Raw genomic sequence first — 46,672 nt, 5'->3', positions numbered from 1 at the left:
CCGTCAATGCGTAAGTCCTATCAGATTGGCTTTACTGGCCCATATACTGGAGGGAAAAGGAAAATTCTCTGTGGTTAATACATTGGAGATAAACAGAATCCACAATAATGAACTCAACGCCAGCCAGCCAAAAGTGGTTTCTGAACGTCGGAATAGCCAGATAATCAGGCTAATGACTCCAATCGTACCGGATAGAATCATATTGATCTGAAAGAGCGTACGGCGATCCCAGATCTTTTTTGAGTAATGCTGGTCATTGGCCATGATGTTGTGAAATTCAATTCTGCCAAGCCCTGCACCCTGGAAACTATAGCCTCGTACATAAATCAGCAGTTCATTGTCTGTCTGCTTCAAGCCCGCAATGGGCAAAATCCAGTAACGTGGTACATTCCAGCTTTTAGACAAAGGCTCTTGCAGGTTTTGATCCGACCACAGCAGATCATCATTCAGGAAAACAGCTCCAGCAGAGTTCAGATAATCAATACCAAAAACAATGGGTTCAGCGAGACGTATATTGTCCTGACAAGACCAGCCCCAGCGAATTTTATACCAGGCACCCCCATTATATTTTGGCCAGTTATTTTTCCAGTTATCCGGCAATGTTACAGGTTGCCAGCCCGCATCCGGAATTTCGAGATGACTTGGGACTTGAACTTTTTGTTGCTGCTCAATGTTCACCTGACAAAGCTCGTTAATCTGAAAATTATTCTGTGCCAGACTGATGCAAGAGAACAGGCTCAGCCAGCTCCCTATCATTAATAGAGCGAGGAGCCTTAGTCCTTGTCTAAACATCTTGCTAACGGATAGCATTCGCACTAAAGAATACCTAAATGCCGGGCGGTGCTCACTGCTTTAGTCCGCTTGCTAACAGAGAGTTTGCGGTAAATATGCTTGATATGACTTTCAACGGTATAACGTGACACGCAGAGTTCATCAGCAATTTCACGATTGCTGAGCCCCTGTGCCACCAATGAAAGAATTTCTTTTTCCCGTTGAGTCAAGCTTTCCTGTTCAGGATCAAGTACGATCTGCTCCAAAGAGGAAGATGGCTCTGAACTGGAAATCTGCTTGAGAATTTCCCGTGCAATAAAAGGATCAATGGGTGCGCCGCCACGCAAAATACTACGAATTGCCAGACTTACTTCTGTATCATCACGTTCCTTGAGTACATAACCAGTTGCTCCTGCTTTAATTGCTTTTAGCAGACTGTCCTGAGTACTCCAAGCGGATACGACGAGTATCAAAGTTTGTGAACCGAGCTCATGTATTTTTTCTATAATTGAAATGCCATTTCCATCTGGCAATCCAAGATCAATCAGTGCTAAACAGAACGGTTCTTGCTGCAGAAGATATTCGGCTTCCCTGACATTATTGGCGAATAGCAATACCTCATCACTATACCCCAGATCCTTCAATATGTTCTTTAAACGGCACTGAATGACATATTCGTCTTCAACAATTAATACAGGTACCGGTAGCACGGCGTCTTGTGCTGTCATAAGCACACCCCTTATCGTTATTCTTATCACCCCATTGAAATTAAAATATAAACAAAAAAAGAAGAAAAATCATGAGTTTTTTTAACTTTATTGTGAGTAGCTCTAAGTATGAATAATTTTGAAAGCAGAGTTCTTGTTCTTGGAAAATTTAAATTTATAAACCATAAAAATGCCATCTATTTTCAGATGGCAATTTTTTATCTTCCAAATATTAGGAGCAGTTTATTTTTTGCTTTTCTTCTCAGGACCATATTGCTGCTTCAAATACTCCACAATATCTTTGGACTCAAACATTTTTGTATTGGTATTTGGGTCAACGAGATAAGGAACCTGAATATTATCTCCCATTACTTTTAAGACCTGTTCACGCTTACCACCCGGTAAAGGTTCATATTTCCCCGGTTTTAAACGCAGTTTTGCCAGACCTTGATCCTGCCAACGTTCTTTTGCCACATTATGATAGATGTAAGGGATTTCCAGTTCAGACAATACGCCACGGACAATACGGGTATATGGACTGGCTTCAAAGCCCCACAGCTCAAGAAGCTGTTCAGGCGCAGGGCTATTCTTCGACAACGGTTTAGCCATGCCACCACGTAGACCATTCACCATCGTACCTGCAATGGCAGCAACCGGCACTTTTGGATAATTTGAATATTTGGCTGGAGTCTTACCTGTCTTGCCATAATGCTTAAACAGGTGATGAATAATATCCTGAGATTCGTATAGCTTATCTCCGGTATTTTCATCTACTAAAAATGGAAACTGAAGTTTGCCACCTTGCTGTTTCACTTCGGGACGAAAGCGTTTACCGCCTCGTGGGCACGGATACACTTCATAATCGAGATTCAGTAAAGTCATGACCTCACGGACACGACGACAGAATGGCGATCCTTCATATTCATAAAGCTTGAGAGGCTTTTCAGGCTGATTCGGAAATGGTGTTCCAGTGGTACCACGTCCACCTTCCAGAAATGCGGATGCCAATGCCTGTGCTACTTTAATCTGATGGCCTAACATATCGTCTGTCCTCTTTATTATTTTCAAACCGTGAAAGCAGCAATCTAAACTGCCTGACTTCCACGGTATAGCTTGTTTTTGTATATTTTCAATAACCGGAATTAGTCCACCAGTTGTTCTTTGGACAAGATAATGCCGTTGTTATCGGCATAAACGTATTCACCTGATTTAAAGGTCACGCCACCAAAATAAAGCGGCACATCTACCTCACCAATCCCCTTACGGTTGCTCTTTTGAGGAATAGAAGCTAAAGCATGTACACCAAGATCAAGCTCAGCAATCGCATCGACATCACGGACACAGCCGTAGATAATTACACCATTCCAGTGGTTTTTCACCGCAGACTCAGCAATCAGGTCACCCATCAATGCACAACGCATCGAAGCACCACCATCTACAACCAGAACCTTGCCGGTACCATCTGTCGCCAATAACTCTTTTACTCGAGAGTTATCTTCAAAACATTTTACGGTCACAATCTGGCCGCCAAAACTTTTACGTGCACCATAGCTTCTAAAGAATTTGCCATCCAGGCATGGGGTGACCACCTGCAAGTTTTTATCCGGATTGTCATCAAGCAGGTCACAAGTTACAAATGGTACGCTGGACACGATTTTTTACCCTCATTTCATTTTTTGTATGGCTAAATTATCATAAATTTCAAATTTCACAGTCTGATTCAGCGCTGCATATACCATAGTATGAGCCACCTGCTCTGCTGTCACTGGCTTGTATTTAAAAGAATCGGGGATGAAATGCGAAAACTTGTCAAACAGGTTCTGTGCCGCGTCTTCCAGTAAACGCTGATGATCTCGCTCACCAATCAACAAAGAGGGTCGGAACAAGCTGATACGCTCCAGAGACAAGGTCTGGATATAATCCTCTAATTCACCCTTTACCCGGTTATAGAACAGTCTGGATTTTGAATTGGCACCCATCGCACTAATCAACAGATAATGAGCATCCGTTTGCTGCACCAGTTCGGCAAAATGGGCGTTGATGGTGTAATCGGTATTATAAAAAGCTTCTTTGGAGCCGGCTTTCTTTAGCGTGGTACCCAGACAGCTAAAGGCATGAGTATGGCCACTGACATCCTGATCATTGAGCATTAAGAAATCCTCAACGACCACCTGCTTGACCTTGTGCCACTGTTCAAATTCTGGTTGATGTTTACGCACGATGACGCTAATACGCTTACAACTAGGTTCATTTACCAGCTGTTGTACCAAAGTCTTTCCGACCAAGCCTGTAGCGCCAATCACGATAGGATATGTAATGGTTTTAGTCATTTTTTGTACGATCTCCCTGCTTAGATACTAATCTAACGTTTTCTTTAGAATTTTTCTGCAACTAAAATGTTGTCAAAGCATGTCAAGACTTGACTTAAGCCCATAGTTTCCTCAAAATATGGCACTTGTTTACGGGCTGGTGATAGTTCTTCTGATGTGGTTTTCAGTTGAGTTTCAGCCCGCCCAGACCAATCTATTTCAAGGAGTGCACGAGTGGCAAACTCTGCTCAAGCAAAAAAACGTGCTCGTCAAAACGTTAAAGCACGCAAACACAACGCAAGCTTGCGTTCTATGGTTCGTACATATCTTAAACGTACAGTAGCTGCTATTGCTGCTGGCGACTATGCTGTTGCTACTGAAGCTTACAAAAAAGCTGTTCCAGTAATCGACCGTATGGCTGACAAAGGTATCATCCATAAAAATAAAGCAGCTCGTCATAAGAGCCGTTTGAACGCGCAAGTTAAAGCATTAGCTTCTAACTAATCGCAAATCAAAAGAAGCCCTTTTAGGGCTTTTTTTGTGCCTGAAATTTAATACTAATTCAACAAAGAATTATGAATACCAGAAAGTTATCTAATCCTAGTTATAGAAATCTTCTATTCAAATAAAAATAGAATACATTATTCATCCTTATCCATAGAATGAGGTGTTGTGGTCTGGTCTTGCTGTGCATTGTCTGTATCACGCTGACAAGCAGTTAATCCCAGCATAACGACCAGACTTAAAATTGTGATTATTTTCATGATAACTCCTATGCTTCCAAAATTGGTTTAAATATCAGCATAGTGATATTTCATCATTACTCTATTTCACTTTCATACGATAAATGTAAAAAGCTCAACCTAAATGATTGAGCCTTTGAATTATTTATTGACCTTTAATTCGGTATTCTGAAATTGGGAAATATCCAGCTCATGCACTTTGCCACGCCAGATCCATTTTAGTTTAGATTCCTCAAATACATCGCCCTCAAACCAGACAAACAGACCTTCCATCATTTTCGGCCAGTCTTCACGACTGACTTCCTGATGCCCAGACATCACTGCAATCATCGCTGCCAGAATGGTGTCATGACTGACCGCCAGACTGAGTCCATACAGCGTTTTCGGATGAGTGTTGTAAATTAATTCCAGTACATCCACTACGCCATTAATGGGATGTTTCATTCCGGGCAAGGCATTATTGACGAAGCTATTGATAAAGCCCAATGCCCCCTGTTTTTTGAAATATGGCCCTGCTTTTTGAATATCCAGTACAAAGCTGCCTGGCTCAACCAGCAAACCCTGTTCAACGATTTCAATCTTATGGGTATGCGGTGCTTTATCCGTTGCATCTGCCCCCTCGATCATCAATGCTGCGGTATCTACACAGCGCTGAATCGGACTCGATATACAATGCTGGATATGCCGATCTGTCTGATTAACCAGATAAGCACCCCATTCCTGCGCCAGATCACGTCCTTGCGGCGTCAACTGCAAATCGTAACCTGCCAGTCCCTGACCAGCGACATCTTCACGCAGAGAATGCCGCGTAAACAGAGTCACAGGTGTCTTGGTATCAGGCAATAAATCTATTGCACTGAGCATACTTGGTGGAAGCAGTTTTAATGCCACAATCTTGCCAACTGATCTATCAACGGAATCTTCCTCACTATACCATGAACGGCTATGAGCTCAATCATTGTCTTGCATGTCCGCCAGTGCCTGTAAGGCTAGTACTTTCATAGCTTCATTCTTATAGGCGATAAACCCGCCATTCAGTAAGGTCTTGCGCTGGTTGTAGATGAATGGCCGACCTTCCAGATCAACCAACCCTCCGCCAATCCGCTCGAGCATGCATTGACCGGCACTGGTATCCCACTCAGAGGTTGGATGGAAACGAGGATAAATATCTACCCGGTCTTCAAGGATCATGCAGAATTTATAGGCACTTCCTGCCTTGAACTCGGTGTACGCGCTAAGTTTAGCCAGACTTTGCAGATACTCGATATATTTTGGCTTCTGCTGACTGCTCTGACTCAGACCGACAAAGACATCCTGATGATCGGTAGCTGACTCATAGCCAAACCATGCCTGATTCTGAATATCGTATTTAATCGGCAAGCCTTCTTCAGGACAGAAATAAATTAGCTGCTGTGCAGGAACCGCCAAAATGGCAAAAGTAGTCAGACTGCCTCTGACCAGACTGAGATTAATCGTGAATTCGGGGCGCTGATGCAAAAACTCTTTGGTGCCATCCAGAGGATCTAGTAACCAGAAATCTGTCCAGGCATGACGCTGATCCTGCTGCCCCTCTTCTGACAATAAAGGCAATTCTGAGATTTCCGCTAAAGCTTGGGTTAAATAACTATTCACCCGATAGTCTGCCTGGGTCACAGGAGAATCATCACTTTTCTTGACAATATCAAACGCAGCACCTGAACAATAACGCTGATATTCTTCTCGCAAAATTTCACAGGCCTGTGTCAAAATGGGCACAAACTGCAAAATCATCGGATCTTGTGGTGCTATTGTCGCTTTAAACATAGAAAACCTTATATGTCGAATTGCTCAGAAAAACCGCCTGTCATTTTTGATATGGACGGTTAGTTTCATAAACCACTAATTTAAATAATATTTATTTTAAAAATCATTTAAATCATATTTTTATGTACACATTCCTGTACACACTCAAATATATGCCTTATTTCAGTATAAGCAAAAAGCCCTCACTTGGAGGACTTTTCTACAATACTGATTATAGCTGCATGACGTTGCTTACAATCTACATACTTTCGTCGATCATCGACCATCACCTGCAGCACTTCTTTGGCTTGGCCAGACTTTAATTCCTGTAGATCCGGACACAGCGTTTTAAGGTTTGCCGGTATTGCCAGCGGTGTTGACTGCTGACACCCCATCGTCATCGAAGCAATTAGTGTGGATATAAACAGGACGCTCAACGATCTTTTGCACTTCACGTGTAATTGTTTCGGTTTTAACACGCTCAACTTCTTTTGATTCTTCATACTGCTCACCCGCTTGATTGGCTTTTTCCTGAGCTTCTTTTTCAGCATCAAGATACGGTTTTAGTTTTTTATCGATTTTGTCCTGACACGTGATTTCAGCATTCAGTACTTTGTTTTGCACTTTTGCCAGGCGAAAGGTTTGCACCCCACCAATGGCCACGGCGCTCAACAATAGAAATAGGAGAATGCAGATAATCACCTGGTAGAACTTTGCCAAGAATGCTGACATCAGTTCACCTCCATACATTTGTTGTAGCGTTCCAGCTGGCGAGTCCAGACCCCATAGCAGTTATTGGAACGAATGGAACAGTCACGCTTTGCGACATACTTCCATTTCAAAAGTGATTTGCATGCTTGGATGTAATCACGTGCCTTCAAGTTGCGCAGCATGGAAGATCCAGACCAAGCACCTGTGCCGTACTGGTAGGTGAAATCCAGATACAGATCATATTCAGGTTGTGAGATTGGGATATTCAGAACGGTTTTATTAAACCGCTGTGCATCCTTGTCCATGTGCAACTTGAGATATTCAAACGCCTGTTTGCGGTCAATCGCAGGGTCAGTCATTTTGACGCGCACACCGTTTGGATAGACCGTTGTGCCATGGCCAATGGTCGGCACATCCCCTTTGACTGGAATCACTGGCTTAGCTGTAAAGCCTTCTTTTATAGCCGTTACCTGAATCTGCTCATCGCTTGGACCAGTAATCCACATACCTGCAGCAAGCACCAGAGAAGATCCAATCACGTAGTATTTAGTTTTATTAGACACCGTACTGCCCCCCTTCTTTTTTCATCCGGAGTCGATGAATTTCATCAGCACGTTTATTTTCCAATCGCTTGTAGTACCAATTCACCATGAAGCCACCAAAAGCAAAAAGTATCCCTAGCCAAGCGAGTACATCGACTGATGCAAGATACGCCAAGAAACCAGAAGCGGCCCCTGCATACGTTGTTTTTGATGCAGCGGAAGAAACAGTCGCTGCCATTTCCATTACTGCTGATTTCTGATCGGACATGCCGCCCCCAATTTTTGACATTAAAAAACCCTGATCTAATTAAAGATCAGGGTTAACGGTGGTTTGTTGGGTGTTATTAAACTACAATTATCGCATCTCATCGTTAGCTAATAATTATGCTTAAAAAAATTTTGGTTTCATCTTGTATGTTTTTATTTTCCTGCTTTTGTTATGCAGAATTCATAGAAAATAGTGACATTACCACCTATCTAAATCAGCAATTAAAGTTGAAATCAGAAGTTAGGATCCCTGCTGGAAGCTATAAAATAGATGCAGGTAAGTCTATTGTATTACCGAGCAATTCATCACTTATTCTTTCTCCAAATACCAATCTAAATGTCATTCCAAATAAATTGGGTAGCTATCGCGTATTCAAGATTAAAAATGTAAAAAATGTAAAAATTTCAGGTGGAAAAGTCATTGGCGATAAATATACCCATCTTGGAAAAACTGGTGAATGGGGTATGGGTGTTGAGATTCGTGATTCACAAAACATATCCATCTCAGATATGAGTATAGATAAGATGTGGGGTGATGCTATCTATGTCGGAACTGATGGTAAAAACTCTACTTATAATATTAAGTTGAATAATATAGTAATGAACGACAATCGAAGACAGGGCTTAACAATAATTTCTGTTGATACCCTTAATGTCCGAAATTTGAAAGCAACAAATACTAGCGGAGCCAAGCCATCTGGAGGGATCGATATAGAACCTAATAATGGTACAGGTGTAATAAGAAATATTAGTCTTGAAAATATTGTTACCTCAAATAATGCAGGACCAGGCATTCAAATAGGCTTGAGTCGTTATGATAATACCAAGAAACCTGTTTCTATCAAAATTAATAATCATACGGATATCGGTTCTCAATATGGTCTTTTGTTGGGGGCTATCAGTGCAGTGCCATCTGGAAAAATAGAGATGAAATCAATTAACTACAGCAAAAGTAAAAATGCGAGCTGCTTTAATTCATGGACCAATAAAAAATTTAATATTGATATTTTAGGTGATATTGGGTTGGTAAAAACTAGATATTGTATGGCTTATTTAAAACATCCCAATATCAATATAAAAAGCTTTAACTAAGGTCTTTTTTAATTTAACTAGTATCAGAGGTTCGTGTGCACATATCCATCAAAACAAAAGTCAATAAAAAATATTTTCTGGCTTTCTCATTCTCAATTCTATTTGCACTTTTCATTGCACTGGTACCTTGGACGGATTTAAGAAGTAGTCCTTATTACGATAGAGCAAACTACGTTTATTTCATGGATGAGGTTGTAAATAAAACTCATTGGTTTGATTTTGATGGTCTTTTAACAAAAATCCTCAATGAATGGGGATGGCATAAATTTCTATCGTTCACCACAGAAACACTTGGTTTAAGTTCAGGACCTATAATATTTTTTATTACGTTCCTTTCAGTATTTACTGCTTCAATGTTTTTATCAAAGCGATATTCAATTGCAAGTATATTGCTACTTATAAATCCCCTGTACGTGGACTTTGTAGCATCACAATTACGTCTTGCCTTCGCCATGAGTATTATCTTTATAGGCTATTACTTCTATCGAAAGAAGAATTTTATATACATTCCAATTCTAGCGTCCACACCATTTATCCATACCTCTGCTGTATTATTTATATTTATTATTGGGGTTTCACTAGTAATTTCTAATATAAAATCAATTCCCGCACAAATAAAAACTGTAATTTCAATGTTGGTAGGGTTTATAGTTGCTGCTGTTACTGGCCCATTAATGGCAAGTATTTTGACAAATTTAGAGGATCGTCGAGCTGAATATAGCGATATGTCGTCCCCATTACTCTATATGATTTTTTGGCTCGTTATCTATTTATACTTATTGTTTAAAGGTTTATTTGAAAAGCAAGATAAGCAGTTCTCTTTCTATATCGCTATTTCTATTTTAAGCATTGTTTTTCTAAACACGATCATGAGTGGATATTCTTCTCGTTTCTTGGCAGCCTGCTTCCCTTTTGTAATTGCAGCCTTAATTGAGATTAAAGGAAAGGAAAAAAGTATTCTTTTTCTTTCTTATATCGCATATACCACAATGCTTTGGTTTTTCTGGTTCACTTAAAATTAAATATAATAAAAAGGGGCAGCAGCCCCTTTTTTATTAACTATAATTTCCCCACATTGTACAATTTTTCCAATATGTTTTCGTCCGTCCTCCTAACACCCTGTTGGCTGCATCACTATTTTGAGTAGCCGATCCCGTAACAGCTTTATTGGTCACAGTATTGTTTGCAACCGTGCCATCCGTTAAGGTGGCTGTAACATCGGCAGTAAGTACTGCTGTATCTGCTGGCGGTAAGTTGGGTTTCCCCCAATCTCTGAAATTTCCAGAATTTTCAGGTACACCTAAATGAGATGGTAATCTTTTATAAAACCCCTCTGAGTGAATATTGCGCACAAAGCTACGTTTGCCACTACTAATCGTGTCAGGTATATATACGCCATGATAAGTCGATTGAGTGAATAGCTCTTTAGGCATTTTAGCTAGTGAGGTTGGATCAATTTCAACTGTAACTCCATCAATATCAATAATTCCATTCACATTAGTTTTAACCGCAAAAGAAGCAGTAGTACCAGTTCCTGCATTTGAGTTATCAAAAACGTTTATCAATCTTAGGTTTTTAATATTTACATCAACTTGAGGTGAAGCTGCACCCTTTTCAAACACAAATGGTCTAAGAGAATTCTGCGCAAGTACATTTTCAATGAAAATCCGACGCCCATTTGATTGCAGGCCAGCTCCGTACATTTCCGTATCCTTGATACGAAGATACCCACTATCTGCAAACTCCCCACCTACGCTGTATTGGTTATAGTGATAGCAAATTGTGTCTAAAGTATCAGCACGTCCGAAGATTTTGCACCCCGTTAAAGACCATTCACCACCCGTCATTTGAAACGCCCACGGGTATCCCTTTTTAGCAACATCATCGGGATGCGGTGTGCTTGCATCAAACGTACATCCTACAAAATTAGCAGCAGCCCACACACCACCAACTAAAACATTACGAGCTAAAGCGAATCGACAGTTGGTAAAGTTAATATCTTTAATTGAGTTTGAAGATAATGTTGGCTCAATATCTATACAGTACTTAGGTTGAGTGCCACCTTGCACATACCCACCGCGTAAAAAATCGCAGTTAACATATTCTTGATGCCAACCTTTCACTAAAGACGCTGTGTTTCTATATGAATTATCAAAAAGACAATTAACAGCTTTAAGCCATAGTTGTTCGCCATTGGTCAGCTCATAATCATTTTTGTAGCGAGTATGAAGGCAGTCGATTGGGCTGTTTATAGATGTAAGGTTAAATAGACGTACTTGAGGATAACCCAAAACCACAAAAGGATATAACCTCAACTCAGAGGTAGGCTTAGTCCGAACATCAGCATTACCATCCAGTTTAAAATTCATCATAGTGATTTCTGAAACGACGAGAGGTTGTATGCAGAAAATTCCATAACCATTTACGTTCGTTGGAGAATTATCACAATTCTGAACCCACGAATTAGCGCCTGCTCCATAAATCACACATGGAAAATCAATTTGCTCAAGATAGCCGTAGATGCGATAAGATTTGCCTTGCTCGGCTTCAGGAATATATAAGGCTCCACCACCTTTATTTCTTAACCATTTAATAGCCCGGTTGAAGGCAAGACCATCCGCTGTCTGTTGTCTGATTCGAATTGATTTATCTTGATCAGAATAATAGTCGGTAGCATATAAAGTCTGATCTCCGTTTCCTTTTGCACCAAAATCCTTTACCGAAACTTTTTCCCACTTCTTATTAAAAAAGTCTTCATTGATTTCGTATTGGCTCTGACCTTTATGTACAACAAAAGAGGAATCCCAGCCTTTATCTACAGCAATCTGGGCAAGGCGTTGCATGAGATAGTTGTAATATTCATCTAACTGATCTAGTGCTACACCCTGCTTTCGGATTTCCTCCATGAGATAAGCTCGAAGCTCATCGTCTCGATCGTCCACATATTTTTTCAGTGCATCAATACGATTACTTAAAATCCAATCAGCAACGCCAAGCTCTTGCAGCTTTAACCAAATCCAGTCAAAGTCCTTGTTTACCGCAGGTGGACGGAATGAATTATTGTAAGATTGGTAGTCAGTATTGCGGCTAAATGGCGTATTTCGCTGTAAGGTAATCTTTTTACCGGCTGCTGGTGCAGTGGTGAATACCACATTTCCACCAGTTAGGCTCCACGTTGCAATCGGTGGTTCAATATCATCCACTAATACAATTAAATGATCTTTGGTCTCACACTGAAACCCCAGCGCAAAGCTAGTAGTAATACCGTTTCCGGTGTGCTCGATATACGGCGTCTGTTCTGGTACTGCCATGATCTGCCCCTAATTTTCAAAATCTAAAGTGGCCTCAATCACGCCACTATTCCCTCTCCAATTAGGGCCTTCATTGACCTCGTTATTTCTGTGTATTTTGCCTACCCGTTCTGGTGAATCAGTCAGCGTTCCAGCAAATGAGTCCAGATAGTCATCTTCCTGATCACTAATGGCCGGGTTAAACATGCGCATCTGCTTGTACTGGACTGAGCTATTTTCACCTTCTTCTGGTGTATCGATTACAGATACATGCACCCAGACTAGACCTGATACCAGTGGCCCTTCAATAGCTTCTAAAATACGTTTATTTTTGGCACCGGTTGCATGATGCTCAGTCACACCACAGCGCAATTTACGCGCCTTCAGTGCACCTTTAAGTGCAGCTGCAGCGAATCCACCAATACCGTTGGTCTCAATAACAATTTTAGAAACATGGAACTGCTCGATCAGATCGCAGAGTTGCCAAGCCTGACCACCTATGATTTCACCCTGTTCATTATGGGTAACAACTTCACCTTTAAGGGCCACAGACCTGTGCCAGTACTTGGTTCCTAGATCATCATGCAGGGTTATCGCAACGGCTGAAATATCGGATTTAATTTTCCCGGATGATGGATCCCAGCGTGCAGTGATACCCACAATGCGGCGCTCACCAAGCATCATGTAATATTCACCGTTTGCACGTTTCAGTACTGGCTCACAGTCATATGGAATCATCTTGTCCGGATCAAGACGCACATCCCCAATTGGCTTGGCATGCATCTGGTATTGACCATCCCACTCATTCAAGGTGCGACATTCTTTACGTCGTTTGCCCATTTCCAGACGTGTGAATCGTTTTGGCCAGAGTGCTTCGCTGTATACGTCGATTAAATAATGCGACTCTTTGAGGATGATCTTATAAGCTGTGCCCTGCTTATGGACGACATAATCCTTATCTTTTTCTAAAACACGGCCTGAAAAACTGATGCCACTAAATACATAGATCGGCTCAAAATCTACCAGGCATTCAGTGACATTCTCGAATCGTTTTTCTTTTTCAAACATCCGAAGAATTAAACAGTTTGCCCCCTGTTTCTGGACATCGGTATAAAGTGAATCATGGGTGTGCGGTGTACCCACAAACAGTTTTTGTCCACCTGGTATGAGAATGTGAGTCTGCTCACCCAGTCGATAGCGCAGCTTTGCACGTGCTTCTGGTGTGCCGATGTTCGCTGGCATTTCAACGTCATCATTCTGGATCTCATGCGCACGTGCACCCGTGACGTTGGATAGCACACCACGCGCATGGATTGAGCCATGACGAACATCACTTGAGCCACTAATCCACCACTTTTGCAGTTCTCCACGTGCTTTGTGTACGTTAAATAACTGACAAAGTGGATGCTTTTCTACGACCTGCTGTGTTCCTCGACTACACTTTGCTGCATCATCATCGGTTGCACCTTGATGCAATATCAAATGTTCTGGATTGCAGTAAAGTTTCCAGGCGTTATAGATGTCCAGAATCGTAGATTTACCGTGACCACGTGGCATCATCAATAGACCAAGTGGCCCGTAATCCTCCAAGAAATCACAGACATCTAAATGAAAGTCCGGCACATCCCAGTTCATCGCTTCCGCATAGACCAGGAAGAATGCAGCAAAGCCCACCTTAACCATGATTAGCTTGGACGCTGTTTACGTTCTTCCAGCTTTTTGGCCACACTCTCAAGAATGGCTGTCGCCTGTGCTTCCGGTGATACCTTTCGATCACTTCCATCGCCAGCTGACAATTCATCATCAAGCAAGACGCGGTTTAATTTCTCCATGCAGGTCAGCGCTTCCTTTGCGCCTTTGTATAACCAAACTTTGTCACCACGGCCTTTCTTATCAAAAACATCCTGACCATAAGCTTCAGTCATTAGATCGACCGCATCCGTACCGGCCATCTCCATACAGAGTTTTAACTTCTCTACTGTTTCAGGCTTTAAAAAACGTAACTTCTTTACATCCGACATAAAAAATCCCCCGTATATAAGCCATATATACAGGGGGTTCGGTTGGGCTTAATTGGGTGTCCTACTTTGGTAGTCATAGAATCTTAATGGTTTAAAATGTATGCTGATTGAGCAAATCTGCAAACTACAATAAGTGGTATTTCAAGTGAAAACTTTAATTCTTGCTGCAATCCTAGCACTGCCTACAACTATGACTTTTGCTGGTTCATGTGACCATAGCTGGCAGTCTGCTAAAGATGGCTCATCTTGTGGCGGCCGTGCTGCTGATCGTCGCCCAGGTGGTAAATAATAATTTATTAAGATCAAAAAATAAGGCTGCAATTGCAGCCTTATTTTTATTGCACAAGTCTGTCAAAATCAGGCATCTGAATATCACCCACATCATCACCCCAAAAGCGTGTCCGGTCATGTTCACGTTCGGCCTTTCTCAGATATTTTTCTCGGTACCCAGGAGCAATCACATCCTGCAGCTCATCAAAGACCAGGCGATTAGTCGCGGCTTTGGTGTACCACAAGTTTTGTGCAGGAATCTTATTTTTGAGCAGCTTATAGGCTTCATTGGCTGCATTGGTATCCTTGTTTTCGTAGTACTGCGTCAGGTTGCCCACAGTCAGACCAAGCACCGCTTTAGCATCTGAACCCAATGGGCCCACCATAAAATCAGAAGTACTACGCCCTGAAGTATCGGTACCAGCAACCAGAATGTCACCTAAGATGGATAGACCGCCACCCTGAACCGCTGAACGTGTCCAGAAATTCATAGCCTTTTGCGGATCATCACTATCCCACATGGTTGATGGATCGTTACCATTGGCCAGCTCTTTAAGCTGTACAGCTAATGCACCAAGTATTGTGGTCATAGCAAACAGTGAAATGCCATAAGCTGCTTTGCCTTTCACACCATCCTGTGCCATTGCACGTGAACCATGACGCATTAAGAATGCTGCTGGGAATGATTTAAACTGAAGCATGGATTTGACCAGTTCACCCATGCCTGTGCCTTTGCGCTGCCCTGCACTCATCCAAGTACGTTCACGTAATCCAGCTTCAACCACGGCCATTCCCTGTTCATCCAGTAAGTGTGCCTGAAATTGTGTGGCCACTTCGTCACGCACCTTTTGTGGGTCGCCAAACCTAGTTAAATCACTATCTGGAATTTCATAGATAGAACGTGCGGACATGAGCTGGCTGCCTTTTCGATCCACAACCGGATCAGCCAGACGCATGACTTCCCAAGCACGTTCATTTAGTCCGGTTTTTTCCATGAGCTCACGATCCATTGCGTCCAGATCAGACCAAGCTTTAGAGCGGGTCAAAGTACCGTATTTATGCATAAGCATCTTGGTAAAACCGACTTTTGAAGCTGCTGTGAGTGCATTTAGGCCAGATATACGCATAACCTGTGAAGCAATGCCACTGGATACCCGAGCCAGTTTCTGTGACTTACCATGTACTGAGGTCAATCCATCATCAGACCAACGTGCGATAGATCCGAGCATTTCCTCTGTGGCCAGACCTAAGCTGTGCGCCTGCTGCCGATCTTCTTTATTTTTCGGATTAAGCTGTGAAATCAGTTCACCAAAAGTTTTACGGTAGGCAATACCATGGATCGATGCAGTCTTGGCAATCATGGCCTGATCGGTGACGGATGAAATTGTGGTACCACCCAGCATCGATGCCACGTTCATTGATCGGTATGCAAGACCGAGATTGGCTAACACTTCGGATTGTGGTGTATTCTGCCCTGAGAACTCATCAAACATGGTCTGTGCACGTTTACGGCTCTTGCCTGTCGTGTTCTGGTCTAAACCTTTTAGCCAGTCTTTCTGCTCGGCTGCATCCATCAGAATACGCATAGCATTACGTGGATTACTGCCCAAGTTTTCTACCAGTGCAATGTCTTTAGATAGTCCATTCACGTGGGCTTCGATCAGATCCACAAACGGCATGCCGCCAAATTCGGCCTGATACTCCATCCATGATTCAGCATCCTTAAAATGCAATACGCGGCTTTCAGAATGTCGACTGGTCACTTTGGAATTACCACCAAATGGCTGGCGGCCTACTTCGGTTTTATTGGCACCGTTGCTGCTCAGTGTGTCGAATGAGTATTCAAGCAGCTCGCGGATCTCTTGCTGTGAATAATACGTGCCGTCCTCATGCACATATTTTGAAGTGTCGATTAAGCCTTCTGCTTTTTGCACCCAAGCCTGTTTGCCGGCTAATACAATCTTTTCAAGGCTATGCGTTTGCGGTAAGCCCCAATCATCCAGCTTTCCAATATCACCCCCAGCACGGTTGAAGCGTTCACGCATACCTTCGAAGACTTCGCCCATCTTGTCCGAAATCTTCTTGGCCAGCGGATCGCCAGTGTTATCACCAAAGCGCTCACGGACAATTTTCTGCACCAGTTCTGCATCAGTAAATACACCTAAAGCACCTTTCACATTGGTATAGAAGTCCACCAGATCACCACGGTAAACAGATGCAATCGCACGTGCTTTGGAGTCAATCGATTGAATGCCGGACATATCACCATGCGGTGCCACCATACGATCCACCACTTCACTGGCCGATAGTGTTGGATGATCCAGAGCAGCAAGGTTTTTGTTTTGGGTCAGAATGTCACGCGCTGCTATCTTATGCTTGCGTTTAAGCTGTGCCTGAATATCTTCCGCCACAAATTTACCGGCTTCAGTTAGCTTTTCAGCATCGGATAGATTGCGCCAATTATTAATATCTTTCTTGGCCAAAGACTTCATGGCATCTTTGATGCGCTGTTCAATCTGCTGTGCTTCTTGCTGATTCAGGGATGCTTTGCCAAGTGCTTTGGCTACGGCGGCCTTGCATTGTTCTTTCATTATTCAGCCACCTCATATGTAGCTTCAAAAATATCAGGCTTGCATGGGTAGAACTCTCCCTGCACACCCTTGATGATATAATCACCAACATTGGCAGACATAACACCTTCAAGAGTATTTATCTGGATAATATGCTTATCAATTCCAGATTCATTATATTGATGCCACTCATAAAACTTTGCCTTATTTCCAGTAAAAGAAAAAACCTCCTCAGCATTTTTTCCATCCCACTGGATTGCATCAATTACAACTGGTTTCTTGCGGTACTTCATAATAAAAATGCTCCGATAATTTCCATCATCAGAGCATTTGTTAAGGTTGGGTTTGTTGGGTAAAGAGAAATAGATCGATTTAGGTTTCGCTTTTTTCGACAACTAGAACAAGGCGTTTACCAAGCATAGCTCCCATTCCTTCAAAAATTGAATGAGCTGCCCACTTATTAAAAGGTGTTAGGTTATTCTGTAGATAATTACCACTAGAATCATGGTAAAAAAAGAGTAAAGCGCCATTATTATTGTATGACTCTTCTATCAATTCGATCTCTTCATTCGTATCTTGAAAACGAACTTTTACTTTATAAGCCATTAACTACCCCTAATATTTTTTAATTGAGAGAACAATCTAGCACAGCCTAATTATTCCCCAAACTGTAAAGCACAACTAATGGCCGTTTGAGCGGCCAAAGTATCTTCTTGTGCCTGACGTGCTTCTGCTTCCAGCTCATCCAGTCGTTCACGTAAAGACATGGTGATTTCTTCCATCTCGCCATCTGGTCGCATACGGCTAACAGAAATCTGCTGATCCGGATTTTGCATGATGATGTCTAAAGCGGCTGATTCTTCTGGCCCATCACCAAACAATGAACCCTGACGCGGATCACCCATTGCTTCAATCTCATCGATTTTGCTTTGGATGTTTTCACCGATGGCTTTAGCACTACGCTTGTTCTGGTCAAAGACATTTAAGAAGTCACGCGCACCAGGTGAAAGTCCATCATCGATGAGCTGACCTTGGTTTAGGTAATCCGGTACGGTCTGGCCATTGGCTTTCAGGTCACTGAGCTTTTGCGCTGCCTGTGCCAGATCCTTTGCAATCGTGTTCTGATGTCGTCCACCCTGTTTCACCAGACTATCAAGCTGTGCCAGTTGAGGTGCAGCACGGAGCAATGCGGACAACACGGTTTTACTGTCATCGTCCAGATTCTCAGCCATACGGCCAATCAGGGCAGAATCATTAAACGCACGTTGCATGATGGCTGATTCAATACGGCGCTTTCCTTCCTGGCTTAATCGTCCGTCACCCGTAATCACTGTGCCCTGTTCAGACTTTGGCAACGACCCCACAAAGCCGCGTACAAAGTCCATAGATCCATCTAGGTTGATCGTACCGTCATTATTGATCTTCAGAAGTGATGCATCCGGCAAACGATCCGAATCACTCACAGCGCGTTCAGTTGCGGAGTACTGCGCCACGTCCGATTCATTGGCCAGTTTGGCAAACTGCGTACGGTCGGTATCGGTTAAACGTGTCCGAACTAAAACAGGCTTGTTGATGCCGTCAATATCAATCCCACGTTCAGCCGCGTACTGTTCCAGAAATGCCCGATATTCTTCAGCACGTCCGGCTTCATAGGCTTTTGCAATGGCCAGTGTACGTCCGTTGCCGGATTCCACTACATTGTCCATGCCGATAATCGGTGCACCATCAGACAGCTTTGGAGATTCACCGAGCAATTCAGGTTTTAAGTCATCGGCCATGCGCTCGATCTGCTGGCGTGATGCTTCACGGGTACGGTCACGCGGTTGCAGTTCACCCGGATAAAGTGGATTTACTCCATAGGCCAGATCATTGGATGCGATTAATTCATCCAGGCTTTTAACTTCATAGGCGAAATCGTAGCTAGATCCATCCATGCCATAGGCTGTGGTAATATTATTACCAGTGTAATTTTTATATTTACCAGTATTGATGAAATCCTTTACACGATTGACGTAATTAATGGTTTCTTGTGCTTTAGGTTTACCATTTTTCTGCATGGCTTTACCATTTGCGAAGCCACCATTGTAGTGAGCAGCCAATACCAGAGGGTCTTTGGTTTTATACTGTTGTGACATTTCCCGAACAAGGTATAGCGCCATTTCAGTAGCATGTTCAGGATTATTAACATCCCATTTCTTTTTATAGTTACGCTCAAGACCTGCCTTAGTTTCAGGCATAATTTGCATAATCGACTGCGCACCCACTGGTGATACTTGCCAGTTATGTGACTTCTCACCTGCACGTCGAATTGAAAGTAGTAATGGTACAGCCCAATCCATATCCATTTCTTTGGCTTTTGAATGCAATATGGAATCCAAGCGTGGATCATCATAACGAATCTTACTGTATTCACTGGGTGCAATACGTACAGGCTTCTGCTTTTCCTCCCCCTTCACAGGATGCGTCACATTGACTGGCCGACCCATGCGGATTGCTTCAACTGATGCATCTAGGTTTTTTAAATGGTTGTTGTGCTGGATTGGATCGGCTGGCTTCACTGGTGCGGCTGCATCATCAAACTGCATTTCGTTGACAACCAAAATGGACTGAATTTGCGTATTTTTAGCCTCTATCTCGTCAGCACTGAGGCTTTTCAATTCTGCATCAATATCGCTATCCAAGCGTGATCGAACATAACGACCACCTAAAAATAGCAAACCATTTAAGGCCGCATCAGTGCCAACACTCTCATAAGTTACTTCATATTTTTTGGCCTGTTTGTCATAACCTTCTGATTCAAGAATTGCACCACTTATCGCTTGTCCCCCTGTAGATAGGGCTGTTGCACCACCAACAGAAAGTGCAGCGTCTTTAATGAGACCACCCGTACCTTTTAAACCATAAGACATAGGTAATAGGGTTGATACTGTAGCCACTCCACCATCTGTCAAACCGACCTTTAAAGCCGTTTCACTATCCACACCATCACGGGTCAAGTCGCCATAGACATAGTGAGACTCGGATAAGCCGGTGACTGCTGCTGCACCCGGCACACCACCAACGGCGCTACCAACCACGGCACGTGTTGCATAATCCCCCAAACTGAATGCAATGTTGCCGATGGTGCCGGTGTTTTCTTCATCCTTCAGATAGTCGATAGACTCATACACCAGATCATCACGCGCCTTTTCCTTATTGGCCTTGTAAGCAGAATAAGGTTCAATGATTTCGTCTGTGCTCACATCCTTGAAAGAATAAGAAACACGATCCACCACGGCATCCACCGGTGCAGTGATGGTATCCACAGCCTTTGCAAAGCCGGCACCCATACCGCGCACCGGTGCAGACAATTGGAACAGGCCGCTAGATTCTTCCTTTTGCTCGACTGGCTTGTGTGCAATCCCTTTGGCGTTTAGCTCATCAACCTGTTTTTGTTCTTCAGGTGCATATTCAGATAACCAGTTACTCATTACTTGGTTACTCCATCAGGCATATTCATATAAAACAGCGGTGCACCACGTTCATTGATCAGTGCATAGCGTACCTGTCCTTTTGGTCCTCGCTGAGATTCCCGACGTAGGCGCAAGTCCTTGAGCTCAGATTCTGAAATCTGGTATTTCTGGGAGATTGCCGCATAGCGTGTATCCAGAATACGTTCAAAGCGATCATCGTCCATCCCGTATGGCTTTGATACCTTCCAAGTCTTTTGATTGCCGTACTTCACGCCCTGCTCATATACACCACCAGTGGCCAGACTTAACGCTGTATTCGCTAGATCCTTGCTCATATCGTCCTTGTCTTTGTGCTGGTAGCCATTACGTTCAGACAGGTGCGCATAGATCGATTTAAAAGCGGCATAGGTCATGTTTGCCGTGCCACCTGAAACGGTACTACCTACATACTTATTGAACTCAGCCTTGAGAAGATCATCTTTAGGCATAATCAGCTGCTTGTTTTTCAGTGCTTGTGTGCCCGAAATAATTGCAGCCGCGACATCCTCACCATCACGTGAACGGTAATTATTGGCACGAGCTACACCAGCCATGAGATAGGAATTATCATCACCACCCAATTGCTTGATTGTGGCTGCCCAGATCTGACTGCCTTTTGGTACGCCTTTAGACTCAGAAATCAGACTGCCAATGAAGTCTAATTTTTGATTAACCCCCATGCTATCGAAGGCTTGCTTAGCTTCTGGTAAATCCTCGGCTGGAATAGGCTTAACCTTGAGATTGTCATCCTTTAAGGCAAACTGACTCACACCATTTTCCAAGACCTTTGCTGCGAATGACTTTGGATTGGATTTGAGTTCACCACCGTTCAGGCTATGTGTCTGTAATCCTGCTTCACGCACGGCCTGATTTGGGTTGTTTTTTAGGGTTTCAGTTTTCTCTTTATATAGATCCTCGTAGACCTTCAAAACCTTTTCTTCATTCACTGCATCTGCTGATTTGCTATTGGCCATCACAGCCTTTTGCTCATTGATCCGCTTCAACTGTTCCGCTGAAGATAGACGGGAAAACTTCTGGAAGTTGTTCGACTGTGACTTATAGAAATTATATTCCGCTTCATGTTCAGTGCCTGCCACAGCACCGCGTACAGTTTCCAGATAATCATCATCCAGAGCACGACCAGTAAGCACCTGAGATTTGAAATCATTCAGGACTTTGCCGGCCAGCTGCACACGCTTGTTTTCTTCAACCTGCACCTGTTTTTCAATGGCATCAATCCGGCTAAGAATCTGCGCCTTTTTCTGCTGCGCTTGTGGCCCATCCAGATAGCCGAATTTGCCTTCGTCCAGTTCTTTCACCAGGCTTTGCAGGTCGGTTGTATCCTTGCCTTCAATCGCTGAAGTAATACGTCCGTCAATATCCAGAACGTCACGCGAAGTGTGATAGGTATTAATCCGCTGCTGCTTTTCTGGTTCTGGAAGGTTTAAAACCTCGAGTTTTTCTTTAAGGTATTGCAAGCCTTCCTCACGGCCCATACGTGTTGCAATCTCAGTAGCACGGTCTGCAACGACTACACCCTTCTGAGCATCAGCACGCAACTGCAATGGCAAGAAACCAGTCGCGTTTCTGGTCGCATTTTCTGTCCAGTAGTTTTCCAGCTCATGCATGGAATCCCACGGCAGTTCATTTTGCATCTGTTTAAAACGTGCCTTTGACCATTCATTGAATGTCTTGTTCGCCTGGTCGGCATTCATGGCACCGTTAGACACATCATTTTTCAGTAGTGTGATCTGTTCCGACATTTCACGTGTCATCACATCATCAAGCTTAACCTTCGCTTCCTGTTTGGCCAGATCGTTGTGATATAGCTCGACACGTTTAGCCGATACTTCTGCTTCTTCCTGCTTGCGCTTACGCTCATCCAGAACGCCGTCCACCACCTTTCCAATACTGGAAAGGCCGGTCATTGGCGTATGTTGTTGCAAGGTTGGCTGTGATGTAACACGGCCTTGTGAACGTGGAATAATCGCCATTACTTCCAACCTCCTGAAAAGGCTTTAACACCCGCACTCATAAAGTCTGACGCCGCTTGCATACCGTAGTTATTGCGCTGCATCTTGCCTTGAACACGGATCTGCTTTGCCTGATACCCTGCATCCGAAATATTCATTGATGCGTTATAGGCTGCATCAGAGATATGCTCATCCTGAATCATAGCCGCTGCACCTGCATCGACATCCACGCCATTTTCCGCAGCTGCAGCACGTGCCGAAGATGCATTGCTTTTACCTTGGCGCTTCATCTTTTCAGCTTCTAAACGCGCCACAGATTGAACGGTCTTGGCATTACCTTTTGCTGTTGCATCTGCCATCTGTGCATTCGCAAGGTTCTGCACGCCGTTCATAATGTCACCAACTGGACTACCACCACACATGATTAAATCTCCTTTTCCAGTACATAGCCGACCAGCTCAAAGTCTAATGACTCATACAGGCTTACCGTACGCTCTGCATAAATACCCGTAATTGTGCCGATCTGAATGCGGTCTGCACCGTGTACAGCCGCCCAGGTCTCAAAGCTTTTCACCAATGCACTGGCCGCACCTGTATTCCGGTATTCAGGAAGTACATAAATTCCCTGTTCAAATGCCAGCATCTGACCGGTTCGCCAGTCGGTATCCAGCACACCGATCAGGCCGCCTACCGGGTTCATGTAATGATCCATCACGATCAGGATTGATCCGAGCTTATCAATCAAATGAGCAAAGAGTTTTTCTGCTCGTTCTGCACTGAAGCCCTGATTCTTAAACCGTGGTGATTCATCTGTAAGACGCTTGCCCCAGTAAACAAGCGTGTCTAAATCTTCTAGTGTTGCCGGACGTACAAGCATCTTATTTCTCATTCATGGATACCAACATAGCTACACTCTGCACGTGGAACGGTAGCGGTTTGTTGTGTGTAATTTTTAATTGCATTTCATGCAGCGTAGACCAGCCATTCATGCTGACATTGACTGGACCTGTATATGGCAGGTTCTGGAAGGCTTGCTGGTTGAATGGCTTGTATTCAAGCTCGTACTGGTTGTATTGGCCACCTACTGACTTGCGGATATATAAGACCACTTCATGCGCCTGGATCTTGTGGAGCATCGCTGTACTTGGCACCTGACTGTGATCCGGTGGTAAGAACTCAACTTCCATATTAAACGGCTGACCTGCAAACCATGTGCCGGATGTCGGCTGGTTGTCATCGTAGAAATAGCCATCTGAATTATTGAATCGGTACAGAGTGCTGTTATGCAGGTTGCGGCTAGCTAATTCACCATCATTGGCGATCTCACAATCCATGTATGAAGTATCGTCCAGCTGCTCAAGCACGACGGATGACTTACGTGCAACCAGCATGAAGCACAGATCATTGCCGTTGGCTTGTGGTAAGGCGCAGATCGAGCGTACAGATCCACCAAAGTCATGCTGAGACCAGGCATTCATCTCCTGATCACGGTTCAGTGTGATTGAAGCCACTTTGCCATCATTAAGCACCATCCACACCAGACTGTACGGCGTTTGCTGGTAGGTCAGTTCCTTGATGCCGCCATGATCTTCAGCGATATGCGGTGCAATGGCTGACAGTTCAGGACTCACCAATCCATCCACTTCATAACGATATGACAGTGCACGCAGACGGTTACCACCACGCTGGACAAATAGCAGCTCATTGCCGACCAGACATGGTCGAACATTCGCCTTTGCGCCGTAGGTTGTATGCTGTTCGATCTGGGCTGATGCTGGCGTAAATGCGCCGGACGAACTGATTAGAAACTCAGATCCACCAGTAAGCGCCACCACACCACCACGCTGGGCAAGATGCAGAATGTTATCTGCTTGTGCTGATGATGAAGCCATGGAGAAAGCAGACGCATCATCTGTAGATTCCAGAAAGTCGCCATCGTTGCCAATGGCACTGATCCATAGCTGGTTCGGGTTGTTTTTGGTATTTGCAAATACCAGACGCTGTTTAAAGAATGTCACTGTGGATGGGTAGCCAGTAGCTGCTGTAAATGCCGCTGTATTTAAGGTCCATGATTTCGCAATGGCCTGAACGTTAGCATTGAGCTTAACAATGACTTCCCCAAGAACACCTGTTGGTGAAACATAGGACGTAATTTTGACTTGGCCACCATTGATCGAAACTATTGCACCGACATGTGCAGGAATAAATACAGACGCATCACCTGCTGTCACAGATTCCCAATCGGTACTATCGACTGCCGGCACCTTACCAGTGTTATCCGCTATTGCACGCCATGTCTGGCCAAGATAAATAACCCGCTCACCAATGATGTAGTTTTCCGTTGAACTCCAGTTCGGAAAAGCAGCTGCATTCAGTGAAATGGTTTTGCCCACTTCCACACCAGTCGGCGTTAATGCCACGTTAGGCGTAGTGTTAATTTCATCCACCGGTGCAGTGACAAAGGTAAAAGGCGCAAAATCCCAATTATCAAAGTCCTTACTACAAACCAGACGTTGCACTGGATGATCACCCTGGACAAAGAACATGCGATAACGTGAGTGTGCCACTTGGATCTGCGCCACTTTGGACGCTGTGTTATACGGCGTACTTCCTGTATAGACCACAGCCTGTGTCAAAGGGTCATACACCTGCAGAGTATTAATCCCCAAGATCAAAAGAAATGGGTTATCTGAGTTCGGTACAAATGGAATCAGGCGTAGTGCACCGGAAAAGATGCCCCGATATTTAGTACCTGGTCGTTTCTTTGCGCCACCTTCTACCAGTGGAATAGCGTTTAACAGTTTCTTTGCGCCGTTGCCATATTGCTGCACATCAGTCCGGGTATGCAGTAATGGTGATAGCTCACCACTGGACAGGTTATTTTTAAGTAGCCATTGTTTCATTAGTAGCGACTCCCGATATAGCGTGATTCTTCATACACCATATTTTCAGAAGGTCGTTCCTGAGCATTGATTGCACGTGCACGCTTGATCAGATCACGGTACTGCGCTTCTACTGATTGCCCTGCTGCATCGCTACCGGTATTCGGTTTGCATAGCTTGGCAGCCATCTTGAGTGACATAGCTTCCACCAGCATTGAGTCCCAAGAATCTTCATTATCGTTGTCAAAGACATATTCAAGATTGATCCGGTTTGTATTGGCCAAGATGTATCGATTCTCGACTTCATACTGTTCTGTATTGGCACTGATGATTCGGATGTAATCACGTGGCAACGGGAATGCATTGCTGTAGCCAAAGGCCGGATAAGTCGTCACTGGCGCAAGAACAGTACGTTTTTTTGCACATGACCAAGGATGATCCCGTAGGATGGATTTGCGCACCTGGTCATAGATATTGCGGCAACGTTCAGCACGTGCCGTGTTCTCATCAAATGATGCAATATTCTGATCACCTATCAGGCTTAAAGCATGATTGACGATGGATGTTCTGGTTGTAATAGACATAAAAAAGCCCTCAAGTTTTAATGATCTTGAAGGCTTCTTTGATTAGGTTTGTTGGGTGTTAGAATAATGCGATGCGTTTCACTAACACATCATGGTATGCACCCATATGTTTTTGCTGTTCTTGCAATAAAGCCCATTGTTCATCATTAATAAATGATGGCTGACCCTTATCCAGAAAGTTTTCTAGCGCATCAAGCTTTGTGTATAGTTCGCGCTGCTCAAGTCGAACACGATCTTGTGGTGTTTCTGCTGATGCGAACTTTCGCAAGAACTCATCTTTTGGTAGCCACTGTACAAAGCCGTCCAGTTGTTCTGTATTTTTCTGACCCGCGCGATCTTCAAGGATATAGCCAATATCATTGCCGTTTTCACCTTCTGGAAGTTGCCAACCGCGATAATCGTTATATTCCTGTCGAGTCATTGTTGCTGCGTGCACCAGGCTTGTACCAGCGAATGCAACCATGGTTAATGCTAGTAATTTTTTACTCATATTATTATTCCACTTTCTTCAAACAATTGCGGCACTCTGGCTTGGCATCAGTACCAATCTCAGTTGCACCATGAAAACCAAAAAGACACATCAGAAGTTGAATCATTTTGGCTGCTCCTAAAAAAAGACCCGACACCCCATGCCCAAGATGCCGAGCCAAAGCCCCTACTTAACGAAGGAAGTCGATTAAGACAATCTTCTGTTCGTTGGCACGTGCCGCACCATAAGATGCGATACCGCCGATCTGCTTCACGTTTGATTTGTCAGCACGGGTAACAATGTCAAAGTTAGAGATCGTGTTACGACCATAGTGAGTTGCGCCTTTAGCAACTGCGAAAGTACGTCCCTCAGTAACACCGCCCGCACCATCTGCCAGTTCTTCATAAGGCAACCAAATAAAGCCACCCCATTTTTTAGCCACATCACCATCCTGGATCTGTTGGATCGTGTCGCGGTCCCACTTGGTCAGCTCATCATCTACCAGAATCTGTTCAAGGATTTCCGAGTTGTAGATCATGTATAGCGGCAAGTTGTCACACTGGTTTTTACGGAACAAGGCACGCGCTTTGGCAATCTTGGCCTTATTCATTGGTGTGGCAGATGCTGCAATGGTTTGACCTGCTGGCACTGGTGTAGCTGTGTAATTTTCGCCGTCTGCGGTTTTACGCTGTACCGATGCGCCCAGTGACTTATAAATCACACGGTCACGCTGACGATGTTCTGCAGCCAGACACGCCTGCATGTACGGTGAAGTCGGATTTGCTGAAAGCTTCGCTTCATCACGTGGATCGATTGGTACGAATAGACCGTAATCTTCCATTACTGCTAAACGTGTACCAGCTTCAGGCACGGACCACTTAGTATCAGCAAATCGAGTGGTCATCTTCTCCATTTCCACTGCGCCAAGATCATTGACTGTGAAAGATGAACCTTGAATCTGGCCGCGGTCATGCGCCAGTACCTGAAGCACTGACTGTGTTTGTTGACATTGAATTTCAAACGCATCGTGAAATTGACGCTTGAATGCGGCGGTAATCATCCCGCCATTTGTAGCCATGTCTTGAGCCATGTTGTACTACCCCTTACTCTACATATTGTTTTGAATACCAAGCGTCTACACGTTGCGTCACAGACTTATGATCTGGATGACTTGGGTTGCTGTACGCTTCTGACATCATTAATTGTTGAATGGTTTCACCACCGCTTTGTTGTGTGTTAGAAGGCGGTAAATCTTCCTGAATATGCTTGCCAATGGCAGCCGCCAGCTTGAGTGCACCGATAGGTGAATCCAGTTCTTTTGCATCAAAGCCCAAAGCTTCCAGCGCGTTTTTAGCCAGGCCAATATTCGAATTGAACTGCTCACCCCATTCTTGTTGCAGTGCTTCCATCTGGACAGACTGGTGCTGCTCATAGGCTTTAACGACTGCTTCAACCTGCTTATTGGTCATGCCTTCAGCATGGAATGATTGCAGTACCTCAGCGTTATCTGCTTTAAACGCATCAAAATCGAAGCCATCAATAGAAACGGCGTAAGCATCGGCAGATTCCGGCACTGTTGTTGCTGGATCTGCTTCAGTTGTTTTCGTTTCTTGCTCACCGGCGTTCTGCTGTGTTGTCTCAGCACCTGGCACCGTTTGCGTTTCTGTTCCTGCAACTGGTGCTGTAGTTTGAGTTTGTTCAGTTGTTTGAACGTTTGATGTGTCAGTTGTTTGTTGTTCATCCATTGTTTTGCTCCATGTGGGCTAGTTCTAAGTTCTCGTCATAGCGAGGATCGTTTGCTGTGTTGATTCGGTTAAGAATGAAGTCCACGACTTCCGCACGGCCAAGACGGCGGCATGTTTCGCGTTCATCATCGGTAAATGGATTGCGCTTAAACCGCGCTGTAAGTTCTTCCAAAATTCGTTGGCCGTTCGGCTCAATATCAAAGTGAATCTGGTAGGTTTGCGCCGTTGGCTTTCGATGTGAACGCCATTTGATGTGGTGGCCAAAACCTAATTCGTCCTCTTGCTCCTGGATCAGCTCTTTAAATTCCTGATCAGGCTGGGCCTTAAGATCGGCAATAGTCTGTTTAAGCGCTTTCACTTCTTCCTGAAACTCATAGGCATGTGTTTTCGCACGACTGTACTTTTCTTCGGCTTCAAAGTGCGCATGCTCCCAATACTGACTTAACTCTTCGGTTACCTTAGAAGTGTTGTAGAGACTCCATACAGCTACACACGCAATCAGTAGAAGGATGGCCAGAACGGCGATAATTAAAATCATTGCATCACCTCACTGACCATCTGGGCTTCCAGTCCTTTACTTGCTGCGTTTGCCACAGCTCCTGTGACTTGCTGTGCCATAGCTGCCTGTTGTTCCTGAGCTGCTGCTTGTTGCTGTTGTTGTGCTTTCTGTTCACGGTATGCCTGTAGCTCATCAGTGGTACGCATGATTGAAGTTGGTGCACCCAGACCAGCTGCCAGTACTTGTGGAACTGCATCAAGATTGATGTTGTCCAGTGCATCCGGTGCGACTTCAATAATTGATCCAAGTGAAGCCATAAGACGTTCAATACTGGCCACTTCCTCAAGCTTCTGAGCACGTGCCAGTGGTGAAATAAACTTGAATGAAAGATTGCGGCCTTGCAGATCCTCTGGTGCTTCGCCTAGTACTTCTGCCCGGTATGCCAGACCAAAAGCACGATCAAGGATAGGAACCAGTAATTCAGCCTGAGCACGACCATATAGCGGCCCAAGCTGCTGCCGGATCATATCGACCCGTGCATAAATCTCTGCTGCGGTCGGTGGCTGGTTGTAGTGCTGCTGTAGACTGTCCGCCATCAATTTACGGCGTATGCTGGACTGAATACGATCTAGCAACTGATCTGCGACCTGGAAGCCCCGACCACTATCAAGACGTTTCATATCATCAACATCGTTTGCAGCAATGATCTTGCCACCACCGATACGCACGGTACGTGGGTTTACAATACCGTTATCATTCATGATCCACATACCGAGCACATCAATCTCAGCACTACGCAATGTGTCACGCATCAAAGCATTGGCTGTTTTGGCATCTGGTAAAGCTGTAGACATAATCCCGATCCCATACACGCTGCCTTGAATCTTTCTGAAACGTGGTACCGCACAAGGGAATTCGTTATAGCCAGATTCCTTCAGCATGGTTTTGCTTTCTACTTCCACATGATATGAAGCGAATGGCATCTGTTTTGGTAGCAAAACACGCTGGTTTAATGGTGCTTTGACCTTACGTGGTTCGATCACATGCACAATCTTGAAACGGTCATCTGGTCGCTGTTTGTAAGAATCTCTAACTGCATTGCTAACCTTGTGCTCTCCAAACTCCGACACAAGCTGTGCAGCGGTTTTGGTGTACTCACGATAGATCGTATCCACCTGACCATCTGGACGAGTCGATGCAATGAAGCATTCACCGATTGGCCAGCACTGGTACGTGAAGCCACCACCTTTCAAACGGTCAATATCCTGATAGATCACACCCCATCCAGCCACGGCGAAATCAATGATCATGTCGTAGATTTCAGAATCAAAGTTTGCGCCGTGGATATTGCGAAATAAGAATTGTGCAACCTGTTCAAGCCAGTGTTCACCTGGTGTGAGTTCAGCCTGATCATCCATGCCATCCGGTACAGCTTTAAACCAGATCGCGTTTGCAGGTGTGGTACCTGCAATCAGGTTAGATACAAAGATCAGAATGGATTCTGCCGCAGTTGAATCGAGCAGATCCGCACGCTGTTTCTCCCGTGTGCCATCCAGTGAGCCACCATTGAAGCATTGCTGGCGCTCAGGTGCTCCGTACTTGTAGCATTCAGTCCAGTGAGATTCGTACTTTGATCTTTCAGTACGAAGCTGACCAAGCCGTTTGCAGATTTGATTTGCTCGATCACTCATGCTTTAACCGCCTAGTGTTGATTTCTTTTCATCATCAGTTGCAGATGAAAGGACTTCAGATACCTTGCGCTTTTTACGTGTGGCAATCTGTTCGTTTTCTGCTGCCTGTGCCTTAGCTTTCGCTTCGGCATCAGCTTTCTGTGCGTCATAGCCTTTGGAAGCTGCTTTGGTATCAGTCAGGCCAATGGCATCAGTCACAGTGCTAATTGCTTTCCCTACGAATCCACCGCACATATTTAGGCTTCCTTCAGTTCAAGTCCGTGTTTGCCTTGCTGCCAGCGCAGTTTCTTAGGTGCTTCAACCTTTCCAGCCTTCAACAAAGCATCAAGTTTCTTTTCGATACGCTTTTGGCCTTCAAGGATCTGATCAAGGCGTTCATCTTCAACTAGTGCACCTAGTGAACTAGTTTCATTAGTAGACTGGTCTTGTGGTGCTTCAGGTTCTGGATCGTTGCCAGTGATGTGCTCTAACGCGGCTTCTGCCTGTTCTGCTGTTGTTGGTTGAGCTGCTTCTGTTTTTACTTCTTCAGGCTTTGTTGCACCTGGTGTATTTACTTTGCGAGCTGCCATAAAAAAACCCTATTCAGTGGTTGATTGAATAGGGTTACTGTGGGGGTATGGGTGTTGCGGTTTGTTGGGTGTTTACTCACTTAATCCTTTGTCTACGCATTCGAACGTTGTATGGCTTTGGTTTTTCCGCAAGCTGCTGATAATTCTTTTGTGCTTGTAGGCGTTTATACTGTTCTCTGGCTGCCACAAGTTGCTTTAATGCTGTTGTCTTTCCATTGCCACGCGGATGGATAGCAACAACATCTGTACCAGCCTCTGCTAGATCCCAAACTCTAATCATTCTTTTCATAGATCACCTAAACTTATTAAAAAAATTACTATTCTTCGGCCCGACATACGGACACCAGCCCCAGCCTTCACGCCAGAAGAACCAGTCACCTTCGACGTTCTTCCACGGCGTGCCGTCATTCTCGATATGGGTGTAGTCAGGTGGCATGAAATACCCCCTCTACAGCGGTGAACTCCTTTCCGCTTTCATCAGTCGCAGTAATAATTTTTAATCCACTACGACGGCCAATATCTACTTTTACAATGGTTAGCTTGCCTTGTGGTTTCCAGCATGGACTGTCGTGCGTTACTGTTTGGCCAACCTTAAAGTCTCTCACAGCCCCAACTCCCGATCCAGTTCCTCAATGACCTGATCACACAGGCCGCCGTCTTCAAAAATATCCATCTGGCCAATCTTGTACTTGTATGTGGTCCACTCGCCTTCCAGTGGGAACCGTTTAATGCCAGTCTCTGTTTGCCAGAGCATGATGAAGGCATGGCCGTTGTCATAGTTCGGAACGCCACCACGCGCCCATTCTGAAACTGTAGAAGCACCAGACACCGGCAGAACGTCTGCAATCTTTTCGTGTGTCCAGCCGCATTTGCCTAAGTCCAGAATCATTCGATTGAAGTCTGGACGCTTGTAATTTCGTAGTTTTAACTTGAACTCTTTGACCTTCTTTTTGGTATGCAGATTGATAAAACGCGCGCGCGCGCGAGGGGAGTTCGTATATACCCCATCTCCACACTCTCCGCCGACTAGTTGCAGCCCCATCGAACTTCCCATAGCAACCCCTATATTCATTAGATTTCCCACACTTTTATTTTGAGCAAACCGCCTTTAACCACATTGCCCCGGCGTACTATCAGCTCATCAAACTGTTCGTCATCTACGCAAAATTCACATTTCACTAAGCTGTCGATTGTTGCTTTCAAATAATTATCGATATCCCGTCTTAACCGATTCGGAAAATGGAATGTCACCTCCAGTTTTAACCGTGCTGCTGTTTTGATTCTTGGTACCAACATGCTCACCAGGTCATGAAAATCACGTGCTTCATCACTCAACTTGAAACCGCGACCAGATTTATTCCAGTAGTGATTCACCGATGGAGGAATAGCCGGCAACTTAAAATCTAAAATGACCTTTTCAGCCCCTTCGTTATTTCGCTCTAAATTCGCTTCTACGGCGTTTTGTTCTGCTTGATGTACCTTTGCTTCAATTTTGTTTTTAAATTGCACTGACGCGCATTCCTTGCGCAAATTGTGCTTATTCAAGTGAACTTCTAACTGTTTTTCACTCATGCGAAGCGTCATGCAGTCGCCCCAAATAAATCAGGTTGAGCAGCAGCTGGATTCATCCATAAGCATTCAATTCGGGTATCAGTACCGCGACCAGATGAAATACGAGCTTTAATTTCTACCTTTTTCCAACCCTTCAGCAGATCTTCATACAAATCGGACTGATATCCGGAAAGCATGACCATTCCTTCCAGATTGATCAGCGTGTTTAAAAGCTCTAAGTGATCTTTATCATCCATCTCGTGACGATAAACACGGCCAGTCTTGGCACCTTCATAGCGAGTATCGTGAACATACGGTGGATCTACATAATGCAAAGTGGTAGGAGCATCATGATCTTTCAGCACCTGGATTGCTGGACGGTTCTCGATCAAAACTCCACTCAATCTCTGGCCAATCTGACTTAGATGTTCTGGATATGTGGTCCACAGTGATTGAGCTGTGCCGTACTGGCGCTTGGTATCAATACGAAATCCTGTAATACCCTTGGTTGCACCAGCCGATCCAAAGCCCATCTGAGCGCGGATGATCGTACGGCGTGCACGTTCTACTGAATCTTCAGTACCAAACCAAGAGTTTTCAAATTCTTCACGGCTGTAAGGCGTTAAGATTAATTGCTCAATGAGCTGTTCTCTCGAGCTAGAATTTCGAAGTACCTTAAAAAGATTAACGATGTCGCCATCAAGATCGTTATAAACCTCAGCATACGCTCGTGGCTTCTGCAGAAGAACTCCAGCTGCTCCTCCAAATACTTCTGTGTAGCAAGTGTGATTTGGCATTTGGGAAATAATCCAATGAGCTATTCGAAACTTTCCACCGTGGTACCGGATTAACGGATGATCTAATTTCACGCTACTCTCTCCGTACGCTTAATCGTTCCTTTGACCATGGCTGCCAATTCAGGTGGACATGGCACGCCTTTACGATTCTTTTCGTTATGCTCAATCGCTACTGGTTTTACCGGTGGTACGTATATCATCTGAACACGTCCAGCCTTTTTCGCTTTAGCCAGGTAATCGCTGTAAATATCCCTGAATGCAAAATGAGCTGCTTTCTGGCCTTCGGTTTTGAGTATGTGACGAACTTCATCCAGTGCACGCTTGGCCAAGGTCGTGATCTTATTGGCCGGATCTGCTTCAAAATTTAAGGCTTTGGCCCATGCTTGTTCAGCTGTCCACCAATCGCCGTCATGCACACACCAAGAACGAAACTCTGGAAGTGATGGACACCATTTTTCAGAATTCATACGCTCTAAGCCACGGCGTAAGTCGTTTTCAGAGAGACCATTCAACACTGTGCATACTGTGAATTGCAGTTGTGCTGGATCAACATTGCCAAATTTTTTATCGAATGCTTCTCCGTACAGCATTTGCATACGTGCCAGAACCTGATCGGCAATCTCTGGTGGGAAATTCACGTTAAACACAGATTGGAATTTAGAAATATTACTCATGGGTTAATCACTCCCTGTCCGTAGCGATGATATTTTTTTGGTTGTTCAGCCTTAGGTTGTTTTGACTCTGCCTTCGGTTTTGCTGGCTGGTAATTGCTTAGCCAGTTCAACCAGGTAGTTATCCACTTCTGAGAACGTCGTGCAGGTTGGCCAACTGACCACTGAGCCAATTTTTTAAGTTCTTCAGAAATGATGCTTTCGGATAGCTTTGGGAAACTCACAGCTGCTTGAGCCATGAAATCGGTTTTGACTGGGTATGTGCCGAATAGATCTTTCAGCGTGTACAGCTTTGGATCGTCAGAGTGGTAGTCAATAAAATTCAAAGCACCACGATCTTGAGCAACAAAATCGGACGGCGCTTTATTCTTATTATTTTCTAAAGGATCTATAGAAGTATCTATTGTGTGTCCTGTTATAGGACTAGTAACTGGTTCACTAGCTGTACTAGTTTGGTCTTGCTGCTGAACTGGTACAGTTACAGGACTAGTCTTGTTAGTGAACCGATCTTTGAGTGAAACCTCATTCAATCGATAAGATTTCATGCCCTGCTTTCCATTAGATACAACACTGATCACACCTAATTTAATAAGCTCTTGAAGTGCGTTTGAAACGGTCGTTCGACCAAGTTTGCGAGATCCAGGAAGATCTCCACCCTGTAGCTGTGAGTAGCTGACAAAATCAGACTCCTTGTTATGTCCGTTAATGCGGTTTTCCAGCTCCGCATAGACGTTACGTGCAGCATCGCTCAGGAATGGCCACACTTCTTTTCGATACAAGCGACTAGACATAACATAGCCCTGATCGAACTTATCGCTATACATGCTTTTTCCAGCCCCTTGTGCTGGTTGTGAAGGCTTTTGAAACTGAATTATTTGAGCAGCATTCATTTCTTCACAACCTCCCCGATACGTGTTAAATTGATCATGTTTTACTACCTTCGTTTACTTGTCTGAGTGAACGGCAATAAGGCTCAACTGGTCGCAACAGTTGGGCTTTTTTTGTGCCTGTGGTTTTGGTGTGATATCGATCAATCTTGGCGGTGGTGTCAGCTCAAAGCTGGTATCCACGGTATCTGTGGTCAAACGCATAAGAGATGCGAGATTATTTAAACGTTCCCGAACTTCAGAAATATTTGATATGCCCAAACTTCTTATATGCTCAGACAAGGTTTTATTTTCAGATCTAGCAATTGCTTCCAAATCACGTTTCTCTTCATACGTGCATTTGAATGTGATGCTTTCAGTTAATTTTTCAGACATGCTTTCTACCTCACACAGCCTTATCGCGCAGCTCAATCCAAATATCTTGATAGGTGTCTGGAAAAAGTTCTTTTCTTGTCGAAAGACCACGATCTTCAGCAATAACAGCAAGTCGGATTTTTCTTTCAGTGGGGATTTTCTTCCATCCGCTCACTGATGGAACTCTGATCCCAAGTAATCGAGCAACGGCAGCTGGTCCACCAAGAGCTTCTATAAGCTGTGCATCATTCATGTTGTTCTCCTAAATAATCATCCAATTATTAGGCATTCCTTATTTTTATTCAATAGGAATACCTAATTTATTTCGTGTTAGGATTTCCTAATGAAAACACTTGCTGAACGTCTTAAATATGCCATGGAAGTTTTACCGCCTAAGAAAATTAAGGGGGTCGAACTTGCACGCGCCGTTGGGGTAAAGCCACCATCTGTTAGTGATTGGCTTTCTGGTAAATCGAAAAATATGGAAGGCCCGAACCTGATTCGAGCAGCCCAATTCCTAAAGGTAAATTCAAAATGGTTAGCTACTGGTATCGGTAAACCTACAGATGAAGAAACAAAAAGTGAGTTCAGTAACGTAAGTTTTAATACTTCACCAGTTATGGAAATTCCTGTTTTAGATTATGTTCAAGCTGGCTTGTTTGGGACTGTTGGATATGATGGAATCAATCCTAAAGATAAAACCTATACGACTTATCAAAGTGCAAAACCTTCTGATGTATTTGGTTTGACGGTTGAAGGAATGAGTATGGCACCTGAATTTTTACCAGGTGATTCACTTGTAATTGATGCATCTTTAGCACCACAACCCGGTTCATTTGTTATTGCTCAGAATGGATCCTATGAAGCCACTTTCAAAAAGTACCGGGTAATTGGCTATGATGAATATGGACGTGAAGAATTTGAACTGGTTCCATTAAACCCAGACTATCCAACACTATCTTCAAGAGACCATAAAATATCGATCATTGGTGTGATGGTTCGCCATGAGCGGAGTTATAAATAATTATGAAAATATTGATCGCTTGTCTGTTTGGTTTACTTATAGCAAATTCCTTTTTCTCTTGGTTTTTATGGAAAGAGAATCAAAGAAATAGACAAAATATCGGCTTTTTAGAAAATAAAATGGATCGATTAGATATAGATTCCCTGGAAAAAATAAGATCTAAAGCTAATACAGATATTGATTGCTCATCTACTGAACCTGGGGACTGGTTAAAATCTTCAATATGTAATTAATATTTAACTTTTCGAACCGCTCTAAATGAGCGGTTTTTTTACACCTATCAAAAAATAATCCAAAAAAATTAGGAATACCTATTTACTTATTTATTAGGATTGCCTAATATTTATCTCGTACCCAATAAAAAGCCCGACTGGACTGGAATCAAATCGGGCTTTTCACAACAACGAGGTAAGTATGAAACAAAACCCTATCCAAAGCAAGTTACCTGCCTTCAACACGTCGAGCATGGTTTCTGAAAAGCTTTACCAGCATCCCGAGCCTAAATCTGTAGCGAAGGAAATCGTTTCAAATGTCGCTGCATGGTCTGTGGTCTTTTCAATTCTTGTGGGCTTATCCGCAATGTTCATTCACCAGGCAGACAAAGAATCTGAGCGTCAGGTGGAAGCCATTAGCACGTCTGTTGGGGGTGCAAAGTGAATGCTTATATCGAACTACCAACAGCACAGCTCATTGAGAAAATGAGCAATGAGGACTATCACGCACGCCCTGAATTCAGCTCAAGCCAGTTAAAAGACATGCTGCGTTCTGGTGCTCACTTCTACTCGAATCACGTGTTAAAGGAAGTCGAGCGCGAATCAAAAACGGCTATGGATTTCGGCACACTGGCCCACACGCTATTCCTTGAACCGGATCAGTTTGAAGCTGAGTTTGCAGTACTGCCAGAGGATGCACCAAAGCGTCCGACTGAAACCATGTTGAAGGCAAAGAACCCTTCTCCGGACACGCTCGGCAAGATCGCATTCTGGGAAAACTTTGAAGCTGAACATGCGGGCAAAATCATTGTGACTGCTGAACAGATTCAAGGTGCACAGCGGATCGTTGAGAACCTGAAGCAACTCAGCATGTATGCCGAAATGCAGAATAATTTTGGTATGGCTGAAGCCAGTATCTTTTTCACAGATCCGGCTTTTGATCTTGAATTGCGTATCCGTCCTGACTGGCACATCGCACCGTGTAAAGCTTTTCCGTTCGGCCTGATTCTGGACTTAAAAACTACAACCGATGCACGTCCGAATGCCTTCTCTAAAAAATGCGGTGACTTTGGCTATGACCTGTCTGCTGCCATGTACCGCGAAGGCTTCCAGGAGTACTACCGCACTGAACAGAAACCGCCTTTTATTTTCCTTGTGGCTGAAAGTTCTATCCCTTTCAACGTCAAGCAGTATCAGGCATCTGAGCTATTTCTCAGTGTCGGTGAAACCCGATACAACAAGGCAAAAGAGCTGCTGGCTGAATCCCTACTGATCAATGAATGGGATGGCTATTCACTCGAACTGGAAGAAATCTTCCTGCCTTCGTACCTCACCAAACAAGCTTTAGAAAACAACTTTAAATAATTAATTTTAGGAATATTTATCATGAATGCTCAAACTCAAATTGCTACTGCTCAACCAACTCACTCTGTTGGCCTTTTAAACCTTGAAGCTTTTGAACTGTCACAACGTGTGGCCAAAATGCTATCTAGCTCTACCCTGGTACCAGAACAGTATCGCTCTGTGATCAAGGTTAAAGCGGGTAAAGATCAAAGCGGTCAATGGATGTACCGCGATGAAGAAAACCCGAACGGTCTATCAAACTGCATCATTGCATTGAACATGGCTAACCGTATGGGTGCAGATCCGTTAATGATCATGCAAAACCTTTACCTGATTGAAGGTCGTCCATCTTGGTCGTCACAGTTCATCATGGCATCTATCAATAGCTGTGGCCGCTTCTCTGCCCTGCGTTTTGATCTGGAAGATCTAGGCGAGAAAGAAGTCGAGTATCAGGAAACTGTCTGGTCTAACCGCCAAAAACAGACAGTGACCAAAAAAATCAAGATCCAGAACTTTGCATGTACTGCATGGGCGATTGAGCGCGAAACTGGTGAACGTCTGAACTCGTCAAAAATCACAATTGAAATGGCAGTGAAGGAAGGCTGGTACCAGAAGAACGGATCTAAATGGCAAACCATGCCTGAACAGATGCTGCGCTATCGTGCTGCTTCATTCTTTGGCCGTGTCTATGCACCAGAGTTATTGATGGGCCTACGTTCTGCTGAAGAAGAACAAGACCAGATCATTGACGTTACACCGGATCAGGAACTGGTAGTTAAGGCTGATACATCTCAATTAAAACGCGACATCCTTGCCGTTAAATCACCTGCCGAACTGAATGCTTTAGAAGAAAAAGTATTCGATATTACAGATGACTCGGCACGCAAAGAACTCACAAAACTGGTGAATGCTCAGGCTCAAAAGTTCCAGCCTAAGGTTGTCGAAGAAGTACCTGCAGAAGAAAAGCCAAAGCGCTCACGTCAACCTAAAGCCGTGGAAGACGCACCAGTAGAAGATATTCCGCCGGCTCAACAAGCTGAAAATATCCAAAATCAAACATCAAATGATGTCGGAGATGGGGCGTTAAGCGTAGATGAATTGAAGCGCCTTCAAGCAGAAGCCGAAGCTATGGTTGAGCAGAAGAAACAGCCTAGCTCAGCGGATCTTAAAAAAGAGTTTGCCAAACGACTGAACTTAGCTAAGTCACTGGCTGATGTGCTGGACATTGAGGAAGAAATCGAAAATGCAAATGGTCTGATTCAAGCTGACTTCCAGTACCTGCAAGCCAACATCGAACAAGTACGCGGCAAGTTTGAGGCATCACAAGCCCCAGCTGTAGACCCGATCAAAAGTGGATCAGTTAAAAACGGTCTTACCCTCCTGATCTCTGATGCCAAGAACGGTGAAGACATTCGACAAGTTGCACAGCAAATGAATGCAGCTAAGCCGAATTTGACCAATGAGCATCAACAGGAATTACTGCAAGCCTACGCGCAGAAAAAGAAATTGATCGAAGATCAGTTCGATATGTTCCAAAGCAACTAACACGGATCTGGCCACACCGGAAGGTGTGGTCTAAAAGGAAATAAATATGAAAGCTCAACAAATCAATGTGACAAACGTACTTCAAGGCACAACAGAACAAGTGGTTGATCAGATCTTCAAAGTTTTTATTGGCCAGATTCATGATCGTATGCAGAAAGACGATCCAGCTCAAGCCTTAGACTTTGCTTTTCTGGTTGCTGGTAATGGCATTGCAGGATTGCTGAATCAGGTTGCAGATCACCGGGTTGATGATATGGCCAAACTGCTTCATGAGATGGTGGACGAAGCTACTGAGAACCTGAAAGCAATGAAAATGAAGAAAAGTTGAGGCAGCTTGATGAATACTGAATTAGAAGTAAATAGCTTTAAAGCTGGCGATAAGATTGTGAGCATTTGCGGAGACTATGAGGGTAGCTTGCTTGAAGTTGAAGCGGTACTTAATCGTAAAGGTCAGATTATTATATTTTTCGAATATGACGACACTATTTGTGATGATTTAAGTTTGCACTTTAGACACGCAAGAGACGCAGAGATTGATGCCGGCAAATGGATTGAGGTGGCGTGATGGATATTCTAGAAGAAATAGATGTTTTTTTTAGTGCATGTCAGCTGACACAGGATGAATCTAACAACTTAGTTTTTAACGGTATGACTGGTTGTTTTGAATCTAAATATCTTGCTGATTGGTTTGTAAACCAGATTAATTTCGGGTGGAAATTATGGCAAGCAGCCAAAGCCCAAGCGGTGCCGGAAGGGTTTGTTTTGGTTAAGAAAGAGTTGCCTGAGCAGATTGCGGAAAAAATGGCGATTGATCGCATCGATAAGCCAAGACACGAGAATGATCCGGTTTGGAGTGAAATTGCGGAGCAATCATATAAGGATCAGGTCAAATCTAAAAAGTGGGAATTTTGGCGTGATTATAAAGCCATGATTGAAGCACAGGAGCCAGCCAATGCCGACACAAATAGTTAAACCGGCTCCTTTTGATGACGCTCAGTGGCTCTGGTGCACTGAGTGGTGCAAGAAAAAAGGTTTAAGCCCATACGATGCACAAAACTGGGCTAATGCAAAAGCAGAATATTTAAAGGTTACGAAGGAGGTGAATTGATGGCTTTATATATCTCAACGCCTGACCTGTTGAAGCGTTACGGGATAACCAAAGGCACTTTGATCAACTGGCGTAATAAACAGGATTTCCCTGAACCATTGATCAAAGCACATGGTCGTTCAAGCAGTCGCTACGGCATCAAGGCTGTAGATGCCTGGGAAAGAAGTAAAGGATTGCTTGAGTCGCTTGAAATACAACCCTTAATATCAAAACGCTCATGATTGTTCAGTATGGCGCAGAGTTTATGGAACCACTTTTCATAAGCCTGCGCCTGTTCCCCCAAGTATTCATGTAAATCATACGTTCCCCATATAGCCGGCAATCCATGTCCTAGCATAATTTCACAGATATGCGGTGGAGCCAGTTCAGAAATATGCGTCCTCATCGTTCTACGTAAATCATGCATGGTCCAGTGCTGCATCTCTACACCAAAACGCTTGCGCACATTGTCAATCACAAACGGCGGTATGGTTGTCTGAAAGCTCTTTTCAAGTTTGGTATAAGCCTTGGCTTTCAAGTTCGGGAAAGCGTATTCACAGCTATCTGGTGATAGTGAAAATACATATTTAAGGAATGGCACAATCTGGGGAATTACAGGCCGGATAATCGGCTTGTGCGTACGATCCCCCATCTTGTGATTCTCCGGTGGGATGTACCAAATCATTTCCTGAAAGTCGAAATCAGATTTCTTGGCCAGCCTTAATTCTGAAACACGGCAGCCGAAAAATAGTAGCATGATGATGATGGCTTTATTTTTGGCAGATATCGCATTGGATCTGAGTGCAGCATGCACCACCCAGAATATTTCCTGTTCTGAAAGATAGCGTGACCGCTTCACCTTTTTCACATTCAGATCCGCAGCTTTCAAGTGCTGAATCGGTTGATACTTCAATTTTCCATGAATGCATCCCCAGCGCATGATCATTCTGAGATTGCCGAGCACCTTCACTGATACCGTTCTGGCATTGGCTGCGATTTCAAATAACAGCTCTGACCATTCCTGCAATGAAACATCATCACAGATCCGCCGGCCTATACGTGGGTAGACATGAATCTCGAAAGCACGTGAATCATCCTTGCTTGAAATTTTATGGACGGCGATGGTATTAAACCAGAGTTCACAGATCTCTTTGACAGTCGGCTGTTTTAAATAGTCTGACTCCCCTTTTAATTTTAGCTGCATCGGGTCCTTGCCCTGGTCAAGCTCAGTCTTGTATTTATGCACCAGTAATCTGGCTTCTTTTAGCCCCATCATGGGATATGTGCCAATGTCCAGCCGTTTTGCCTTTCCGTTAAAACGATACCGGTATTGGAAAACGATCTTCCCCTTTGGCGAAATCCGGACAGACAATGCATCCCGATCCGTCACCACTTCAACTTTTTCACGCGGTTTCCCATTGTTGGATTTGAGCCAACTATCACTTAAAGCCATTTAATTTTTTCCAGTCCAAATGCCTTATACTCTGTACATAATCAAACAGAGCAGAATTATGTACACAGATGTGTACACAATTTTTCTTGAAAGGTAAATGACTTTGTTGGACTTTAAAATTATTTGATAATCGTTAAAAAACGCGAAAGTTGAGTAATTCTATTGAATCTAAAGCTTTTCTATATGCTTTGTTGAACTTTGAAAAACTTTGGAGAATCTTGAATGCAAAAGCCGACTATAATTTTTGATATGGACGGAACTTTACTTGATCTTGCCTACGATGATTTCATCTGGAACGAGTTATTACCGGTCCGCTATGCTGAAACACATGGCTGTAGTCTGGAACAGAGCCGCGAAACGCTTTATGCATTCTATCAGCAACATAATCATACCCTAAACTGGTACTCTTCTCGCTTCTGGACGGCTAAAGTCGAAGTCGATGTTCTGGCCATGCAAATTGAGCATAAAGATAAAGTTAGCTTACGCCCTTATTGCTTGGAATTACTCGATTATCTTAAAAATAATGGCTATCCGATCTGGCTTGCCACCAATGCCGACTGTGCAGGACTCGCCTTCAAACTGGATCATCTGAATCTCAAAGATTATTTCAATGTCATTGTCAGCTCGGAAAGCATTGGACATGCCAAGGAATTTGTAGAATTCTGGCAAGGTCTGAATGCTTTGCACCCCTTTGATCCTGAGCAGGTCTATTTTATTGATGATACCGAAAAAGTCCTGAATGGCGCCAAGGCTTATGGCATCCAGAACTTGTTCTGCATCCAGCGACCTTCTTCCAGTAAAGTTGCACGCCAGACTTGCAATTACCCGATGCTGCACCAATTAACAGATTTAATCACTCATTTAAATCAGTCTGAGGTAAACAAGCAATATGCGTAAATCGTCTTTACCCGAAGATGCGGTAGGCATGCGTATAGATAAATGGCTGTGGGCGGCACGTTTTTTTAAAACCCGTTCCATTGCCAAGAATGCTATTGAGGGCGGTAAAGTCCATCATAATGGTGAGCGTGTAAAAGTATCTCGCGAAGTCCGTGTGGGTATGGAGTTGACGATTCAGCAAGGTATCGACAAAAAAACCGTAGTTGTAAAAGAACTTTCTGATGTTCGTGGTCCTGCACCTGTGGCACAGAAACTGTATGAAGAAACTGAAGTCAGTATCGCTCGCCGGGAATTGATTGCATCACAAAGAAAGTTGCATAATCTAGCGCGTCCCGATCATCGGCCAAGCAAAAAAGATCGTCGAGACATCAGTCGATTCAAGAATGAAAATAGTCAGAACTTTGATCAACATTGGTCATATAATGATGATTAAATTCAAGCGTCAGCATGTGTCGTAACACTGCTGGATTTTATAGAACACAAGGGAAATTTCTGTCACTATATTCCTGTGGAACGAAGCTCTAATGTAAGACATCCACTTGAGTACTAAGTTTGTGACATCGTATTGAGGTTGTAAGATGGATGAGAATAAAAACAAGGCGCTCAACGCTGCCTTAAGCCAGATTGAAAAACAGTTTGGTAAAAACACAGTGATGCGTCTTGGTGACAATACCGTGCAAGCAGTTGAAGCTGTATCTACAGGTTCTTTAACGCTTGATATCGCACTGGGTATTGGTGGTTTACCGAAAGGCCGTATTATCGAGATTTATGGTCCTGAATCTTCAGGTAAAACCACAATGACATTGCAAGCGATTGCTGAATGTCAAAAAGCTGGCGGTACATGTGCATTCATCGATGCCGAGCACGCGCTTGATCCTCAATATGCCCGTAAACTCGGTGTAGATATTGATAACCTGCTGGTTTCTCAACCAGACAACGGTGAACAGGCACTTGAAATCGCTGACATGCTGGTGCGTTCCGGTGCGATTGACCTGATCGTAGTCGACTCTGTTGCTGCATTGACGCCTCGTGCCGAGATTGAAGGTGAAATGGGTGACTCACATATGGGTCTGCAAGCACGTTTGATGAGCCAGGCACTGCGTAAAATTACCGGTAATGCCAAGCGTTCAAACTGTATGGTGATCTTCATTAACCAGATCCGTATGAAGATTGGTGTAATGTTCGGTAGCCCGGAAACAACTACTGGTGGTAATGCACTTAAATTCTACGCTTCGGTACGTCTGGATATTCGCCGTATCGGTCAGGTAAAAGAAGGCGATGAGATTGTAGGTTCTGAAACCAAAGTCAAAGTTGTGAAAAATAAAATGGCACCTCCATTCAGAGAAGCTCTGTTCCAGATTCTGTATGGTAAAGGTGTTAACCATCTTGGTGAACTGATTGACCTTGCAGTACAGCAAGAAATTGTTCAGAAAGCGGGTGCATGGTATTCATATCAAGGCGACAAGATTGGCCAAGGTAAGAACAATACCATCCGTTATCTGGAAGAACACAAAGAGCTGGCGGATACTATTGAAAAACTGATCCGTGAGCAACTGCTTACTACAAGCAAAGTAGTCGAAGATAAAGACGAAGAAGAACCAGCAGACTTTCTGGATGCATAATCCTTGAACGTCATAACAGAGCGCCCTACGGGGCGTTTTTGTTATTATGGAATAGATATTTTTATCGAGATCAATATGTCAGACGCAAAATTCAGCAAACTTTTGGACTATGACGCGATTAAACAGCAGTTTGGTGATGCTGAAGATTCAGTCACTCCTGCACCTGTTGAGTCACAGACTTTGCCAGAATTTGATCCGGAAGACAGCTTATTTGGTAACTCCGATAAAGAGCAGAAGAAACCCGGTCTAACCGGCACCCGTTTGCGTTCTTATGCCTTTGCTGTACTAACTCGCAAAGAATACTCCAAAGCTGAACTCATTGAGAAACTGGCGCTTTATGCAGAAGATCGAAATGAAGTGGTCACTTTGGTTGAAGAGCTATCTAGAGAAAACTATCAAAGTGATCAACGTGTCGCTGAAATCATGTTGTCGAGCCAAAAGCGTAAAGGCAAAGGTCCCAATCAGATTAAAATGAAGCTGAAAAGCAAAAAAATTGATACTGCCCTGGTCAGTGAAGAACTCAAAGAAACGGACTGGGTACAACAGGCTTATGAACTGAAGCTTAGAAAATATGGTCCAGAAGTGACGAAAGACCCAAAACTTAAAGCCAAACAGATCCGTTTTCTAATGTATCGTGGTTTTGAAATGGATGCGATCATGAAAGCGATTAGCCGCAAAGCCGAAGATTAATTCTTTTGTATTTGTGAAAAATATGCTTAGGCTATTTTTTTATTTTCCTCTTTGCCATCCTGCTTAACTTAAATAGTTTCCCTTAATTTACAATTAATCCCGAACAACAAAAAGCTTTCAAAAACTCAAATTAAGATAGTCTATTCAAAAGATTGAATTTCAATATTCCAAACAATATGGCATCCACGAAAGCAGCTGTGAATAGAAGATTGAAAGTAAAGATTAAAAGGAATAGAAAACAATAGAAATTAAGATTGAAAAATAAAAAAATAATATAGAGAAATTTTATAATTATAAATCTGGTGGCAACCCTACCAGCAAAGCTCCGGCACATCATAGATCTACTACCGTTGCTACCTTCCGGTCCTGGCGGGGTTCATAGAGTACAATTGCGAAGTAACCGGCAGGGCTACCATTACAGGAACAGAGTATAGAGATTTTTATTGAAGTTGCAAGGGCTGTATTTCAAATTTTCGGCATAAGCTATCCGTTTGATTATTTTAAAAACAATATGCCCCAAGATGCTGATTTTTTAATATTCTTCACAATTAATTCATGAATATCGAAATTCACATGATCTTTGTAAAACCTTGTTGCAATTTCTAAAAATGCCGTTTTAAATGTGAAGCTATAAACGGGTTATCTCTTTTAGAATAAATGAGCTGCGGATACATAATCTCGCCAAGAATCATGGAACTTATATGATGTTTAAGAAACAGGTATTGTGTGCCCTCACTGCACTCTGTACAACCTCTCTTTTTGCTGCGATTCCTATCGAATCACGTGGACTCAGCCAAGGTGCTCAATCAAATAATATCAGCACTCAATCTGCCATTGCTACAGGCGCAGATGCACCTCAGACCAATACCAGCTGGCAGCTTATGCAAAAAAACCAGCAGCTTGAAAATGATCTACGCAGTTTACGAGGAAAAATCGAAGAACAAGAAAATGAGATCGAAAGATTAAAGAGCGAATTAACCAACCGCTATGCAGATCTGGATCAACGTCTTGAACTGTTGCAGCAAAAAATTGAACCTGCTGAAGATACTCCCGCGGAGGATAACCAACAGGATATTTCTCCCAGTTTAAGCTCTAATGCTCCAGTAGCCACTCATCAGGCATCCACAACGCAACAGCCGAGTGAGCAGGAAAAAGCGGCTTATACCATTGCACTGGATGCCTATAAAAATGGTGGTGCAGCTAAAGCTATTGCACCAATGCAGAATTTTATCAAGAATAATCCGAATAGTGTCTATATCAGCAATGCTCACTTCTGGTTAGCCGAATTTAACCTGTCCATTGACCCACCGAATTTTAATGAAGCAAAGAAGAATTATCTGATTGTGGTTGACCGCTATCCAAATTCTGCAAAAGCCTCTACTGCCCTTTATCAGCTTTATAATATTAGTAAGGATGTAGAAAAGAACACTACTCTTGCTTCGCAATATAAAGCGAAACTACTCAAGAACTATCCGAAAGCTGAAGAAGTTAAATTTTTGAAGTAAATAAAAAGTCCCATAAAAAAAGACACCACGAAGGCACTGCTGTCCCATAGTTTGC

At 43.7% G+C, this 46,672-nt stretch carries 58 protein-coding genes, 1 other RNA gene and 1 pseudogene; 19 read left to right on the top strand and 41 right to left on the bottom strand.

Translation table 11 applies throughout. From position 1 onward, the window contains the following. Positions 1-18: 18 nt before the first annotated feature. The 5 genes and pseudogenes from B3Q46_RS04950 to B3Q46_RS04930 all read right to left on the bottom strand — a co-directional run. A pseudogene (locus tag B3Q46_RS04950) lies at positions 19-756 on the bottom strand (ATP-binding protein); the annotation flags it as partial. 59 nt (positions 757-815) lie between these two features. Beyond that, the gene (locus tag B3Q46_RS04945) at positions 816-1,499 is read right to left on the bottom strand and encodes a LuxR C-terminal-related transcriptional regulator (RefSeq protein WP_034702603.1); all 684 of its coding nucleotides are present in this window, start codon (positions 1,497-1,499) and stop codon (positions 816-818) included. A 222-nt stretch (positions 1,500-1,721) separates the two neighbouring features. Next, positions 1,722-2,519 carry a glutathione S-transferase N-terminal domain-containing protein gene (locus tag B3Q46_RS04940; protein ID WP_034702605.1) on the bottom strand — a complete coding sequence of 266 codons (798 nt, stop codon included), beginning with the start codon at positions 2,517-2,519 and terminating at the stop codon, positions 1,722-1,724. Between the two features lie 101 nt (positions 2,520-2,620). After that, positions 2,621-3,130, bottom strand: coding sequence for a ribonuclease E activity regulator RraA (rraA, locus tag B3Q46_RS04935; protein WP_104426194.1), 510 nt, complete (start codon positions 3,128-3,130; stop codon positions 2,621-2,623). A gap of 12 nt (positions 3,131-3,142) precedes the next feature. Beyond that, entirely contained in the window at positions 3,143-3,808 is a 666-nt protein-coding gene (locus B3Q46_RS04930; protein ID WP_034702612.1) for an NAD-dependent epimerase/dehydratase family protein, read from the bottom strand. Positions 3,809-4,021: 213 nt separating this feature from the next. Here B3Q46_RS04930 and rpsT point away from each other — a divergent pair, with 213 nt between their 5' ends. Then, positions 4,022-4,291: a 30S ribosomal protein S20 gene (rpsT, locus tag B3Q46_RS04925; RefSeq protein ID WP_004786139.1), complete on the top strand. Its 270-nt coding sequence runs from the start codon at positions 4,022-4,024 to the stop codon at positions 4,289-4,291. A 137-nt stretch (positions 4,292-4,428) separates the two neighbouring features. On the opposite strand, the gene B3Q46_RS04920 is transcribed toward rpsT, so the two are convergent. The 6 genes from B3Q46_RS04920 to B3Q46_RS04895 all read right to left on the bottom strand — a co-directional run bounded on the left by B3Q46_RS04920 (position 4,429) and on the right by B3Q46_RS04895 (position 7,854). After that, the gene (locus tag B3Q46_RS04920) at positions 4,429-4,551 is read right to left on the bottom strand and encodes a hypothetical protein (protein WP_004786141.1); all 123 of its coding nucleotides are present in this window, start codon (positions 4,549-4,551) and stop codon (positions 4,429-4,431) included. A gap of 120 nt (positions 4,552-4,671) precedes the next feature. After that, positions 4,672-5,421 (bottom strand): histidine phosphatase family protein, encoded by a 750-nt coding sequence (locus tag B3Q46_RS04915; protein ID WP_104426195.1) that lies wholly within the window; start codon positions 5,419-5,421, stop codon positions 4,672-4,674. Positions 5,422-5,481: 60 nt separating this feature from the next. Next, entirely contained in the window at positions 5,482-6,333 is an 852-nt protein-coding gene (locus B3Q46_RS04910; RefSeq protein ID WP_104426196.1) for a 3'(2'),5'-bisphosphate nucleotidase CysQ family protein, read from the bottom strand. Between the two features lie 327 nt (positions 6,334-6,660). Beyond that, positions 6,661-7,044, bottom strand: coding sequence for a hypothetical protein (locus tag B3Q46_RS04905; protein ID WP_286713810.1), 384 nt, complete (start codon positions 7,042-7,044; stop codon positions 6,661-6,663). Then, on the bottom strand, positions 7,044-7,586 hold the full coding sequence (locus B3Q46_RS04900) for a glycoside hydrolase family protein (protein ID WP_286713808.1): 543 nt from the start codon (positions 7,584-7,586) through the stop codon (positions 7,044-7,046). The genes B3Q46_RS04905 and B3Q46_RS04900 overlap by 1 nt, the downstream gene beginning before the upstream one ends. Beyond that, entirely contained in the window at positions 7,579-7,854 is a 276-nt protein-coding gene (locus tag B3Q46_RS04895) for a holin (RefSeq protein ID WP_262734369.1), read from the bottom strand. The genes B3Q46_RS04900 and B3Q46_RS04895 overlap by 8 nt, the downstream gene beginning before the upstream one ends. A 95-nt stretch (positions 7,855-7,949) precedes the next feature. Between B3Q46_RS04895 and B3Q46_RS04890 the strand changes: the two genes are divergently transcribed. Together B3Q46_RS04890 and B3Q46_RS04885 are read left to right on the top strand one after the other, a co-directional pair. Further along, entirely contained in the window at positions 7,950-8,924 is a 975-nt protein-coding gene (locus tag B3Q46_RS04890) for a right-handed parallel beta-helix repeat-containing protein (RefSeq protein ID WP_286713805.1), read from the top strand. Between the two features lie 35 nt (positions 8,925-8,959). After that, positions 8,960-9,940 carry an EpsG family protein gene (locus tag B3Q46_RS04885; protein WP_004782313.1) on the top strand — a complete coding sequence of 327 codons (981 nt, stop codon included), beginning with the start codon at positions 8,960-8,962 and terminating at the stop codon, positions 9,938-9,940. A gap of 39 nt (positions 9,941-9,979) precedes the next feature. On the opposite strand, the gene B3Q46_RS04880 is transcribed toward B3Q46_RS04885, so the two are convergent. From B3Q46_RS04880 to B3Q46_RS04870, 3 genes are read right to left on the bottom strand one after another with little or no spacing between them, the layout of a single operon-like run. Beyond that, the gene (locus tag B3Q46_RS04880; RefSeq protein ID WP_286713802.1) at positions 9,980-12,235 is read right to left on the bottom strand and encodes a hypothetical protein; all 2,256 of its coding nucleotides are present in this window, start codon (positions 12,233-12,235) and stop codon (positions 9,980-9,982) included. A gap of 9 nt (positions 12,236-12,244) precedes the next feature. Then, positions 12,245-13,897 carry a phage terminase large subunit gene (gene terL, locus B3Q46_RS04875; RefSeq protein ID WP_286713800.1) on the bottom strand — a complete coding sequence of 551 codons (1,653 nt, stop codon included), beginning with the start codon at positions 13,895-13,897 and terminating at the stop codon, positions 12,245-12,247. Positions 13,898-13,899: 2 nt separating this feature from the next. After that, positions 13,900-14,235 carry a hypothetical protein gene (locus B3Q46_RS04870; protein WP_286713798.1) on the bottom strand — a complete coding sequence of 112 codons (336 nt, stop codon included), beginning with the start codon at positions 14,233-14,235 and terminating at the stop codon, positions 13,900-13,902. Positions 14,236-14,380: 145 nt separating this feature from the next. On the opposite strand from B3Q46_RS04870, the gene B3Q46_RS04865 reads away from it, so the two are divergent. Continuing rightward, positions 14,381-14,524, top strand: a complete 144-nt coding sequence (locus B3Q46_RS04865) for a hypothetical protein (protein ID WP_286713796.1) — start codon at positions 14,381-14,383, stop codon at positions 14,522-14,524. Positions 14,525-14,570: 46 nt separating this feature from the next. Here the strand turns inward: B3Q46_RS04865 and B3Q46_RS04860 are convergent, their stop codons facing one another. The 25 genes from B3Q46_RS04860 to B3Q46_RS04740 all read right to left on the bottom strand — a co-directional run bounded on the left by B3Q46_RS04860 (position 14,571) and on the right by B3Q46_RS04740 (position 35,491). Continuing rightward, complete coding sequence (locus B3Q46_RS04860) at positions 14,571-17,096, bottom strand: hypothetical protein (RefSeq protein ID WP_286713794.1); 2,526 nt, start codon at positions 17,094-17,096, stop codon at positions 14,571-14,573. After that, positions 17,096-17,368 (bottom strand): hypothetical protein, encoded by a 273-nt coding sequence (locus tag B3Q46_RS04855; protein WP_286713792.1) that lies wholly within the window; start codon positions 17,366-17,368, stop codon positions 17,096-17,098. The genes B3Q46_RS04860 and B3Q46_RS04855 overlap by 1 nt, the downstream gene beginning before the upstream one ends. Before the next feature lie 79 nt (positions 17,369-17,447). Then, entirely contained in the window at positions 17,448-17,681 is a 234-nt protein-coding gene (locus B3Q46_RS04850) for a hypothetical protein (protein WP_044110133.1), read from the bottom strand. 50 nt (positions 17,682-17,731) lie between these two features. Continuing rightward, complete coding sequence (locus B3Q46_RS04845) at positions 17,732-20,545, bottom strand: transglycosylase SLT domain-containing protein (protein WP_286713789.1); 2,814 nt, start codon at positions 20,543-20,545, stop codon at positions 17,732-17,734. Beyond that, a complete protein-coding gene (locus tag B3Q46_RS04840) occupies positions 20,545-22,560 on the bottom strand; it encodes a methyl-coenzyme M reductase (protein WP_286713787.1) in 2,016 nt (671 codons plus the stop codon). Before B3Q46_RS04840 ends, B3Q46_RS04845 begins: the two co-directional genes overlap by 1 nt. Next, complete coding sequence (locus B3Q46_RS04835) at positions 22,560-22,961, bottom strand: hypothetical protein (RefSeq protein ID WP_286713785.1); 402 nt, start codon at positions 22,959-22,961, stop codon at positions 22,560-22,562. The genes B3Q46_RS04840 and B3Q46_RS04835 overlap by 1 nt, the downstream gene beginning before the upstream one ends. A 2-nt stretch (positions 22,962-22,963) precedes the next feature. Beyond that, on the bottom strand, positions 22,964-23,416 hold the full coding sequence (locus tag B3Q46_RS04830) for a GNAT family N-acetyltransferase (RefSeq protein WP_286713783.1): 453 nt from the start codon (positions 23,414-23,416) through the stop codon (positions 22,964-22,966). Position 23,417: 1 nt separating this feature from the next. Then, the gene (locus B3Q46_RS04825) at positions 23,418-25,442 is read right to left on the bottom strand and encodes a carbohydrate-binding protein (protein WP_286713781.1); all 2,025 of its coding nucleotides are present in this window, start codon (positions 25,440-25,442) and stop codon (positions 23,418-23,420) included. Continuing rightward, a complete protein-coding gene (locus B3Q46_RS04820) occupies positions 25,442-26,005 on the bottom strand; it encodes a hypothetical protein (protein WP_286713780.1) in 564 nt (187 codons plus the stop codon). The genes B3Q46_RS04825 and B3Q46_RS04820 overlap by 1 nt, the downstream gene beginning before the upstream one ends. Positions 26,006-26,063: 58 nt before the next feature. After that, positions 26,064-26,468: a crAss001_48 related protein gene (locus B3Q46_RS04815; RefSeq protein WP_286713778.1), complete on the bottom strand. Its 405-nt coding sequence runs from the start codon at positions 26,466-26,468 to the stop codon at positions 26,064-26,066. 196 nt (positions 26,469-26,664) lie between these two features. Continuing rightward, positions 26,665-27,564, bottom strand: a complete 900-nt coding sequence (locus B3Q46_RS04810; RefSeq protein ID WP_286713776.1) for a phage capsid protein — start codon at positions 27,562-27,564, stop codon at positions 26,665-26,667. A 13-nt stretch (positions 27,565-27,577) separates the two neighbouring features. After that, the gene (locus B3Q46_RS04805; RefSeq protein ID WP_286713774.1) at positions 27,578-28,219 is read right to left on the bottom strand and encodes a hypothetical protein; all 642 of its coding nucleotides are present in this window, start codon (positions 28,217-28,219) and stop codon (positions 27,578-27,580) included. Further along, positions 28,212-28,757 (bottom strand): hypothetical protein, encoded by a 546-nt coding sequence (locus B3Q46_RS04800; RefSeq protein WP_286713771.1) that lies wholly within the window; start codon positions 28,755-28,757, stop codon positions 28,212-28,214. Before B3Q46_RS04800 ends, B3Q46_RS04805 begins: the two co-directional genes overlap by 8 nt. Then, positions 28,754-30,409, bottom strand: a complete 1,656-nt coding sequence (locus tag B3Q46_RS04795; RefSeq protein ID WP_286713769.1) for a portal protein — start codon at positions 30,407-30,409, stop codon at positions 28,754-28,756. Before B3Q46_RS04795 ends, B3Q46_RS04800 begins: the two co-directional genes overlap by 4 nt. 3 nt (positions 30,410-30,412) lie before the next feature. After that, positions 30,413-30,643, bottom strand: a complete 231-nt coding sequence (locus B3Q46_RS04790) for a hypothetical protein (protein WP_286713767.1) — start codon at positions 30,641-30,643, stop codon at positions 30,413-30,415. 2 nt (positions 30,644-30,645) lie between these two features. Next, positions 30,646-30,978, bottom strand: a complete 333-nt coding sequence (locus B3Q46_RS04785) for a hypothetical protein (protein WP_286713765.1) — start codon at positions 30,976-30,978, stop codon at positions 30,646-30,648. 76 nt (positions 30,979-31,054) lie between these two features. After that, complete coding sequence (locus tag B3Q46_RS04780; RefSeq protein WP_286713763.1) at positions 31,055-31,267, bottom strand: hypothetical protein; 213 nt, start codon at positions 31,265-31,267, stop codon at positions 31,055-31,057. Positions 31,268-31,403: 136 nt separating this feature from the next. After that, on the bottom strand, positions 31,404-31,583 hold the full coding sequence (locus tag B3Q46_RS04775) for a hypothetical protein (RefSeq protein WP_017397829.1): 180 nt from the start codon (positions 31,581-31,583) through the stop codon (positions 31,404-31,406). Then, positions 31,580-32,020, bottom strand: a complete 441-nt coding sequence (locus tag B3Q46_RS04770) for a hypothetical protein (protein ID WP_414631437.1) — start codon at positions 32,018-32,020, stop codon at positions 31,580-31,582. Before B3Q46_RS04770 ends, B3Q46_RS04775 begins: the two co-directional genes overlap by 4 nt. Positions 32,021-32,049: 29 nt before the next feature. Continuing rightward, positions 32,050-32,562, bottom strand: coding sequence for a RusA family crossover junction endodeoxyribonuclease (locus B3Q46_RS04765; protein WP_286713758.1), 513 nt, complete (start codon positions 32,560-32,562; stop codon positions 32,050-32,052). Then, entirely contained in the window at positions 32,559-33,398 is an 840-nt protein-coding gene (locus B3Q46_RS04760) for a DNA adenine methylase (protein WP_286713756.1), read from the bottom strand. The genes B3Q46_RS04765 and B3Q46_RS04760 overlap by 4 nt, the downstream gene beginning before the upstream one ends. Next, on the bottom strand, positions 33,395-34,000 hold the full coding sequence (locus B3Q46_RS04755; protein WP_286713754.1) for a restriction endonuclease: 606 nt from the start codon (positions 33,998-34,000) through the stop codon (positions 33,395-33,397). Before B3Q46_RS04755 ends, B3Q46_RS04760 begins: the two co-directional genes overlap by 4 nt. Then, complete coding sequence (locus B3Q46_RS04750) at positions 33,997-34,887, bottom strand: hypothetical protein (RefSeq protein WP_286713752.1); 891 nt, start codon at positions 34,885-34,887, stop codon at positions 33,997-33,999. Before B3Q46_RS04750 ends, B3Q46_RS04755 begins: the two co-directional genes overlap by 4 nt. A gap of 54 nt (positions 34,888-34,941) precedes the next feature. Then, a complete protein-coding gene (locus B3Q46_RS04745) occupies positions 34,942-35,259 on the bottom strand; it encodes a hypothetical protein (RefSeq protein ID WP_286713750.1) in 318 nt (105 codons plus the stop codon). Positions 35,260-35,269: 10 nt separating this feature from the next. Beyond that, entirely contained in the window at positions 35,270-35,491 is a 222-nt protein-coding gene (locus B3Q46_RS04740; protein WP_064096023.1) for a Cro/CI family transcriptional regulator, read from the bottom strand. Positions 35,492-35,581: 90 nt separating this feature from the next. Between B3Q46_RS04740 and B3Q46_RS04735 the strand changes: the two genes are divergently transcribed. The 10 genes from B3Q46_RS04735 to B3Q46_RS04690 all read left to right on the top strand — a co-directional run bounded on the left by B3Q46_RS04735 (position 35,582) and on the right by B3Q46_RS04690 (position 40,692). Next, complete coding sequence (locus B3Q46_RS04735) at positions 35,582-36,262, top strand: LexA family protein (RefSeq protein ID WP_180139014.1); 681 nt, start codon at positions 35,582-35,584, stop codon at positions 36,260-36,262. 2 nt (positions 36,263-36,264) lie between these two features. After that, entirely contained in the window at positions 36,265-36,495 is a 231-nt protein-coding gene (locus B3Q46_RS04730) for a hypothetical protein (RefSeq protein ID WP_180056668.1), read from the top strand. A gap of 181 nt (positions 36,496-36,676) precedes the next feature. Then, positions 36,677-36,919 (top strand): hypothetical protein, encoded by a 243-nt coding sequence (locus B3Q46_RS04725; RefSeq protein ID WP_286713746.1) that lies wholly within the window; start codon positions 36,677-36,679, stop codon positions 36,917-36,919. Further along, positions 36,916-37,839, top strand: coding sequence for a PD-(D/E)XK nuclease-like domain-containing protein (locus tag B3Q46_RS04720; RefSeq protein ID WP_286713744.1), 924 nt, complete (start codon positions 36,916-36,918; stop codon positions 37,837-37,839). Before B3Q46_RS04725 ends, B3Q46_RS04720 begins: the two co-directional genes overlap by 4 nt. Positions 37,840-37,860: 21 nt before the next feature. Then, a complete protein-coding gene (locus B3Q46_RS04715) occupies positions 37,861-39,363 on the top strand; it encodes a recombinase RecT (protein WP_286713742.1) in 1,503 nt (500 codons plus the stop codon). Between the two features lie 46 nt (positions 39,364-39,409). Continuing rightward, complete coding sequence (locus B3Q46_RS04710; RefSeq protein WP_286713741.1) at positions 39,410-39,691, top strand: hypothetical protein; 282 nt, start codon at positions 39,410-39,412, stop codon at positions 39,689-39,691. A 9-nt stretch (positions 39,692-39,700) separates the two neighbouring features. Further along, positions 39,701-39,928, top strand: a complete 228-nt coding sequence (locus tag B3Q46_RS04705; RefSeq protein ID WP_286713739.1) for a hypothetical protein — start codon at positions 39,701-39,703, stop codon at positions 39,926-39,928. Further along, positions 39,928-40,335, top strand: a complete 408-nt coding sequence (locus B3Q46_RS04700; protein ID WP_286713721.1) for a hypothetical protein — start codon at positions 39,928-39,930, stop codon at positions 40,333-40,335. The genes B3Q46_RS04705 and B3Q46_RS04700 overlap by 1 nt, the downstream gene beginning before the upstream one ends. Then, positions 40,316-40,471 carry a hypothetical protein gene (locus B3Q46_RS04695; RefSeq protein WP_286713719.1) on the top strand — a complete coding sequence of 52 codons (156 nt, stop codon included), beginning with the start codon at positions 40,316-40,318 and terminating at the stop codon, positions 40,469-40,471. The genes B3Q46_RS04700 and B3Q46_RS04695 overlap by 20 nt, the downstream gene beginning before the upstream one ends. Beyond that, positions 40,471-40,692, top strand: coding sequence for a hypothetical protein (locus tag B3Q46_RS04690; RefSeq protein ID WP_257220232.1), 222 nt, complete (start codon positions 40,471-40,473; stop codon positions 40,690-40,692). Before B3Q46_RS04695 ends, B3Q46_RS04690 begins: the two co-directional genes overlap by 1 nt. On the opposite strand, the gene B3Q46_RS04685 is transcribed toward B3Q46_RS04690, so the two are convergent. Further along, positions 40,602-41,903 (bottom strand): tyrosine-type recombinase/integrase, encoded by a 1,302-nt coding sequence (locus B3Q46_RS04685; RefSeq protein ID WP_286713716.1) that lies wholly within the window; start codon positions 41,901-41,903, stop codon positions 40,602-40,604. The genes B3Q46_RS04690 and B3Q46_RS04685 overlap by 91 nt on opposite strands. A gap of 222 nt (positions 41,904-42,125) precedes the next feature. Here B3Q46_RS04685 and B3Q46_RS04680 point away from each other — a divergent pair, with 222 nt between their 5' ends. From B3Q46_RS04680 to B3Q46_RS04665, 4 genes are all read left to right on the top strand, one after another. After that, complete coding sequence (locus B3Q46_RS04680) at positions 42,126-42,800, top strand: HAD-IA family hydrolase (RefSeq protein WP_286713714.1); 675 nt, start codon at positions 42,126-42,128, stop codon at positions 42,798-42,800. After that, positions 42,793-43,233 (top strand): RNA-binding S4 domain-containing protein, encoded by a 441-nt coding sequence (locus B3Q46_RS04675; RefSeq protein WP_004786147.1) that lies wholly within the window; start codon positions 42,793-42,795, stop codon positions 43,231-43,233. Before B3Q46_RS04680 ends, B3Q46_RS04675 begins: the two co-directional genes overlap by 8 nt. Positions 43,234-43,378: 145 nt before the next feature. Next, positions 43,379-44,422, top strand: a complete 1,044-nt coding sequence (gene recA / locus B3Q46_RS04670) for a recombinase RecA (RefSeq protein WP_104426198.1) — start codon at positions 43,379-43,381, stop codon at positions 44,420-44,422. A gap of 75 nt (positions 44,423-44,497) precedes the next feature. Then, positions 44,498-45,112, top strand: a complete 615-nt coding sequence (locus B3Q46_RS04665; RefSeq protein ID WP_104426199.1) for a regulatory protein RecX — start codon at positions 44,498-44,500, stop codon at positions 45,110-45,112. Between the two features lie 309 nt (positions 45,113-45,421). On the opposite strand, the gene ffs is transcribed toward B3Q46_RS04665, so the two are convergent. Continuing rightward, positions 45,422-45,518: signal recognition particle sRNA small type (gene ffs, locus B3Q46_RS04660), an RNA gene on the bottom strand. A 295-nt stretch (positions 45,519-45,813) separates the two neighbouring features. Here ffs and B3Q46_RS04655 point away from each other — a divergent pair. Beyond that, entirely contained in the window at positions 45,814-46,617 is an 804-nt protein-coding gene (locus tag B3Q46_RS04655; protein WP_104426200.1) for a YbgF trimerization domain-containing protein, read from the top strand. Positions 46,618-46,672: the final 55 nt, after the last annotated feature.

Origin of the sequence: Acinetobacter sp. UBA2581, assembly GCF_002339435.1 — a bacterium.
GTDB classification, from domain to species: domain Bacteria; phylum Pseudomonadota; class Gammaproteobacteria; order Pseudomonadales; family Moraxellaceae; genus Acinetobacter; species Acinetobacter variabilis.
This window is presented reverse-complemented; position numbering and strand designations above follow the sequence as displayed.

Coding starts and splice junctions, on each gene's coding strand:
- B3Q46_RS04945 (WP_034702603.1), bottom strand. CDS start 1,499: ATGACAGCACAAGACGCCGTGCTACCGGTACCTGTATTAATTGTTGAA.
- B3Q46_RS04940 (WP_034702605.1), bottom strand. CDS start 2,519: ATGTTAGGCCATCAGATTAAAGTAGCACAGGCATTGGCATCCGCATTT.
- B3Q46_RS04930 (WP_034702612.1), bottom strand. CDS start 3,808: ATGACTAAAACCATTACATATCCTATCGTGATTGGCGCTACAGGCTTG.
- B3Q46_RS04920 (WP_004786141.1), bottom strand. CDS start 4,551: ATGAAAATAATCACAATTTTAAGTCTGGTCGTTATGCTGGGATTAACT.
- B3Q46_RS04910 (WP_104426196.1), bottom strand. CDS start 6,333: ATGTTTAAAGCGACAATAGCACCACAAGATCCGATGATTTTGCAGTTT.
- B3Q46_RS04905 (WP_286713810.1), bottom strand. CDS start 7,044: ATGTCAGCATTCTTGGCAAAGTTCTACCAGGTGATTATCTGCATTCTC.
- B3Q46_RS04895 (WP_262734369.1), bottom strand. CDS start 7,854: ATGTCAAAAATTGGGGGCGGCATGTCCGATCAGAAATCAGCAGTAATG.
- B3Q46_RS04890 (WP_286713805.1), top strand. CDS start 7,950: ATGCTTAAAAAAATTTTGGTTTCATCTTGTATGTTTTTATTTTCCTGC.
- B3Q46_RS04880 (WP_286713802.1), bottom strand. CDS start 12,235: ATGGCAGTACCAGAACAGACGCCGTATATCGAGCACACCGGAAACGGT.
- terL (WP_286713800.1), bottom strand. CDS start 13,897: ATGGTTAAGGTGGGCTTTGCTGCATTCTTCCTGGTCTATGCGGAAGCG.
- B3Q46_RS04870 (WP_286713798.1), bottom strand. CDS start 14,235: ATGTCGGATGTAAAGAAGTTACGTTTTTTAAAGCCTGAAACAGTAGAG.
- B3Q46_RS04860 (WP_286713794.1), bottom strand. CDS start 17,096: ATGAAAGAACAATGCAAGGCCGCCGTAGCCAAAGCACTTGGCAAAGCA.
- B3Q46_RS04855 (WP_286713792.1), bottom strand. CDS start 17,368: ATGAAGTACCGCAAGAAACCAGTTGTAATTGATGCAATCCAGTGGGAT.
- B3Q46_RS04850 (WP_044110133.1), bottom strand. CDS start 17,681: ATGGCTTATAAAGTAAAAGTTCGTTTTCAAGATACGAATGAAGAGATC.
- B3Q46_RS04845 (WP_286713789.1), bottom strand. CDS start 20,545: ATGAGTAACTGGTTATCTGAATATGCACCTGAAGAACAAAAACAGGTT.
- B3Q46_RS04840 (WP_286713787.1), bottom strand. CDS start 22,560: ATGGCGATTATTCCACGTTCACAAGGCCGTGTTACATCACAGCCAACC.
- B3Q46_RS04835 (WP_286713785.1), bottom strand. CDS start 22,961: ATGTGTGGTGGTAGTCCAGTTGGTGACATTATGAACGGCGTGCAGAAC.
- B3Q46_RS04830 (WP_286713783.1), bottom strand. CDS start 23,416: ATGCTTGTACGTCCGGCAACACTAGAAGATTTAGACACGCTTGTTTAC.
- B3Q46_RS04825 (WP_286713781.1), bottom strand. CDS start 25,442: ATGAAACAATGGCTACTTAAAAATAACCTGTCCAGTGGTGAGCTATCA.
- B3Q46_RS04820 (WP_286713780.1), bottom strand. CDS start 26,005: ATGTCTATTACAACCAGAACATCCATCGTCAATCATGCTTTAAGCCTG.
- B3Q46_RS04815 (WP_286713778.1), bottom strand. CDS start 26,468: ATGGTTGCATTCGCTGGTACAAGCCTGGTGCACGCAGCAACAATGACT.
- B3Q46_RS04810 (WP_286713776.1), bottom strand. CDS start 27,564: ATGGCTCAAGACATGGCTACAAATGGCGGGATGATTACCGCCGCATTC.
- B3Q46_RS04805 (WP_286713774.1), bottom strand. CDS start 28,219: ATGGATGAACAACAAACAACTGACACATCAAACGTTCAAACAACTGAA.
- B3Q46_RS04800 (WP_286713771.1), bottom strand. CDS start 28,757: ATGATTTTAATTATCGCCGTTCTGGCCATCCTTCTACTGATTGCGTGT.
- B3Q46_RS04795 (WP_286713769.1), bottom strand. CDS start 30,409: ATGAGTGATCGAGCAAATCAAATCTGCAAACGGCTTGGTCAGCTTCGT.
- B3Q46_RS04790 (WP_286713767.1), bottom strand. CDS start 30,643: ATGTGCGGTGGATTCGTAGGGAAAGCAATTAGCACTGTGACTGATGCC.
- B3Q46_RS04785 (WP_286713765.1), bottom strand. CDS start 30,978: ATGGCAGCTCGCAAAGTAAATACACCAGGTGCAACAAAGCCTGAAGAA.
- B3Q46_RS04780 (WP_286713763.1), bottom strand. CDS start 31,267: ATGAAAAGAATGATTAGAGTTTGGGATCTAGCAGAGGCTGGTACAGAT.
- B3Q46_RS04770 (WP_414631437.1), bottom strand. CDS start 32,020: ATGGGGCTGCAACTAGTCGGCGGAGAGTGTGGAGATGGGGTATATACG.
- B3Q46_RS04765 (WP_286713758.1), bottom strand. CDS start 32,562: ATGACGCTTCGCATGAGTGAAAAACAGTTAGAAGTTCACTTGAATAAG.
- B3Q46_RS04755 (WP_286713754.1), bottom strand. CDS start 34,000: ATGAGTAATATTTCTAAATTCCAATCTGTGTTTAACGTGAATTTCCCA.
- B3Q46_RS04750 (WP_286713752.1), bottom strand. CDS start 34,887: ATGAATGCTGCTCAAATAATTCAGTTTCAAAAGCCTTCACAACCAGCA.
- B3Q46_RS04745 (WP_286713750.1), bottom strand. CDS start 35,259: ATGTCTGAAAAATTAACTGAAAGCATCACATTCAAATGCACGTATGAA.
- B3Q46_RS04740 (WP_064096023.1), bottom strand. CDS start 35,491: ATGAATGATGCACAGCTTATAGAAGCTCTTGGTGGACCAGCTGCCGTT.
- B3Q46_RS04735 (WP_180139014.1), top strand. CDS start 35,582: ATGAAAACACTTGCTGAACGTCTTAAATATGCCATGGAAGTTTTACCG.
- B3Q46_RS04730 (WP_180056668.1), top strand. CDS start 36,265: ATGAAAATATTGATCGCTTGTCTGTTTGGTTTACTTATAGCAAATTCC.
- B3Q46_RS04725 (WP_286713746.1), top strand. CDS start 36,677: ATGAAACAAAACCCTATCCAAAGCAAGTTACCTGCCTTCAACACGTCG.
- B3Q46_RS04715 (WP_286713742.1), top strand. CDS start 37,861: ATGAATGCTCAAACTCAAATTGCTACTGCTCAACCAACTCACTCTGTT.
- B3Q46_RS04710 (WP_286713741.1), top strand. CDS start 39,410: ATGAAAGCTCAACAAATCAATGTGACAAACGTACTTCAAGGCACAACA.
- B3Q46_RS04705 (WP_286713739.1), top strand. CDS start 39,701: ATGAATACTGAATTAGAAGTAAATAGCTTTAAAGCTGGCGATAAGATT.
- B3Q46_RS04700 (WP_286713721.1), top strand. CDS start 39,928: ATGGATATTCTAGAAGAAATAGATGTTTTTTTTAGTGCATGTCAGCTG.
- B3Q46_RS04695 (WP_286713719.1), top strand. CDS start 40,316: ATGCCGACACAAATAGTTAAACCGGCTCCTTTTGATGACGCTCAGTGG.
- B3Q46_RS04690 (WP_257220232.1), top strand. CDS start 40,471: ATGGCTTTATATATCTCAACGCCTGACCTGTTGAAGCGTTACGGGATA.
- B3Q46_RS04685 (WP_286713716.1), bottom strand. CDS start 41,903: ATGGCTTTAAGTGATAGTTGGCTCAAATCCAACAATGGGAAACCGCGT.
- B3Q46_RS04680 (WP_286713714.1), top strand. CDS start 42,126: ATGCAAAAGCCGACTATAATTTTTGATATGGACGGAACTTTACTTGAT.
- B3Q46_RS04675 (WP_004786147.1), top strand. CDS start 42,793: ATGCGTAAATCGTCTTTACCCGAAGATGCGGTAGGCATGCGTATAGAT.
- recA (WP_104426198.1), top strand. CDS start 43,379: ATGGATGAGAATAAAAACAAGGCGCTCAACGCTGCCTTAAGCCAGATT.
- B3Q46_RS04665 (WP_104426199.1), top strand. CDS start 44,498: ATGTCAGACGCAAAATTCAGCAAACTTTTGGACTATGACGCGATTAAA.
- B3Q46_RS04655 (WP_104426200.1), top strand. CDS start 45,814: ATGATGTTTAAGAAACAGGTATTGTGTGCCCTCACTGCACTCTGTACA.